At 60.3% G+C, this 56,039-nt stretch carries 53 protein-coding genes and 3 tRNA genes (1 of these 56 running past the window's edge); 22 read left to right on the top strand and 34 right to left on the bottom strand.

Features of this window, described 5'->3' with window-relative positions:
- From serS to EDE05_RS22950, 11 genes are all read right to left on the bottom strand, one after another.
- A protein-coding gene (gene serS / locus EDE05_RS23000) for a serine--tRNA ligase (RefSeq protein WP_132413197.1) crosses the window boundary here: on the bottom strand, window positions 1–463 show its 5' portion. 821 nt of this gene lie to the left of the window's left edge; the window shows 463 of its 1,284 coding nt (coding positions 1–463); the start codon lies at window positions 461–463; its stop codon lies beyond the left edge, outside the window.
- A gap of 54 nt (window positions 464–517) precedes the next feature.
- Window positions 518–1,342: a twin-arginine translocase subunit TatC gene (gene tatC / locus EDE05_RS22995; protein ID WP_105374863.1), complete on the bottom strand. Its 825-nt coding sequence runs from the start codon at window positions 1,340–1,342 to the stop codon at window positions 518–520.
- Complete coding sequence (gene tatB, locus EDE05_RS22990) at window positions 1,339–2,046, bottom strand: Sec-independent protein translocase protein TatB (protein ID WP_105374862.1); 708 nt, start codon at window positions 2,044–2,046, stop codon at window positions 1,339–1,341. The genes tatC and tatB overlap by 4 nt, the downstream gene beginning before the upstream one ends.
- A gap of 33 nt (window positions 2,047–2,079) precedes the next feature.
- Window positions 2,080–2,301 carry a twin-arginine translocase TatA/TatE family subunit gene (locus tag EDE05_RS22985; protein ID WP_105374861.1) on the bottom strand — a complete coding sequence of 74 codons (222 nt, stop codon included), beginning with the start codon at window positions 2,299–2,301 and terminating at the stop codon, window positions 2,080–2,082.
- A gap of 39 nt (window positions 2,302–2,340) precedes the next feature.
- On the bottom strand, window positions 2,341–3,435 hold the full coding sequence (locus EDE05_RS22980; protein WP_112800237.1) for an ABC transporter ATP-binding protein: 1,095 nt from the start codon (window positions 3,433–3,435) through the stop codon (window positions 2,341–2,343).
- Between the two features lie 49 nt (window positions 3,436–3,484).
- Window positions 3,485–4,168 (bottom strand): SMC-Scp complex subunit ScpB, encoded by a 684-nt coding sequence (scpB, locus tag EDE05_RS22975; RefSeq protein ID WP_112800357.1) that lies wholly within the window; start codon window positions 4,166–4,168, stop codon window positions 3,485–3,487.
- Between the two features lie 29 nt (window positions 4,169–4,197).
- Window positions 4,198–5,046, bottom strand: a complete 849-nt coding sequence (locus tag EDE05_RS22970; RefSeq protein WP_112800235.1) for a ScpA family protein — start codon at window positions 5,044–5,046, stop codon at window positions 4,198–4,200.
- A gap of 26 nt (window positions 5,047–5,072) precedes the next feature.
- Window positions 5,073–6,089: a beta-N-acetylhexosaminidase gene (nagZ, locus tag EDE05_RS22965; protein ID WP_112800233.1), complete on the bottom strand. Its 1,017-nt coding sequence runs from the start codon at window positions 6,087–6,089 to the stop codon at window positions 5,073–5,075.
- Window positions 6,090–6,166: 77 nt separating this feature from the next.
- The gene (locus EDE05_RS22960) at window positions 6,167–9,208 is read right to left on the bottom strand and encodes an SPOR domain-containing protein (protein ID WP_112800231.1); all 3,042 of its coding nucleotides are present in this window, start codon (window positions 9,206–9,208) and stop codon (window positions 6,167–6,169) included.
- A 65-nt stretch (window positions 9,209–9,273) separates the two neighbouring features.
- Window positions 9,274–11,031 (bottom strand): arginine--tRNA ligase, encoded by a 1,758-nt coding sequence (gene argS, locus EDE05_RS22955; protein ID WP_112800229.1) that lies wholly within the window; start codon window positions 11,029–11,031, stop codon window positions 9,274–9,276.
- A gap of 62 nt (window positions 11,032–11,093) precedes the next feature.
- Window positions 11,094–12,311, bottom strand: coding sequence for a deoxyguanosinetriphosphate triphosphohydrolase (locus EDE05_RS22950; RefSeq protein ID WP_112800227.1), 1,218 nt, complete (start codon window positions 12,309–12,311; stop codon window positions 11,094–11,096).
- A 149-nt stretch (window positions 12,312–12,460) separates the two neighbouring features.
- Between EDE05_RS22950 and erpA the strand changes: the two genes are divergently transcribed.
- Both erpA and xth read left to right on the top strand, forming a co-directional pair.
- Complete coding sequence (gene erpA / locus EDE05_RS22945; RefSeq protein ID WP_105374854.1) at window positions 12,461–12,790, top strand: iron-sulfur cluster insertion protein ErpA; 330 nt, start codon at window positions 12,461–12,463, stop codon at window positions 12,788–12,790.
- A gap of 70 nt (window positions 12,791–12,860) precedes the next feature.
- A complete protein-coding gene (gene xth, locus EDE05_RS22940; RefSeq protein WP_112800225.1) occupies window positions 12,861–13,649 on the top strand; it encodes an exodeoxyribonuclease III in 789 nt (262 codons plus the stop codon).
- 12 nt (window positions 13,650–13,661) lie between these two features.
- Here xth and exoR read toward each other — a convergent pair whose 3' ends face one another.
- The 7 genes from exoR to EDE05_RS22905 form a co-directional block, all read right to left on the bottom strand.
- Window positions 13,662–14,456 carry an exopolysaccharide production regulator ExoR gene (gene exoR, locus EDE05_RS22935; protein WP_105374852.1) on the bottom strand — a complete coding sequence of 265 codons (795 nt, stop codon included), beginning with the start codon at window positions 14,454–14,456 and terminating at the stop codon, window positions 13,662–13,664.
- Window positions 14,457–14,941: 485 nt separating this feature from the next.
- Window positions 14,942–16,174, bottom strand: coding sequence for an OmpP1/FadL family transporter (locus tag EDE05_RS22930; RefSeq protein ID WP_134102976.1), 1,233 nt, complete (start codon window positions 16,172–16,174; stop codon window positions 14,942–14,944).
- 351 nt (window positions 16,175–16,525) lie between these two features.
- A complete protein-coding gene (locus EDE05_RS22925) occupies window positions 16,526–19,357 on the bottom strand; it encodes a valine--tRNA ligase (protein WP_112800221.1) in 2,832 nt (943 codons plus the stop codon).
- Window positions 19,358–19,476: 119 nt separating this feature from the next.
- Window positions 19,477–20,295: a DUF2497 domain-containing protein gene (locus EDE05_RS22920; RefSeq protein WP_112800355.1), complete on the bottom strand. Its 819-nt coding sequence runs from the start codon at window positions 20,293–20,295 to the stop codon at window positions 19,477–19,479.
- 249 nt (window positions 20,296–20,544) lie between these two features.
- Window positions 20,545–21,198 (bottom strand): protein-L-isoaspartate O-methyltransferase, encoded by a 654-nt coding sequence (locus EDE05_RS22915; RefSeq protein ID WP_112800219.1) that lies wholly within the window; start codon window positions 21,196–21,198, stop codon window positions 20,545–20,547.
- A 150-nt stretch (window positions 21,199–21,348) separates the two neighbouring features.
- The gene (locus tag EDE05_RS22910; RefSeq protein WP_112800217.1) at window positions 21,349–21,546 is read right to left on the bottom strand and encodes a hypothetical protein; all 198 of its coding nucleotides are present in this window, start codon (window positions 21,544–21,546) and stop codon (window positions 21,349–21,351) included.
- 161 nt (window positions 21,547–21,707) lie between these two features.
- Window positions 21,708–21,781 (bottom strand) — tRNA-Cys (locus EDE05_RS22905).
- Window positions 21,782–22,021: 240 nt separating this feature from the next.
- Here EDE05_RS22905 and EDE05_RS22900 point away from each other — a divergent pair.
- On the top strand, window positions 22,022–22,945 hold the full coding sequence (locus tag EDE05_RS22900) for a lytic transglycosylase domain-containing protein (protein WP_112800215.1): 924 nt from the start codon (window positions 22,022–22,024) through the stop codon (window positions 22,943–22,945).
- Window positions 22,848–23,315: a DUF982 domain-containing protein gene (locus EDE05_RS27530; protein WP_105374846.1), complete on the top strand. Its 468-nt coding sequence runs from the start codon at window positions 22,848–22,850 to the stop codon at window positions 23,313–23,315. Before EDE05_RS22900 ends, EDE05_RS27530 begins: the two co-directional genes overlap by 98 nt.
- Window positions 23,316–23,632: 317 nt before the next feature.
- Here the strand turns inward: EDE05_RS27530 and EDE05_RS22890 are convergent, their stop codons facing one another.
- Window positions 23,633–23,914 (bottom strand): hypothetical protein, encoded by a 282-nt coding sequence (locus EDE05_RS22890; RefSeq protein ID WP_105374845.1) that lies wholly within the window; start codon window positions 23,912–23,914, stop codon window positions 23,633–23,635.
- A 387-nt stretch (window positions 23,915–24,301) separates the two neighbouring features.
- Between EDE05_RS22890 and EDE05_RS22885 the strand changes: the two genes are divergently transcribed.
- Window positions 24,302–24,943, top strand: coding sequence for an exopolysaccharide biosynthesis protein (locus tag EDE05_RS22885; protein WP_112800213.1), 642 nt, complete (start codon window positions 24,302–24,304; stop codon window positions 24,941–24,943).
- Between the two features lie 16 nt (window positions 24,944–24,959).
- Here EDE05_RS22885 and EDE05_RS22880 read toward each other — a convergent pair whose 3' ends face one another.
- The gene (locus EDE05_RS22880) at window positions 24,960–25,211 is read right to left on the bottom strand and encodes a hypothetical protein (protein ID WP_205839385.1); all 252 of its coding nucleotides are present in this window, start codon (window positions 25,209–25,211) and stop codon (window positions 24,960–24,962) included.
- Window positions 25,212–25,400: 189 nt separating this feature from the next.
- Here EDE05_RS22880 and EDE05_RS22875 point away from each other — a divergent pair.
- Window positions 25,401–25,475 (top strand) — tRNA-Asn (locus EDE05_RS22875).
- A 66-nt stretch (window positions 25,476–25,541) separates the two neighbouring features.
- On the opposite strand, the gene EDE05_RS22870 is transcribed toward EDE05_RS22875, so the two are convergent.
- Both EDE05_RS22870 and EDE05_RS22865 read right to left on the bottom strand, forming a co-directional pair.
- Complete coding sequence (locus EDE05_RS22870; RefSeq protein ID WP_132413199.1) at window positions 25,542–27,479, bottom strand: sugar phosphate isomerase/epimerase and 4-hydroxyphenylpyruvate domain-containing protein; 1,938 nt, start codon at window positions 27,477–27,479, stop codon at window positions 25,542–25,544.
- A 209-nt stretch (window positions 27,480–27,688) separates the two neighbouring features.
- Window positions 27,689–28,330 carry an alpha/beta family hydrolase gene (locus EDE05_RS22865; RefSeq protein ID WP_132413201.1) on the bottom strand — a complete coding sequence of 214 codons (642 nt, stop codon included), beginning with the start codon at window positions 28,328–28,330 and terminating at the stop codon, window positions 27,689–27,691.
- A 256-nt stretch (window positions 28,331–28,586) separates the two neighbouring features.
- Here EDE05_RS22865 and EDE05_RS22860 point away from each other — a divergent pair, with 256 nt between their 5' ends.
- A complete protein-coding gene (locus EDE05_RS22860; RefSeq protein WP_112796788.1) occupies window positions 28,587–28,829 on the top strand; it encodes a DUF982 domain-containing protein in 243 nt (80 codons plus the stop codon).
- A 37-nt stretch (window positions 28,830–28,866) separates the two neighbouring features.
- Here EDE05_RS22860 and EDE05_RS22855 read toward each other — a convergent pair whose 3' ends face one another.
- Window positions 28,867–29,511, bottom strand: a complete 645-nt coding sequence (locus EDE05_RS22855; RefSeq protein WP_112796786.1) for a ChrR family anti-sigma-E factor — start codon at window positions 29,509–29,511, stop codon at window positions 28,867–28,869.
- Window positions 29,512–29,839: 328 nt separating this feature from the next.
- On the opposite strand from EDE05_RS22855, the gene EDE05_RS22850 reads away from it, so the two are divergent.
- The 5 genes from EDE05_RS22850 to EDE05_RS22830 all read left to right on the top strand — a co-directional run bounded on the left by EDE05_RS22850 (window position 29,840) and on the right by EDE05_RS22830 (window position 33,663).
- Window positions 29,840–30,877, top strand: a complete 1,038-nt coding sequence (locus EDE05_RS22850; RefSeq protein ID WP_112796784.1) for a cysteine synthase A — start codon at window positions 29,840–29,842, stop codon at window positions 30,875–30,877.
- 20 nt (window positions 30,878–30,897) lie between these two features.
- The gene (locus tag EDE05_RS22845) at window positions 30,898–31,635 is read left to right on the top strand and encodes an alanyl-tRNA editing protein (protein WP_112796782.1); all 738 of its coding nucleotides are present in this window, start codon (window positions 30,898–30,900) and stop codon (window positions 31,633–31,635) included.
- A 22-nt stretch (window positions 31,636–31,657) separates the two neighbouring features.
- Window positions 31,658–32,524 (top strand): 3-mercaptopyruvate sulfurtransferase, encoded by an 867-nt coding sequence (sseA, locus tag EDE05_RS22840; protein ID WP_112796780.1) that lies wholly within the window; start codon window positions 31,658–31,660, stop codon window positions 32,522–32,524.
- Between the two features lie 4 nt (window positions 32,525–32,528).
- Window positions 32,529–33,086 (top strand): GNAT family N-acetyltransferase, encoded by a 558-nt coding sequence (locus tag EDE05_RS22835; protein WP_105374587.1) that lies wholly within the window; start codon window positions 32,529–32,531, stop codon window positions 33,084–33,086.
- A gap of 73 nt (window positions 33,087–33,159) precedes the next feature.
- Window positions 33,160–33,663, top strand: coding sequence for a DUF1203 domain-containing protein (locus EDE05_RS22830; protein ID WP_112796778.1), 504 nt, complete (start codon window positions 33,160–33,162; stop codon window positions 33,661–33,663).
- Window positions 33,664–33,708: 45 nt separating this feature from the next.
- Here the strand turns inward: EDE05_RS22830 and EDE05_RS22825 are convergent, their stop codons facing one another.
- Window positions 33,709–34,392, bottom strand: a complete 684-nt coding sequence (locus EDE05_RS22825; RefSeq protein ID WP_112796798.1) for a PadR family transcriptional regulator — start codon at window positions 34,390–34,392, stop codon at window positions 33,709–33,711.
- A 208-nt stretch (window positions 34,393–34,600) separates the two neighbouring features.
- On the bottom strand, window positions 34,601–35,719 hold the full coding sequence (gene ald / locus EDE05_RS22820; protein ID WP_112796775.1) for an alanine dehydrogenase: 1,119 nt from the start codon (window positions 35,717–35,719) through the stop codon (window positions 34,601–34,603).
- Window positions 35,720–35,874: 155 nt separating this feature from the next.
- Between ald and EDE05_RS22815 the strand changes: the two genes are divergently transcribed.
- From EDE05_RS22815 to EDE05_RS22800, 4 genes are all read left to right on the top strand, one after another.
- The gene (locus EDE05_RS22815; RefSeq protein ID WP_112796773.1) at window positions 35,875–36,336 is read left to right on the top strand and encodes an Lrp/AsnC family transcriptional regulator; all 462 of its coding nucleotides are present in this window, start codon (window positions 35,875–35,877) and stop codon (window positions 36,334–36,336) included.
- 91 nt (window positions 36,337–36,427) lie between these two features.
- Window positions 36,428–36,766, top strand: coding sequence for a PilZ domain-containing protein (locus tag EDE05_RS22810; RefSeq protein WP_112796771.1), 339 nt, complete (start codon window positions 36,428–36,430; stop codon window positions 36,764–36,766).
- Window positions 36,767–36,892: 126 nt separating this feature from the next.
- Window positions 36,893–38,881 carry a bifunctional 2',3'-cyclic-nucleotide 2'-phosphodiesterase/3'-nucleotidase gene (locus tag EDE05_RS22805; protein WP_112796769.1) on the top strand — a complete coding sequence of 663 codons (1,989 nt, stop codon included), beginning with the start codon at window positions 36,893–36,895 and terminating at the stop codon, window positions 38,879–38,881.
- A gap of 90 nt (window positions 38,882–38,971) precedes the next feature.
- Complete coding sequence (locus EDE05_RS22800; protein ID WP_132413203.1) at window positions 38,972–39,808, top strand: PhzF family phenazine biosynthesis protein; 837 nt, start codon at window positions 38,972–38,974, stop codon at window positions 39,806–39,808.
- A gap of 115 nt (window positions 39,809–39,923) precedes the next feature.
- Here EDE05_RS22800 and EDE05_RS22795 read toward each other — a convergent pair whose 3' ends face one another.
- The gene (locus EDE05_RS22795) at window positions 39,924–40,481 is read right to left on the bottom strand and encodes a DUF2087 domain-containing protein (RefSeq protein WP_112796765.1); all 558 of its coding nucleotides are present in this window, start codon (window positions 40,479–40,481) and stop codon (window positions 39,924–39,926) included.
- A 276-nt stretch (window positions 40,482–40,757) separates the two neighbouring features.
- Here EDE05_RS22795 and EDE05_RS22790 point away from each other — a divergent pair, with 276 nt between their 5' ends.
- Window positions 40,758–41,786, top strand: a complete 1,029-nt coding sequence (locus tag EDE05_RS22790; RefSeq protein WP_105374578.1) for a CorA family divalent cation transporter — start codon at window positions 40,758–40,760, stop codon at window positions 41,784–41,786.
- Window positions 41,787–41,834: 48 nt separating this feature from the next.
- Here the strand turns inward: EDE05_RS22790 and EDE05_RS22785 are convergent, their stop codons facing one another.
- On the bottom strand, window positions 41,835–42,803 hold the full coding sequence (locus tag EDE05_RS22785) for a LysR family transcriptional regulator (protein ID WP_112796761.1): 969 nt from the start codon (window positions 42,801–42,803) through the stop codon (window positions 41,835–41,837).
- A 133-nt stretch (window positions 42,804–42,936) separates the two neighbouring features.
- On the opposite strand from EDE05_RS22785, the gene EDE05_RS22780 reads away from it, so the two are divergent.
- Complete coding sequence (locus EDE05_RS22780) at window positions 42,937–43,548, top strand: FMN-dependent NADH-azoreductase (protein ID WP_112796759.1); 612 nt, start codon at window positions 42,937–42,939, stop codon at window positions 43,546–43,548.
- Here the strand turns inward: EDE05_RS22780 and EDE05_RS22775 are convergent.
- The 3 genes from EDE05_RS22775 to EDE05_RS22765 form a co-directional block, all read right to left on the bottom strand.
- Window positions 43,545–44,831, bottom strand: a complete 1,287-nt coding sequence (locus tag EDE05_RS22775; RefSeq protein WP_112796757.1) for a GGDEF domain-containing protein — start codon at window positions 44,829–44,831, stop codon at window positions 43,545–43,547. The two genes, EDE05_RS22780 and EDE05_RS22775, sit on opposite strands and share 4 nt — an antisense overlap.
- Before the next feature lie 85 nt (window positions 44,832–44,916).
- On the bottom strand, window positions 44,917–48,060 hold the full coding sequence (gene amt / locus EDE05_RS22770; RefSeq protein ID WP_245505233.1) for an ammonium transporter: 3,144 nt from the start codon (window positions 48,058–48,060) through the stop codon (window positions 44,917–44,919).
- A gap of 175 nt (window positions 48,061–48,235) precedes the next feature.
- A complete protein-coding gene (locus EDE05_RS22765; protein WP_105374574.1) occupies window positions 48,236–48,559 on the bottom strand; it encodes an HlyU family transcriptional regulator in 324 nt (107 codons plus the stop codon).
- 110 nt (window positions 48,560–48,669) lie between these two features.
- Between EDE05_RS22765 and EDE05_RS22760 the strand changes: the two genes are divergently transcribed.
- Window positions 48,670–49,689, top strand: a complete 1,020-nt coding sequence (locus tag EDE05_RS22760; RefSeq protein ID WP_112796755.1) for a glycerophosphodiester phosphodiesterase family protein — start codon at window positions 48,670–48,672, stop codon at window positions 49,687–49,689.
- 128 nt (window positions 49,690–49,817) lie between these two features.
- A complete protein-coding gene (locus EDE05_RS22755; protein WP_245505234.1) occupies window positions 49,818–50,738 on the top strand; it encodes an alpha/beta fold hydrolase in 921 nt (306 codons plus the stop codon).
- On the opposite strand, the gene ilvA is transcribed toward EDE05_RS22755, so the two are convergent.
- A complete protein-coding gene (gene ilvA, locus EDE05_RS22750) occupies window positions 50,731–51,981 on the bottom strand; it encodes a threonine ammonia-lyase (RefSeq protein ID WP_166675497.1) in 1,251 nt (416 codons plus the stop codon). The two genes, EDE05_RS22755 and ilvA, sit on opposite strands and share 8 nt — an antisense overlap.
- A gap of 117 nt (window positions 51,982–52,098) precedes the next feature.
- Between ilvA and EDE05_RS22745 the strand changes: the two genes are divergently transcribed.
- On the top strand, window positions 52,099–53,553 hold the full coding sequence (locus EDE05_RS22745; protein ID WP_112796749.1) for a TrkH family potassium uptake protein: 1,455 nt from the start codon (window positions 52,099–52,101) through the stop codon (window positions 53,551–53,553).
- Here the strand turns inward: EDE05_RS22745 and EDE05_RS22740 are convergent.
- Window positions 53,550–54,197, bottom strand: coding sequence for a metallophosphoesterase family protein (locus tag EDE05_RS22740; protein WP_112796747.1), 648 nt, complete (start codon window positions 54,195–54,197; stop codon window positions 53,550–53,552). The genes EDE05_RS22745 and EDE05_RS22740 overlap by 4 nt on opposite strands.
- Before the next feature lie 55 nt (window positions 54,198–54,252).
- Window positions 54,253–54,337 (bottom strand) — tRNA-Leu (locus EDE05_RS22735).
- 161 nt (window positions 54,338–54,498) lie between these two features.
- On the opposite strand from EDE05_RS22735, the gene EDE05_RS22730 reads away from it, so the two are divergent.
- The gene (locus EDE05_RS22730) at window positions 54,499–54,870 is read left to right on the top strand and encodes a hypothetical protein (RefSeq protein WP_245423009.1); all 372 of its coding nucleotides are present in this window, start codon (window positions 54,499–54,501) and stop codon (window positions 54,868–54,870) included.
- 163 nt (window positions 54,871–55,033) lie between these two features.
- Here the strand turns inward: EDE05_RS22730 and EDE05_RS22725 are convergent, their stop codons facing one another.
- A complete protein-coding gene (locus tag EDE05_RS22725) occupies window positions 55,034–55,792 on the bottom strand; it encodes a TylF/MycF/NovP-related O-methyltransferase (protein ID WP_105374568.1) in 759 nt (252 codons plus the stop codon).
- Between the last annotated feature and the right edge of the window lie 247 nt (window positions 55,793–56,039).

The raw sequence follows: 56,039 nt of genomic DNA, 5'->3' as shown, positions 1-56,039 counted from the left end.
GCTCGAAGTCCATATAACCGAGCACCTCGCCGATCTCGAAATGCTCCTTGGCGGCGTGGTTCCAGCGCGGCTTCTCGCCCACCACGCGCTTCACGACATTGTCGTGCTCGTCCTTGCCGACCGGCACGTCATCAAGCGGAATGTTGGGGACCCGCGACAGTGCATCGTCAAGCGCAGCAACGGCCTCCCGCTCCTCCTGTTCGGCGGCGGGCATGGTGTCCTTGATCTGCGCGACTTCGGCTTTCAGCTTCTCGGCAAGCTCGGAATTCTTCTGTCCGAGCGCAATCCCGATCTCCTTGGAGGCGGCGTTACGGCGGGATTGCATGTCCTGCAGCTTCTGGATGACGGAACGGCGCTTGTCGTCAAGCGACAGAAGCGTTGCCGCCATAGGCTCTGCTCCGCGCTTCTTCAGCGCTTCGTCCAGAGCTGCTTCGTTTTCCCTGATCCACTTGATATCGAGCATCGTTCCTTGCCTTTGAAGCGTGATGCCGCCAACTCGCAAGCAGGACCGGAAGGATCAAGCCTTTTCCGTCTCCGCAACGTCCGAAGAGGCTTGCTCAGCAAGGGCTTGGTCAGCACGTTTGCGCTCGACGAGTCGTGCGGCGTAGATGGAAATCTCGTAGAGAAGGATGGTGGGCAGCGCAAGGCCGATCTGAGACATCGGGTCCGGCGGCGTGAGCACGGCGGCAACCACGAAAGCGATGACGATCGCGAACTTGCGCTTTTCCCTCAGCCATTGGCTGGTCAGCAACCCGACCCGCGCAAGCAGCGTCGTGACGACCGGCAGCTGGAAGACCAGGCCGAAAGACAGGACCAGCGTCATGATCAGACTCAGATATTCCGAAACACGCGGCAGCAGCGAGATGGCGACATCGCCTTCCCCCGGCGCCTGCTGCATGGCAAGGAAGAACCACATGACCATTGGCGTAAAGAAGAAATAAACCAGCGCACCGCCCATCAGGAACAGGATCGGGGACGCGACGAGGAACGGCAGAAAGGCCGCTCGCTCGTTCTTATAGAGACCAGGCGCCACGAACTTGTAGAGCTGCGAGGCGATAACCGGAAAGGCGATCACCAGCGCGCCAAACATTGCCACCTTCACCTGGGTGAAGAAGAACTCCTGCGGCGCCGTGTAGATCAGTTCGGATTTCGCGAGATCGAGTCCTGCCCACACGACCGCCCATTTGTAAGGGACGACGAGCAGGTTGAAGAGCTGCTTTGCAAAGAAGAAGCAGATCACGAAAGCAACGAAAAACGCCCCGATCGACCACATCAGGCGGGTACGCAGCTCGATCAGATGCTCCATCAGAGGCTGCGGTTTGTCTTCGTAATCACCGCTCATGCGTCACCCTTCGGGGTATCAGTCTTCTTCGCCGCACGTCTGCGAGCCGGCGCCTTGGCGGCAACCTCTTCGGCAACCCGGGGAGCGGGCTTTGCAGCGCGGCCGCGCTGCGGCTTTTCGGCCGCCCCCGCCGAGGGTTCAGGCGCGGCAGCAGGCTTGGTCTTGGCAGCAGTCTTACGAGAGGGCTTCGGCTTCTCGGCTGGAGATCCGGCAGCCGCCGACGGAGGCCGGTCAGGTCCCGAGAGCGGAGCGGAGACAGGCGGCGCGGTTGACGGCAGGGTCAAAGAGGGCGCCGACACATTTGCCGCGTTTTTTGCTTCAGCGGCCGCCTCGCCCGTCGTCACACCTTCGACCGCCTGCCGAGCCTCGATGTCGGTCGGCACCACGTCAGGTGTTGGCACATGCGTCGTCTTCTGCAAATCCGCCCTGATCTCCTCGCCCATCTGCCGCAGCGGATTGATTGCATCCCGTAGCGCGTTGGACGGGTTCAGGCGCTGGGCGTCGGAGATCGTCTTGCGGACGTCATCAAGTTCCGACTCCCGCAATGCCTCGTCGAATTGCGTTCGAAAATCACCCGCCATCTTGCGCAAATTCGCTGTCATCTTGCCAAACGCCCTCAGCATGGGCGGCAAGTCCTTGGGACCTACGACGACGATAAGAACGATCGCAATGACAAGTAGCTCGGTCCAGCCGATATCAAGCATGCTAATGAGGCTCCTGGAGCCCGGCCACCGTTATCAAGACCGGGTGGTTTCCTTGGCCTCGTCCGGCTTGTGATCGACTGTCTTCGCAGTCGTCGTACCATTTGCCTCCGGAGCATCGTCTTCGGTGATGCCCTTCTTGAAGCTCTTGATGCCTTTTGCGACGTCGCCCATCAATTCCGGAATCTTGCCGCGTCCGAAGAGAACGAGCACGATGACCAGAACGATCAGCCAGTGCCACACACTAAAAGAACCCATAGTCTACTCCATTAGAACCGTATTATCGATGTAAGCTCTTTATGGTGCTTTTTCAAACACCAAAATGTCTCGGGGCGCGACCGTTACAGAGACGTCGTGAACCCCCGGCGCAACTCGACCGGCGCGCACCCGGGCGCGGATGGGATCGTCGCTTCCGGCAACCGCAAGGGTGAGCAATTCTACAATCCCCAGGAACCTGCGCGACAGGATGCGGGCTTCGACCGCGCCCCCTTCAGCAGCGACATCGACATCAGACAGTCTTACTGCTACGGAGACCTGACTGCCTTCAGCCAACCCCTCTGCCGGCGCCGTGCCTAACGGCGTCTGGGCTGCACCATCCTTGACGACACCCGACAACTCATTGATTTCCGAAAAGAAAGCGGCGGCAAACAAGCTGCAAGGGCGGTTGTAGAGATCGGCCGGCGCGCCTAGCTGCACAAGGGATCCGTCCCTTAGAAGCGCAATCCGGTCTGCCATCCGCATAGCCTCCTCGGCATCATGCGTGACAACGATCGCCGTTGCGCGACTCTCCTTCAGGATCGTCAATGTGTCAGTCCGGATGGTATCCTTTAACCTGGAGTCGAGGCCGGAAAAGGGCTCATCCATCAAAAGTACGCCCGGCCTCGGCGCCAGCGCACGGGCAAGCGCGACGCGCTGCTGCTCCCCGCCCGAGAGCGCGTGGGGATATTTTGCCGCGTGGTGCGACAAGCCGACGCGCTCCAATGCGGCTCCGGCTTCCGCGATTGCCTCTTTGGCAGAGAGCGCCGTCAACCCGAAGCGAACGTTTTCCAGCACCGTCATATGTGGAAAGAGTGCGAAATCCTGGAACATCAGCCCAACGCCGCGCTTTTCCGGAGGTAGGAAACCTTGCGGACCAGCAACTTCGCGGCCGTCGATGACGATCCGGCCATGGCTTTGAGCCTCTAAACCCGCGGCAATCCGCAGCAAGGTCGTCTTGCCGGAGCCGGAGGGACCGAGCAGGCACAGGACTTCTCCGGGTTCCGCCGCGAGCGAGATCCCGCGAATCGTCTCCTTGCCATGGTAGGAATGCCGGATATCCTCGAACGCCAGGCGCGACGCGAAAGTGACGCCCGTCTTTCGTCTGGTCTCCCCGCTGGCCGTCTGTGTGGTCATGACAATGCCCGTTTGCACCCGCAGTTCGGGCTGTTTCGACAGTTCGACGCTATTCGTCCGCTTCCCCGCCGGGTGTCAAGAGCCCAAGCTCCTCGAGGTCGAGCTGCGTGATCGGATCCTCGTCCTCCGCAAGCTCGTCGACATTCTGCGGTATCGGTATGGCAAAGCCCGGAGGGATGCGACCGGAGAGAAGGCCGGCCGCCTTCAATTCTTCGAGACCCGGCAGGTCGCGCAGCTCCTCAAGGCCGAAATGGTCGAGGAATTCCACGGTCGTGCCGAGCGTCACAGGGCGCCCCGGCGTTCGACGGCGGCCGCGGAAGCGCACCCAGCCGGCTTCCATCAGCACGTCGAGCGTGCCTTTGGATGTCTGGACGCCGCGGATCTCCTCGATCTCGGCACGCGTGACCGGCTGGTGATAGGCGATGATCGCCAGCACCTCGAGCGCCGCCCGCGATAGTTTCTTTGCCTCGTTCTCATCCTTGCGGATGACGAACGAGAGGTCCGCCGCCGTACGAAAGGCCCACCGATCGCCCGTCCTGATGAGGTTAACGCCACGCGGCGCATAGGCCTCCATCAGCCGACGCATCACAGCGCCGACATCGGTGCCGCGCGGCAGGCGTTCGGAAAGAAAGGCTTCCGGAACCGGCTCGGAGGAGGCAAAGACCAGCGCCTCCGCTATCCGCTCGACCTCGATCAGCGACATCGGCTCGGTTTCGCCTTCTTCGGTTTCCATCACCGGCAGATCGTCATCCTCGTCAGGCGTCAATCGACGTCTCCTGCCATGGCTTGCAGCAGGGGGTTCGTCGTTCCCGAGGATTGCCCCTTGCGCAAATAGATCGGCTGAAATGCCCCATCCTGGCGAATTTCGAGCCTGCCCTCGCGCACCAGTTCCAACGATGCGGCAAAGGCGCTCGCGGTTGCGGTGATCCGGTCCTCCGGCGGCAGATAAGGCAACAGATAGTGTTGCAGCGCTGTCCAATCGGCGATTTCGCCGAGCATCCGGGTCAACAGGTTGCGAGCGTCGGCCAGCGACCAGACTTTGCGCTTTTCGATCGTCACCTGCGTAACCGCGCCGCGTTGCCGCAGATTGGCATAGGCCGAGAGGAGATCGTAAAGCGTGGCGTCATAGGCAGACTGCACCCGATGCGGAATATGCTCCGGCGCGCCGCGGGCGAATACGTCACGGCCGAGGCGATTGCGATTGACAAGCCGCGTTGCCGCTTCCCGCATCGCCTCCAGCCGCTTCAGACGGAAGGCGAGCGTTGCCGCCATCTCCTCGCCGCTCGGGCCGTCATCGCCCCTTGCCTGCTGCGGTATGAGGAGTTTGGATTTCAGATACGCCAGCCAGGCAGCCATGACGAGATAATCGGCCGCGAGTTCTATGCGCACCCGTCTGGCACTCTCGATGAACTGGAGATATTGCTCTGCCAGCGCCAGCACGGAAATGCGGGCAAGATCGACCTTCTGGTTGCGGGCAAGATGAAGCAGCAGGTCGAGCGGACCTTCGAAACCACCGACATCAATCACCAGCGCCGGATCGTCTGCGGCCCGTTCCGGTTCTTGCCACAGCTTGTCCATCGGAATGGCATTCTGCGATGTCGTCACGGCCATTCCCAACCTCACTCTGTCCGTCGCCGTCAGGAGACGGCAAGCAGCCCATGAAACTCGGCGCGCAGAGCCGATTCGTCAGCCCCATCACCCCGCCCGAAGGCTCGCTCTACCGCTTCGGCGCGCCTCAGCGCCTCGCCGGCGAGCGGGATCGCCTCCTTCACCACGGCTTTCATTTCTTCCATGACGCCGTTGCAATGCAAGATAATATCGCAACCACCCCCAACGATTCTCGCTGCACGCTCTCCGATCGTGCCCTTCAGAGCGTTCATCGAGGTGTCGTCGGACATCAAGAGGCCGTCGAAGCCGATATGGCCGCGGATGACTTCCTCGATCACCTTTCGAGAAATGGTCGCCGGTTCGGCTGGATCGATCGCCGTAAAGACGATGTGCGCGCTCATCGCCATAAGCTCGTCCTTGAGCGCCATGAACGGCAGGAAATCGTGCGCTTCGAGCTCGGCCCGGGAGGCGGCGACAACAGGCAGTTCATGGTGAGAATCCGCCATGCCGCGTCCGTGGCCTGGGATATGCTTCATGACCGGCAGCATGCCGCCGGCCTTCAGTCCCGCCGCCGCCGCCCGGCCCATGTCCGACACGGTCTTCGGATCGAACCCATAGGCACGATCGCCGATCACGTTGCTTGCCCCCTCGATCGGCACGTCGAGTACCGGCAGGCAATCGACGTTGATACCAAATTTCATGAGGTCGAAGGCATGCAGACGCGACATCAGCCATGCGGCGCGCAGTCCCTTGGACCGGTCCCGTCTATAGAGCTCGCCAAGTGCGGCGGCCGAGGGATAACGCTCGATCATCGGCGGCCGGATGCGCTGCACGCGGCCCCCTTCCTGATCGATCAGCACCGGCGCTTCAGGCCTCCCAACTGCGTCGCGCATGGCTGCGACGAGATCGGAAATCTGCTTCGGCTCGAGGCAGTTGCGGGCAAACAGGATAAAGCCCCAGGGACGTTCATCCCTATAAAGCGCGATTTCGTCGGCGGTGAGGGTCGGGCCGCTCGAGCCCAGGATCATGGCTTTTGATTCGGTCATGGCGCCATCTTAGTCGATGGAAGCCCAAACGAAAAACGGGGCGCCAAGCGCCCCGCCTTTCCATTCATTGCTGTTGCCTATCTTGCGACAAGGCAGCTTCCGCCGGCGGCGCGATATTTTTCGCAGAGCGCCACGGCATCGTTCTTGCCGCCTGCAGGAATGCGAACGCGATAGAACGTACCCTTGCCGGCAACTTCCGCGGCCTTGATATCGACGCCGCGGCCGCCAATCACGCTGCCGAATTTCGCTGACAGGCTCTGGTAGGATTTTTGGGCTTCGGCCTGCGACGGCAGCGACGCAATCTGGATCACGTAGCCACCTTCGCCGACGGGAGCCGCCTGGGCGGACGCCGAGGCAACCTGTTGAGAGGCAGGCTGGCCAGGAGCACGAATATTGCCCTGATCGGTCACCGCAGCAACCACATTGACCGGCTGTTCCGCCGGACGTGCCCTCGGAACAGGGGCCTTGATGACTGGCGCCGACGTCTCAACGGCGGGAACGGCAGCGGGTGCGGCCGCCTGGGTGGCAGCCGGGTCGACAACTGGCGACGCCGGAGCTGGCGTACCGGTATTCATCGGCTCGGGCGCGGCCGTTGTCGGTGCGGCAACCGGTGCGACATTCGCATTCGGCGCTGCCGAGACCGGCCGAGTTTGAACCGGCGTTGCGGGAGCGGAAACCGGAGAATTGGCGGGAACGGCTGCGACCTCCACCGGCTTCGTGCCGGCCGCGGGCAGCTTTTCGGTCTCCGGGGCGGCAAGCGCCGGGGCAGGAACTTCCTGTTCGACAAGCTTGCCGTCGGGCCGCACGATCATCGTCTTGACCTTGCGCGGCATGATGGTCACCGGCGGCTGCTCTGCCGCGGCGGTCTCCTGAGGTTCGTCCTGCGGCAGCAGGCGCGCATCCTTTGTGTCCGCCACTTCCACCGGTTCGATCTCGTTCTCACCTTCAAGCGGCAGCGAATCCGGCATCAGGGTCTTCTGGACGACATCCACCGGTTCCTCGCTGGAGGAAATCAATGTCGGCTGCTTCGGATCCTGGGCCGATACACCCGCAACGCGGTCGTAGACGGCCTTGTCCTGGTTCGGAACAGTCTTGCCGCCCGGGTTCTCCGGAGCGACTTTTATCGGGTCCGTATCAGCGGCGATAACGACCGGCTCGCCGCTTGCGACGTTACCGGGCGCACTGCTGCCCAACCACGCATAGGCACCGATGCCGCCGAGAATGACAACACCCACCAGAGCCAGCGGAACGGCAAAGCGGCCGACCGCAGAGCGACGCGCATTTTCCACGGTTGCCAGATAATCGGCCTCGCCGTAGTGCAGTTCTTCGTGTGCGGCCGGCTGCAACGGAGCCGAAAGGCTGCGGCGGAAATCTTCTTCCAGCGCCCGTTCGAAGTCGTCGAGGTCGGAATAGCTCGGCGGCTGGCTCGCCTGAACAGAGCGGTTTGCCGTCGCCGGCGCCATGGAAGCAATATCGACTTCCGGCTTGCGCGCGGGCGTCGGCTGCGCCTTTTCTGGCGTCATCAGGAGCGTCGCCAATTCGGCGTCGATATCGAGGTCGTAGTCCGGACGATAGGCCGGCGCCTGCTCGGGCTCCTCGGCCGGCAGCGACGGAACGTCGAGCTCGGCTATCGCCTCAACATGGTCTTCCGCATCGGCAATCTGGGCCGGATCGAAGGGGAGCTCGGCGACAAGATCCGTCTCCTCCCTCGCCTCCGGTTCCATCGCCGGAACTGCCACTGCTGAAGGCATGGTACGGGCAGCGGCAATTTCCGGCTCGTATGACACCGTTTCTGATTCCAGAGCAGGCCTGGCAGTTTGTTCGGGCTGTTTTTTCGTTTCTTCGACGATCAACTCGGCAAGGTCGAGCTCCAGATCATCGAGCGCGATCTCGAACTCGTCGTCGGAGAAGGGGTCGAATTCGTCGATCGCTGCGTCCTCTGCGGCCCGCGCCTCGATGGCCGGGGCAACAGCTACCGGAACAATCGTTTCCGGCGCAGGGTTCGCGGCGGGCACAGCGGCGACAGCCGCCGTGTCCTCGACAACGGCAGGTGAGTCGGGTTTCTCGCGGGTGGCAGCAAGCGAATATCGCTGAACGTCGTAGATCAGTTCGTCAAGTTCCGAAAACCGGCTCTCCGGTTCGGACCGAACCTCGGCTTGAGACGATGCGACAGCCGAGGGCTCGATCGAAGCCGGCGGAGCGGGCTCAGTGGCGACGGGCGAGACGGCAGCGGAAGCCGGAGCTTTTGCCTGTTCAAATTTCTCCGTCTGCGACGCCGTGACCGGCACTTCGTGGACAGGCGTGGTAGCGCCCAGAACCGGCAGATCCTCGAGCACCGGCAGGTCCAGGGCTTCTTCGACCGGCTGGGGCGCCACAGGCTGCGCACGTGGAGCCGGCTCCGGTGCCCGCGCAACGTTGAAATTTGCCAGCGGCATGCGGAAGCCCGGAATATAGCCGGTCTTGGCTCTCGGCTCCGGCTTTACCTCCGGCTCGCTGTCAACGGCGGGCTCGGAGCCAATGGAAGTCTCCAGCTCGGCAGCTAGGTCGAATTCATCATCAAATCCATCGACGGCCCCGGCTACGCCAGTCGACGGCGCTTCGGAAACGGCTTCGACGGCCGGCAGATCGGGCAGGTCGAAGACCGGCTCGATGCGATCGGCATCGGAAATTTCGGCAGCAGCCGGTTCCGAGGCGGATACGTCGCGATAGCTTCCGGCCGGATACGACGGCTCGTCATCGCTAACAGAGAAAGCTTCACCGTCTAAGCTGTCACGGTCGCCCGGCAGCAATGCCGGAGGATATTCCGCCGCAGTTTCCACGGCGCCATCGAATTCCGGCTCGGCAAACAAAACCGCACGCGGCGCGTCGTCAATGCTTATGTCGTGAATCGGGTCAAGACGCGGCGCATCGTAGCGTTCGAACTCCTGCAGGAGTTCGTCCTCCAGATTAAAAGCAGGGTCGCGACGAGACGAATAAGCATCATCGCCAAACGGCGACGCCTGCTTAGTGACGGGCCGATCTTCGTAACCTACAATGCGGGCAAGTTCGGCCAGCGGGTCATCATCGGCAAAGAAATCCGGCAAATCATTCCGGCTACGCGCAAGGTTGTTGTCTGCCATTACCTCGTCCACTCACCTACATTACAACGCATATGCCAGTGCAATGTGGGGAAATGGTGGCGATTCTAGCGCATTTCTTCTGGTGCTGCTGTGCCTGTTATAGCAAGTCCGGACTTCAAAACAGAGGCGACAGCATGCACCAGCCCAAGCCTGGCGACGCTCAATTGTCGGTTCTTATCGTTAACAAAGCGTAAGTCGGCATTTTCGGAGCCCTTGCTCCAATGGCCGTGGAAAGAACTTGCCAGATCATAGAGGTAAAATGCAAGTCGATGCGGCTCCTGCGCAACGGCCGCAGCCTCAACAACCCGTGGATATTCTGCAAGCTTGGCGATCAACCGCAACTCGTTCTCTTCGCAGATCAGGTTTGCGTGGGCCGCCAGATCGAGTGATTCGATATCGAGATCCGGAAATGCCTTCTGCGCCTGCCGGAACACCGACGCGCAACGGGCATGGGCATATTGCACGTAGAAGACCGGATTGTCCTTCGACTGCTCCGTCACCTTGGCAAAGTCGAAGTCGAGCGGCTCTGAACTCTTCCGGTAGAGCATCATGAAACGAACCGCGTCACGGCCGACCTCGTCGACCACTTCGCGCAGGGTCACGAAATTGCCGGAACGTTTGGACATCTTCACCGGCTCGCCATTGCGGAACAGCTTGACCAACTGACACAAAAGCACCGTCAGCTTGGCCTTGCCGCCGGAAACGGCACGCGCCAGCGCTTCCAGGCGTTTTACATACCCACCATGGTCCGCGCCGAGCACATAGATCATCTCGTCGTAGCCGCGGTCGAACTTGTCTTTGAAATAAGCAACGTCGGCTGCAAAATAGGTATAGCTTCCGTCGGACTTGATCAGCGGCCGATCGATGTCGTCGCCCACCTCGGTCGAACGGAATAACGTCTGCTCGCGATCTTCCCAATCCTCGGGCAGCTGCCCCTTCGGCGGCGGCAGGGTACCGCGATAGACATGCCCCTTGAAGGTCAGGTCATTGATGGCGGCGCGAATACGCTGCGCTCCACCGGCATGCAGTGCGCGTTCGGAAAAGAAGATGTCGTGGTGAACGTTCAGCGCATCGAGATCCTCGCGGATCATCGTCATCATAGCGTCGATCGCCTTGTCCTTGACGATAGGCAGCCAATCCTCTTCCGACATGTTATGCAGACGCGGGCCATATTCCTCGGCAAGCGCCTGTCCGACAGGAACCAGATAGTCTCCCGGATAGAGACCCGACGGGATTTCGCCGATCGTCTCTCCGAGCGCCTCGCGGTAGCGCAGGAAGACCGAACGCGCCAGCACGTCGATCTGGCTGCCCGCGTCGTTGATATAATATTCCTTGGTGACATCGTAGCCGGCGAATGCCATGAGGTTGGCAAGCGCGTCGCCCACCACCGCGCCACGGCAATGACCGACATGCATGGGTCCGGTGGGATTGGCCGAGACATATTCGACATTTGCTTTTTTGGACGCGCCGACAGTGGAACGGCCATAGCTTGTGCCCTGCTCGATCATCGAAGCCAGCAGGCGTTGCCAATAGCCGGTGGAAAGACGGATATTGATGAAGCCAGGGCCGGCAACGGACACTTCGCTGATATCAGGATCGTCACGCAACGCTACAGCGATAATATCGGCAAGCGCACGTGGATTCGTGCCAAGCGGCTTGGCCAGCACCATGGCCGCATTGGTTGCTACGTCGCCGTGGCTCTGGTCGCGCGGGGGTTCGACCGCAACACGCCCGAAATCGACTTCGCTTCGCTTTTCCTTGATAATATCAAGTTCTTCCAAAGCATTCTTAATTCTATTTTCGAAGTCGGCAAACAGATTCATATCACTCATCCGCGCAAGACTGCCGCGCGGGCCCTTGAAAAGCCGTTGTTGTTGGCGGCTGCCTATCGCAAATCGGGAGTCTGGTCAAACAGCTCGCCATGCGCCCTGACGGCATAGGTGTCGGTCATGCCGGCCAGATAATCGGCCACATGGCGGGCTTTTGCACCCTCGTTCAGGCCGGCAATGTGGTTCACCCAATAGTGGCTGCGCATAAGGGTCGGATCGTTCATGTAGGCGTTGAAGAGATCGGAGAGAATCTGGGCCGCGCCCGCACGAATTCGCATGATTTCGGGATGCCGGTAGATCCGCGAGAACAGAAGCTTCTTGATACAGCGATCGGTCTCGGCAACTTCGCCGGAAAAAGTGGCCATGACCTGATCGGAGTTGCGAACATCGTCGGCGCTCTGCGGCCGCAGCTTCCGCAGATTGTCCTGCGTGACGCCGATCACGTCCTCCACCATGTGGGTGATCTGCCGGCGAGTGATTTCGTAGGTGAAGCGGCTTGCTTCCAGATGCGGATAACGCTGCCTTACGTCCGCCATGACCTTGGCGAGGAAAGGGACATCCTCCAGCATCTCAAAGGTCAAAAGCCCCGAACGCAGGCCGTCATCGATATCGTGGGTATTGTAGGCGATATCGTCTGAAATCGCGGCGACCTGAGCTTCAAGGCTCGCATAGCTCGCCAGCTCCAGATCGTGCAGTTCGCAATAGTCACGAATCGGCTGCGGAACGGGCCCGCGGGTACCCTCACCCGTTTTGGTCAGGAGTGGGCCGTTGTGCTTGACGAGCCCCTCCAGGCTTTCCCAGGTGAGATTAAGGCCGTCGAACTCCGCATAATGGCGTTCCAGCTTGGTGACGATCCTGAGCGATTGGGCATTGTGGTCGAAGCCGCCATAGGGTTCGAGCAATTCGTGGAGTGCGTCCTCCCCCGTGTGTCCGAAGGGCGTATGGCCAAAATCATGAACGAGCGCGACGCCCTCGGCCAAATCCTCGTCCAGCTTGAGGGCACGCGCGAGCGCTCGGGCAATTTGAGCAACTTCGATCGTGTGGGTGAGCCGCGTACGGTAATGATCGCCGTCGGGGCTGATAAAGACCTGAGTCTTGTGCTTCAAACGGCGGAATGCAGTCGTGTGGACGATACGATCGCGGTCGCGCTGGAACTCCGAACGCGTCAGACTGCTCGGCTCCGGAAAGAGCCGGCCGCGCGAAGCCCAGGGATTGGCGGCATAGGCGGCCCGTTCGCCGCTGCCAAAGCCGAGGGCACCGGTATCAATCGTCATTCGTTCACCTGTCTCTTCGTTCCAAGCCGGCCATTGACGCGCCGTTCAAGCCTTCATACCTATAGTGAAGCCGTGCGCAACGCCGGTGACGGGAATCTCCGGGATTTTGCCCGGAACTCACCGGGCCTTGAACCCGGCAGGAGACGGATATGGACATAAATGTAACTCTTTCGGATGCCGCCGCAAAGCGCATTACGGAAATCGTCGCCAGCGAAGAAGGCAAGCAGGCGCTGCGTGTCTCCGTCGAAGGCGGAGGGTGTTCCGGCTTTTCCTACAAGTTCGATCTCGCCGAAGCGCCGGAAGCCGACGATGTCGTCGTCGCCAATGGGGAAGCCAAGGTGCTGATCGACAGTCTTTCGCTCGTCTACATGGCCGGCTCCGAAATCGATTTCGTCGATAACCTGCTCGGCCAGTCCTTCCAGATCAGGAACCCGAATGCCGTCGCAAGCTGCGGCTGCGGTACGAGCTTCTCGGTCTGACACCGATCTTTGCCCTTCCCAACGCTTCCTCTTTCGCTAAAAGAGGAAGCGAAAGAGGAAGGGACGGCCCATGAAGATAGCCACCTGGAACATCAACGGCGTGAAGGCGCGCATCGACAATTTGCGTCAATGGCTTGCCGATTCCCAACCCGACATCGTCTGCCTTCAGGAGATCAAATCGGTCGACGAGAACTTTCCGCGGCTGGAAATCGAGGCGCTCGGCTATCACGTCGAGACGCATGGGCAGAAAGGCTTCAACGGAGTAGCCCTGTTGTCGAAGACCCGTCCCGACGAGGTGCTTCGCGGCCTGCCTGGCGGTGAAGGCGACGAGCAGTCCCGTTATATCGAAGGTGTTTTCTCCGTTGCAGGCGGGGCGATCCGCGTGGCGTCCATCTACCTGCCGAACGGCAATCCGGCCGAGGATCCGGTTAAATACCCCTATAAGCTTGCCTGGATGGAGCGGCTGCGGCGGCATGCTGAGGAGTGCCTATTACTCGAAGAGCCGCTGATCCTGGCCGGCGACTACAATGTCATTCCCGAACCGCACGATTGTTTCGACCCGGCGGTGTGGGCGACCGACGCGCTCTTCCTGCCCGAAACTCGCGCGGCTTTCCGGCGCCTGGAAAATCTCGGCCTTGTCGATGCCGTGCGCGCAACGACGGACGCGACGAAGCTTTATTCCTTCTGGGATTATCAGGCCGGCGCTTGGCAGAAGAACAACGGCATCCGCATCGACCACCTGCTCCTCTCGGCGGAAGCCCTCGACCGGCTGAAGTCCACCGCGATCGAAAAGCATGTGCGGGCTTGGGAAAAGCCGTCGGACCACGTGCCTGTCATCGGTATCTTCGATTTTGGCTGAAGCAGTGCGGGTCTAGTCGGCGCCCTGGGCAAATTGCTGCGAGAGCGCGACTGCTCCGCGGCGGTCCTCCTCACCGGCGACGGAGAAAGCCTGCTCCTGCAGCTGCTGCATCCAGTTGCACTCTTTGGCAGAACACTTGTCGAGCGCGGCCGTCATGAAAGCCAGTCCACGCACGGTCTGGCCCTCCTGGAAGAGCACGTTGCCGAAGACGGACATCGCGCCCGCGTGGCCGTTTTTGCGGGCCTGGTTCAGCCATTTCTTGGCCTGCTGGATATTGGCGGTGCCGCCCTCTCCCGCAAGGATCATCTTGGCCAGCTGGAACTGGGCTTCCGCCACGCCAAAGGTCGATGCCGCCTGGAAATAGAGCTGACGCGCCTGCGACAGGTCAGGCTTCACGGGGCTGCCGGGAATGCCGCGTCGATAATAATTTGCAAGCGACAACAGCGCGTTGATGAAGAAACTCGTATCTTCCGAGCCGGGCTCCACCCCCTGAGCGGCGATCTCGTTGTAGATCTTGAAGGCTTCGAAATCATCCTTCGCCACGCCGTCGCCATAGGCATACATATTGGCAAGCGCCCAGCGCGAGCCGGTATGGCCTTTCTCGGCCGCATACCGATAGGCCTCGACAGCGTCTTCCTTCTGGCCGTTCTTATAGGCCTTGAAGCCAAACTTGAAGAGATCGAACGGGCCTGACTCCTTGGTCACGCCGGACTTGATGTCAAAGGCCGAGGCCGAACCCGCCAATAGCGAGGCGAGCGACATTCCAAGAAGCAATACTCTCATGGATCCGATGTCAGACTTCGGCATGTTTCAGTTTCTTTCACTCTGCTGCGAAGCTACGCGGCAGGCGGCCGCAGCTCGAGCACTCCGTGTCTTTGCAGAGAGGCTTTGACGGGCATGTCCACCGGCCACTCCTCCTGACAGGCGTCGGAAACTGTACGTGCCGTTTTCGGCAACACTTGGACCCATTGCCGGTGGAAGTACGGCGAAGCATATCGGCGCCGATACACGGCTGCCGTTGTGCCAGAGCCCCGGCATTTCTTTGGAAAACCCGCCCATGATACTCCAAACTTGCGCCCCGCCCCCGCGGTCCGCCCCTGCTGTCCGTTTATCGCTGCGCTTCGTTTGTGGCGGGAAATGGACAGAACGCATCCTCTCGATGCGCCTGACGATCGTCCCAAAAAAATGTTGCCAAATCGTCACAATCGGAACGACGACTTTATCTGTCGCAATTTGCGCGCGGCCACAAAAAAGCCCGGTCGCAACCGGGCTTTTTCTTGATGATGGAAAGATCAGAACTTGATCTTGAGGGAAGTCGACAGAGCCGCAACCAGATCGTCGTCGTACTCATAGGTCGCCCTGTGACCGGCCGGCGTTCCATCGATCACCGTGCCGCTGGAATCTCCCCCAGTCAGAATGCCGACCACACCACCAAGGCGAATCTCGACATTCTGATTTGGCGAATAGGCAACGCCTGCACCGAAGAGCCAGCTATCGGTCTGGGTGCCAAACTCCTGGGATGTCCCGCGATCCCAGGTAACGCTCAGAGCGCCGCTCCACTGATCGTTGAACTTATGGCCAATACCGCCGGTGACCGTCCAGCCGTCCCGATAACCGAGATCGAGAGACGTGATTTCGACCCCGCTGTTATAGAACGCAATACGCTGCAACTGGCTCCAATCGGTCCACTTGACCGAACCGAATGCGAGCCAACCGGGAGCGATACCGGATTGAACCTTCAATTCGAGAGCGTCCGGCATGGACGTCGATCCCTCTACCGGCAATATCAGGCCGCCGAGAGGGCTGACTATGGCAGGTACCTGAGTCAGGTCGACCGTGCCCGTGATTTCCTTCAATTTCACTTCGCTGTAGTACATAAGAGTTGCGCGAAACGCATATTCCGGAATTTCATAGGCGAGGCCGGCGCGCCAACCCCATCCGTCCGCTTCAAGATCAAGACGACCGACGCCGCTAGCGGCAAAACCTATCAGTTCCGGAGCTACAAGCAGGCGCTCTTTAAAGCCATCCATCTGAAGGTAGTTGGCACCACCGATGACGCGAAGCTGTCCCGGGCCCACGTCAAAACGATAAGAGCAAGTCAGAGCATAGTTATCGCTGTTAACTTTCGTCTCGATGTTGTCGTAGGCACCCGCCCAGCGCGCACCAGGCTTCGTGTGGGCGCCATAGGGCTGCGAATAGTCGAACATGCAATCCAGGCCGTTATACCCAGCCTTTGCGCCGATCCGGGGCGACCAATAGTTTTCACTATCGTCGGCAGACGTCGAGTAGCCGAGCGTATTGAGGTTCGGCGCAGGGATCGGGAGAGTATTTGTATCGACTACGTTCTTCACCTTGCGCTGAGGCATGACGAAGGTAGCGCTCGACTCCACTGCGAACTGCGAAGGATCGAAAAGCAGGTCGATATTATAACCGCCCCGCTCAAGTCCTCCCGCTAGGGCCGTCGACTGCAGTCCGCAACCTGCGGCAACAACCAAGAGACCCCTCGATATTATTGTTCTTACCATAATTGCTCCCACTCCCTGGTAAGTGATCGGAATCACTCTAAATGTTTCCCTCTGATTGACAACTTTCAGCTGTCCTGAACCTTCCGGGGGTGGAAGGTCATGATTTACGTAAAAAACTGAGGAACCAGACCGAAGCGACTATATGTCGCAAAATTTTTCTGCCTTCTAGTAATACAGATCCAGAATATTAGAAATTTATTACTTTTCGGTTGGATTATGTGTCAATGTGGCAACATTGCGGCTTTCTCGAAAGCAAGCGGCTGCACATTTTTGCGACAGATTGACGAAGCCTGAAAAAGAAATGCCGCGCCTGTTTCGGCGCGGCATTTGCTCAAAGCGATGTGGGGCGAATCAGCCTGCTTCGGTGATTCTGAGAAGCGCCGTTTTCAGATTGGCCGTCTGCACCTCGAGTTCGGCGAAGCGTTCGCGTTCGGCTGCAACCACTTCGGGATCGGCATTGGCGACGAATTTCTCGTTCGCCAGTTTCTTGCCGATGCGATCCATTTCGTCGGCCGTCTTGCCTATGGCCTTCTCGATCCGCGCACGTTCGGCAGTCAGGTCGATCAGATTGCCGAGCGGCAGGCAGGCCGTAGCCTCTCCCACGACGATCTGAGCGGCCCCCTTGGGCGCAATATCCGCAAGGTCGATGCTTTCCACGCGAGCGAGACGGCGGATCGCAGCCTCGTGACGCTTGAGCCGCGTCTGGCTGGTCTCGTTGGCGCCCACGACGATCAGCGGAGCCACGGCCGAAGGCGGAACGTTCATCTCGGCGCGCGCCGAACGAAGGCCGGTCACGAGATCGATCAACCAGTTGATCTCTTCGGCCGCCGCCGTGTCGGAAAATTCTGGCGCCGGCCAATCGGCGTGGCAGAGCAGGCCATCGCGGGTATCGGTATGGGCCCAAAGCTCTTCCGTCATGAAGGGCATGAAAGGATGAAGGAGCTTATAGGTCTCTTCCAGAACATAGGCCGCGCAGGCCTGGGCTTCCGCTTTGGCCTTTTCGTCATCGCTCGCAAAGATCGGCTTCAGGAATTCGAGATACCAGTCGCAGACCTGGTTCCAGACGAAACGGTAGAGTGCGCCGGCCGCCTCGTTGAAGCGTTGGCTCTCGATCGCCTCGGTCGCGTCGCTGATCGTTGCGGAAAGCTCCGTGAGAATCCAGCGATTGATGGTGAGCGTCGTCGTCTCTGGAACGAATGCCGCATCGCCCTTGACGCCATTCATCTCGGCAAAGCGCGTGGCGTTCCAGAGTTTGGTGCCGAAGTTGCGATAGCCCGCAATACGCGCCGGATCGAGTTTGACGTCGCGGCCCTGAGCGGCCATGATCGCCAGCGTGAAGCGCAGGGCGTCCGCGCCATATTCATCGATCAGTTCCAGCGGGTCGATGACGTTGCCCTTGGATTTCGACATTTTCTGGCCGTTCTTGTCCCGCACCAGCGCGTGAACATAGACCGTATGGAATGGCTCGACCGGATTGCCCTCTTCATCCTTCATGAAATGAAGTCCCATCATCATCATGCGGGCGACCCAGAAGAAGATGATATCGAAGCCGGTGACGAGAACGCTGGTCGGGTAATATTTCTCAAGCTCAATCGTCTGATCCGGCCAGCCGAGGGTCGAGAACGGCCATAGGGCCGAGGAGAACCAGGTATCCAGCACATCTTCGTCGCGCGTCAGGATTTCGCCCGGCTTGAAGTTCTCGAGCTTATCCTGAACGAAGGCCTTCATCGGCCCCTCATGAGCAAGATAGTGCTGGATGGCCGCCTGTAGCGCCTCTTCTTCCGTCTTCTCGACGAAAACCTGGCCGTCCGGGCCATACCAGGCCGGGATCTGGTGTCCCCACCAGAGCTGGCGCGAGATGCACCAGGGCTGGATATTCTCCATCCATTCGAAATAGGTCTTTTCCCAGTTCTTCGGGACGAATTTGGTGCGGCCTTCGCGAACCGCAGCGATCGCCGGCTGAGCAAGCGTATGGGCATCCACATACCACTGCTCGGTCAGCCGGGGCTCGATCGGCACTCCGCCGCGGTCGCCATGCGGCACCATGTGCTTGTGCGGCTCGATCCTGTCGAGCAGGCCCGCTTCCTCAAAGATTTCGACGATGATCTTTCGCGCGGTAAAGCGGTCCTGGCCCTCGAGGCGATCCCAGGCGCCGTGAAGCGCAGCCGGATGATCGAGGCCTTCGAGGAAGTCCTCGTTTTCCTTGATGGCTATCGTGCCGTCGATGTTCATGATGTTGATGGCGCTGAGTCCCGCCCGCTTGCCGACTTCGAAGTCGTTGAAATCGTGGGCAGGCGTGATCTTCACCGCCCCCGTACCCGCGGACGGATCGGCATAGCCGTCGGCGACGATCGGGATGCGTCGACCGACGATCGGCAGAATGACATGCTTGCCGACGATCGCTCTGTAGCGCTCATCTTCCGGATTCACGGCAATGCCGGTATCGCCCAGCATGGTTTCGGGCCGCGTCGTCGCTACGACCAGGTAGTCGCGCGTCTCGTATTCGGTAGCCTTGCCGTCCTCATCGAAGGCGACCGGATACTGATAGGTGACGCCCGGCTCGAGCGGGTAGCGCAGATGCCAAAGATTGCCCTTGATCTCGACCTGTTCGACTTCGAGGTCGGAAATCGCGGTGAGCAATTTGGGGTCCCAATTGACGAGACGCTTGTCCTTGTAGATCAGGCCTTCCTTGTAGAGCGTCACGAAGACTTCAAGAACGGCTTCGGACAAACCTTCATCCATGGTGAAGCGTTCGCGCGACCAGTCGCAGGAGGCGCCGAGACGCTTCAGCTGATTGAAGATCAGGCCGCCGGACTCCGCCTTCCATTCCCAGACTTTCTCGACGAAAGCCTCGCGGCCCATTTCGCGTCGGCCGGGAAGCTGGCGCTCCATCAACTGCCGCTCGACGACCATCTGGGTGGCAATACCCGCATGGTCCATGCCCGGCTGCCACAGCACGTCCTTCCCGCGCATGCGCTCGAAGCGGACCATGATGTCCTGCAGCGTGTTGTTGAGCGCATGCCCCATATGCAACGAACCGGTCACATTCGGTGGCGGGATCACGATCGTGAAGGTGTCCGCCCCCGGTTTTGCGTTCGCCCCGGCGCGGAAGGCGTCCGCCTCGTCCCAGGCTTGCGCGATTTTCGGTTCTACGGCTGCGGAATCATAGGTCTTTTCGAGCATTTCCTGACCCGGTTCTGTTCTTTGAGAGGTATCGCGGTGTAAATAGGATGGGGTGTTCCAAGTCAATAAAAAAGCCGCCCCGTCACCGGAGCGGCAGCATCATCGGTCTCGGGTACGGATCAGCGGCGCGGGCCGCGGGCCACGCGTTCGATCTCCTCGCGCACGAGACGCTCGACCAATGTCGGCAGGTTGTCGTCCAGCCATTCCTGCAGCATCGGCCGCAGCATATCGCCTGCCATGTCTTCCAGCGAACGCCGTTCGATACCGTTGAAAACAGCCGCCAGTTCGCCGAAGGACTTTGCAACCTGGGCGCCTGCTTCGAGGGACAGCAGATTGGCCGTTTCCTCGATCTTGGCCGGCAGGCTCTGTGGTGCCGGCTTCGGCGCTTGCCGATCGGCAGCGTCAAGCCGCGTAGGGGCTGGCTGAGGCGGATCGAAAACGGGCATGACACGCTGAACCGGCTCGGGCTGAGTCGGCGCCGGTGTCGGGGCCGCTTGTGCCGCAGGCGCCGGTTCCGGACGCGGCCCGCGGAGTTCCGGCATGCGCGGCGTCAGAGGGCGAAGCGGAGCCTCCTCCTGACGAGCCTGCTGAGCGGGCGCTCCACCCGGCTCGGATATCGGAGCAACCCGTGCTGGGGCCGGCTCCGGCTGCCGGGAGGAGGCGGCGCGAACGCGGGCGGCGACATCGGCGAGCGACAGGGTGCGCTCCGGCTGGCTAATCGACGCAGGAACGTCAGCCGGCATGCCGCGGTCATTCGCGGCCACGTCCGGCGCAAAGCCCTCGTCTTCGGAGCCTTCCAGTTCGTCATCGCCATAAGTCTGGGGAAGCGGACGGGAGAGCGCGTTCTCGGCGGTCGGTTCATTGCTTTCAATGATCCGGCGGATCGAGGCCAAGATTTCCTCCATGGAGGGTTCACGCGCTACATTTGGCTGAGCCATTTTCATCCCCGCTGTTACCGGCAATCGATTCGCACCCGAATGCAAGGGTTTCGAATCGCGGTTAGCTTAAGGTGTTGGGGGGGCTGGAAACAATGACAAGTGCCCCAGGCGCTCTACCGATACACAGTTTTGTTGGGGATGTGAATCCCGTATGTCACACTCTTCTAAAACAGGCCAAATGAACCCTGCCCCAAACAGCAAAAGAGCCGCTTGCTCGGCTCTGCTTTCACGATGGAATTATCCGACCGATCAGAAGACGAATTCCTTCGCCTTGTGAAAGCCCGGCAGCGCTTTCACGGACGCGTTGAAATAGGAGCTTTCGGAGATCACACCTTGTTCTTTCACGAGAACCTTTGCCTGGGCTGCGTTCCCGTAACCGACGACGGCCACCAGACGCCCCCCGTCCCGGAGCTGGTCGAGAAGCGCGGGCGGCACCTCCTCGACGGCCCCGTTGACAAAGATCAGGTCATAGGGCGCTTCACTCGCATAGCCGTTCTGCAATTGCCCGGTCACCACCGCGACATTGTCATGGCCAAGCGACGACAGGGTCCGGGTTGCCTGTTCCGCCAGCGCCCCGTCGACCTCGATCGAGATTACCGACCCGGCCAGTTGCGACAGGATGGCGGTTGCATATCCGCTACCCGTACCCACTTCGAGTACGACATCGTTTTTGGTCACGGCTGCGAGCTGCAGAAGCTTGGCGAGCGGCGAAGCCTCCATCAGGTACCGTCCGGGCGCCACTTCGATGTCTGTATCGATATAAGCGAGAGACTTGGCCTTGGCGGGCACGAATGCTTCACGGGGGACGTTGTAAAACGCCCGCAGAACCGAATGCGACGTAACATCGGTGGTGCGGATCTGGTTCTCGACCATCTTCGTACGTGCTGCTTCGAAATCCATCATCTCAGTCGTCCCAAATCATCCGGCGCCAGGCGCGGTTCGTGTCCCGTCTTACTGACGGCGCGTTCCGCTTTCAAGACATTGCGGGTCTTCGAGGCAAAAAAGCGCAGGGGATTTCGGAACGCGGGGGAGCGCCGGCCGGAACGAGACGGGTCACGCGTAGGCGCGCGGCGCCTCGTCCAGACGGCGGACAACGACGTAGTCCCGGGTATAGGAGGTGCGCAGACCGTGATCCCTGTCGAAGGCAGATTGTTCGGCAGAGGTCAGCGGAAAGATGCCATCGGCGAAGGTACCCGTACCTTCGCCCTCATTGGCCGGCTGGCGATGGACGGTGATAAGTCTGGTGATCATGTCGCTTTCCCTCCGTTCGGCGCATAAAGCAATGAACAGGCCGTTCTGTTCCAAGCCTAGAGGGAGAAAGTTAAAAATTAACCATATTGCACCGCACACAAAACGGCATGGTAAATACTTGATCGAAAAGAAAGATCGGATTGTTGTGATTGTAAGGAGAATGGAGGCCTCGCCGAGAATCGAACTCGGGTGCAAGGATTTGCAGTCCTCTGCGTCACCACTCCGCCACGAGGCCGTCCGTACGCATAAAGAGCGAGTGGTGTCGGGCGTTTAGAACGAATCGAATGATGGCGCAAGCGGGTTCATGCCGAATGTCGCCGTTTTTTCATCGCTGATTGCGGTTCGCGTCCCGTTTCCCGCAACGCCTCGAAAATCAAGCGAAAGCAGCCCTGCGGATAAGTAGTTTCTCTTCATCCGTCCTTTTGGCATTATCGCCGCGCAGTCAACGTTGGACGGCGGTCCGCTGAGGTTGGTTATGAGCTCTCGGGTTCTGCGGAGCATCTGCGCATTGGCGCTGAGCGTGGTGCCGCTTCCGGGCTACGGCGATGCTGTGGCCGAGGAAGCAGCGGAGGACCGGTGCCTTTACGAACGAGGCGCGGAAGGCGGGGGGCCTCCTTTATGCATCCGCGCCAAAAGCTTCAATCATGACCTTTGCAAGGTCCTGGAGCATACGGCGGCGGACAGCAACCTACCACCCGAGTTCTTCGCGCGGCTTATCTGGCGCGAAAGCCTGTTCAGGCCCGGTGCCGTCAGCCATAAGGGCGCCGAGGGAATTGCCCAGTTCATGCCGGGAACCGCCAGGTTGCGCGGACTGCAGAACAGCTTCGACGCGATCGAGGCGCTGACGGCATCTTCCCGCTATCTCGACGACCTGCGGAACCGGTTCGGAAATCTCGGACTGGCGGCGGCGGCCTACAACGCAGGCGAAAGCGGACTGGAGACATTCCTGAAGCTTGGTCGCCTGCCGATCGAAACGCGCGACTATGTGTTTGCGATAACGGGATATCCCGTGGAGACCTGGAGAGATGCTCCTCCCGACAAGCCGGCCCCTCCCCTTGCGGCCGAAAAATCCTTCATGGACGGCTGCGTCACGCTCGCCGAGACGAGGAACCTCAATGAGCCGGTTCTGCTGAGTGGAGCCGACTGGGCGCCGTGGGGCGTGCAACTGTCCGCACATTATAATCCGCACGTCGCCAACCGGCTCTTCGCCAATGCAATAACGAGACTTCCACCCGCCCTCAGCGACGAACGTCCTCTCATCGTCCGGCAAAAAGGCGGAAATTTCGGCTCTCGCCCCCGCTATGCCGCGAGAATCGGAAAAGCGACCAGAGCCGAGGCAACCGACCTCTGCACGCGCGTCAGATCCGCGGGTGTCCCCTGCACGGTCTTCAAAAATTGATTACTTCGGACACCTCCTCCAGCATCAAATCACGTGCATCAAAATTTGCCGCCGTAGGGGAACCAATCCTCGCCTCGTGAGTTTTCGCGCCGCAATGCCAAGGTGTGGAATGATGAGTAAGGCAACAGAAGTCGATGAAGTTCTGTGGAGTGCTCCTGTCAGAGTGCGTATCGGATACGGATTTCCTGAAATGATACGAGGCCCCAGGGAAGCGCTTGATTATCTCAACTGGCGCTGGCCGATCCGGGAAGGCACGTATTACCTCCAGGCTCTCAAGGAATGCGCAGCCGGGCTGCAGCGAAAGATCCCTCTGGAAAAGGTTCGGGAAACCTTCGTCCTTGCGAGCATAGAGGCAAAAATGCTGAGCTGATCAGCGAGCCCCCAAAGCGATCCGCTTCGGCGGCAGCGATGAGTGCACGTGCCGAAAGGTTGCGGATGTCTTGCGACGAAGCGGATGTTAACCATGGTTATCAAGAGCTTCTTTAAAGGTTTTGCTTAAATTCGGTGAGCGATGGCGATGTTGCCATCAATATCCTTATGAGAAGGATCGCCATGATGGCGATAAACAGTATGAAGCTCACTGTCTCCGACGCCGTAGCGGCGTGCGCGACCATAGCGTCGCTTGTCGGCATCATGTATGTCGGTCATCTCTTCATGACATTATTCTGATGCACCTGCCGGCGCCGATCACGCCGGCCAGTAGATGTCCGCGCGGAAGTCGGCGGGAATCTCGGCCAATCTGCCGATAGCTTCCGCTGCGTAGCCGATTTGCATTGCGAGGTAGCTGATCTCGCGCGGGATCGGGATTCCCGTGAGCTGCTCCCGGTTGCGCCACCTGTCGTAACCCGTTGCCCTGCGCCGCCTCTCGGCCTCCCGCAACACGTCGTCCCGCGTCGGCACCTCGTCAGCGGTCTCATAGGAAATCGGTGACGGGCCTGCGCCCATCCCGCCCTCGATCACTCGGAACATCTTCTTTGCCCCACGTCTTTTACACAGCGATTCCCAAGAGGATGCGCCGCTTTCGTTGCAAGAATCCTAAAGTAGCGAGGCGACTAAAAGGGTGTTAGAATTCTTATATTGCCCATTGGGAGATGTCGGGCGGACATGCGGTAGGAGGAGACCGACATGCAATATCTGGAATTCATGACAGCGCTTAATCCTGTCGTGGTGGCGATCCTTGCTGTCGTGCTGGCCTGCGGCGCCTATGACCACTGGATGGCTTCGAAGTAGAACGGCTGCCGCGACGAAACCCACGGCTCTCACCCTGCGATACCGCCTCTGCGGGTGCGCGGCCTTTGCTCACATGCCGAATGCTGCTATGCATCCGACCCGACGGAGACTGCGCGGAGCATCAGCTTGGACGGAAGCATCGAATTTGAGGACACCTCCACTTCTTTGAGCGGCACACTGCGGCAGCTCATCAACGGGATCAGGGGCCAGTCGGTTACACTGCGCGAACTGATGGATGCCGTGGGCGAACAGGGCCTTCTGCTCATCTGCGCCGTCGCCTCGCTGCCCTTCCTCATTCCTGTTTCGATTCCAGGCGTCAGCACCGTTTTTGGCGCAGCCATCATTCTGATCAGCCTGGCGATTACCGCAAACCGCTTGCCCTGGCTGCCGAAGAAGATCCTCGACCGTCAGCTCGACACGAAGAAGCTCGTGCCCGCCCTGGAAAAGGGCGTCAATATCGTTTCGCGGCTCGACCGTTTCCTGAAGCCGCGCCTCTCGGCGCTCACGACGGGCAGGTTCATGAACCGGCTGAACGGACTTGCGATCACCCTGGCCGGCATATTGCTGATGTTCCCGCTCGGCCTCATCCCGTTCTCGAACACGTTGCCGGGGATCGCGATCCTTCTCTTGTCCACCGGGATGATCCAGCGCGACGGCCTGATCGTGCTGGGCGGCTATCTCTTCAACGTGATCACGGTGATCTATTTCGGCGTACTCGCCTATGCGGCCTTCAGCGCCGGCCAGGGCTTGGCGTCGCTGCTGAGCTGATAAGAGCCCACCCGCTTCACCTGTCAGCCTTGCTGGCCTTTCGCCTCGCCCACCAGACGGCGATACGGCGACGCTTGCGCCGGACGATGGGCAGGTCGTGTGAGAGAACCAGAAAACCGAGCGGCAGCATCCAGAAGCCCAGCACCGGCAGAAAGCCGAGCGTTCCGCCGACGATCAGCGTCAGGCCGATGCCGACGCGGCCGATACGAGAGCGAGGCATCGGAATCTGCCAGCTGCCAAACGCCAGCTTGCCGCTCTGGGGGTCCATTCCGAATCTCGTCGACTTCCGCTCTTCAGTCACCAGAGCTCATTCTCCTTATTCCTTGAAGGCTGCTTTCCCGAGCAGATGGGGCTTAAACGGGGATAAAACAACCAAGTTCGATTTTTTTGCAAAAAGCGCTTGGCAAAACGGCAAAGCATTTGTATTACCCCGCTCACGCCGCCACCGAGCGGTTGATCCCTGGTAGCTCAGCGGTAGAGCATTCGACTGTTAATCGACAGGTCGCCGGTTCGAATCCGGCCCGGGGAGCCAGTTTCTGAACAAAAGCGCGCCAATGGCGCGCTTTTGTCGTTTTCGGCCCACCTTATCCACGGTGGCTCAGGCTTTCGGCATGCCCTCGGGTCGCATCTGTTTTTTGAGCGCTGCGATGCGGAAGATTGCGTTTGGGGCGCCGTAGCCTTTGTAGCCGCGCCGTTCGACGATTTCGAAGAAGAAGCCCTCGCCATAGGTCATGCTGTAGAGCTGGAAATATTCGCCGTTGTCGTCGCGGTCGTAGAGGATGTTGTCAGCCTTCAGCCTTTCGGTGAGCGCCGGGTCGAGCCCGAAGCGGGCCTCCACGTCGCCGTAATAGTTGGGCGAGATGGCAAGCGGCCGAAAGCCGTTCTGCTTGAGCGCCTCGGCGGTTTTGAAGATGTCGTCTGTGGAAAAAGCCAGATGCTGGATGCCGGAGCCGAATGTCTCGGCGATGAAATGGCCGGCGAGCGTGCGGCGGTTCTCCGCCCCGTTCAGGGTGATTCTCAGCGTGCCCGAGGCGTTTTCCACCACCTGGCTGCGCACCACGCCGGCCGGATCGATGATGTCGACCATCGGCGTCTTCTGCATCTCGAAGATCGCCGTGTAGAACAAAAGCCAGGTCGGCATTTCCTCGTAGGCGACCGTCTGGGCGATGTGGTCGACATGGGTAAGATGCGCCGGCACCACGGCCTCAGCCTCTGGCTCTGTCCCTGCCCCTGTTCTTGTCCCGGCCCCTGCCTCGTCGTCGACCGGGATAAAGTCGATCTCGGAAAAGCGGCCGAGTTCGCTTCTGTCGTCGAGCAGGTAGATCAGCCCGCCGCCGACGCCGCGGATCGCCGGGATCTCCACCTCGCCGGGGCCGACCGGCTGGATGAACGGTTCGGCGCCGAGCGCCATGGCGCGCGCAAGTGCTGCCTGCGCATCGTCGACGACAAGCGCCGTCGCATAGGCCGAGGTGCCATGCACCGCAAACGAGGCACCGGCAAATCCCCGGTCCTCGGTATTGACGAGAAGCCGGATGCCGCCTTGCTCAAACAGGCCGACCTTCTTCGTCCTGTGGACGCCGGTCCTTCGAAAGCCGAGCGTCTTCAGAATCGCAACGAGATCGGCAGCGTCCTTCTCGTCGGCGGAAAATTCCACGAAACCGACGCCCTCGACCCTTGCCCGGTCCGGCATCGCCGGCACCGGAAGGCTGGCCGCACCGGGGCTGCTGCGGCGCACCCGGTCGCCGAGATAGATCAGCGAGCGGTAGCCGTCGGCGGCAATCGCCCGGGCCTGTCCGCCGCGGAACTGGTCGTTGAAGATCTCCAGCGAGAAATAGCCGTCATAACCGGTTTCGGCGACGGCGGCGGTAAACTCCCTCACCGGAAGATCGCCCTCGCCCGGCATGTTGCGGAAATGTCTGGACCAGTAGAGCAGGTCCATGTCGATCAGCGGCGCATCGGCAAGCTGCACGATGAAGATCTTGTCCTTCGGGATCGAGCGGATCGAATTGATGTCGATCTTCTTCGACAGGGTGTGGAAACTGTCGAGGATGAGGCCGATATTTGGATGATCGGCGCGCCGGACGATCTCCCAGGCGTCGCGGTGGTCGCTGATATGCCGGCCCCAGGCGAGCGCCTCGTAGCCGACCTTCAGGCCGCGGGCGGCCGCTCGCTCGCCGAGCTCGTGGAAATCGGCTGCCGCCCGCTCGATGCCGCCAAGCGACACCGGCGAGACATTCGAGCAGACCAAGAGAAGATCGGTGCCGAGCTCCTGCATGACGTCGAACTTGCGCTCGGCCCGGTCGAAGGTGCGCCCCCGCAGCGGCTCCGGCATGCCCTCGAAATCGCGGAACGGCTGGAACAGGGTGATCGTCAGCCCATAATCGCGAACCATCTTCCCGACATCCGCAGGCGACCCGTCAAACGCCAGAAAGTCGTTCTCGAAGATCTCAACCCCGTCAAACCCGGCTCTCGCAATCGCCTCAAGCTTCTCAGGCAACTCACCGCTGATCGATACCGTCGCTATCGAGGTCTTCATCGCTCGCCACTCCTCCAAATCCATCCGCCATGCCACGCAGCCGCTGCAATAGGCCTGCATTCGTGCCAAAACATTTTGTACTAAATAGTACGTAACATCAAACGGGAAGAAACAAAGTCTGTCGAGGAGGCGCCTCACCACCCGGTGACCCAACGCGCCCACGGTTCGATCACTGCCAAAAATGTCTGACGACCGCGGATTGCTTGAGGCTAAAGTTTTAGCTGGTCCGCCCAGGCCCGGACCATCTGCGCCATTGTGGCGAGGTGATCGGCTGTCGAGAAGCCGGAGATCGTCTTGCGCGGCTTGAGGTCGTGATCGCCATCCTCCAGCCAGAGGATTTCGATGCTGTCGGATAACTGGTAGCCGGAGACCTCTTCCCGCGTGCCGAATTCGTCGCGCGTCCCCTGGCATATCAGCGCGGGCGTCTTCAGAGCCTTGAGATGCTGCGTGCGAAGCTGATCCGGCTTGCCGGGTGGATGAAAGGGATAACCAAGGCAAAGGAGCCCCGCCACCTTGCTTTCGGCATAGAGGTTGTCAGCGATCATGCTGGCGACCCTGCCGCCCATGGACTTTCCGCCGATAATCAATCTTTCCGTATTGCCGATTTCGTTGATCGCAGCCCCGTATTCCGGATTGAGGGTTTCCGCTTTCGGCGGCGGCTTTCGCTCGCCGGACGTCCGGCGGGCTCTCATGTAGCCGAACTCGAAGCGGGCGACGCGAAAACCTTGGGAGGCGAGAGCATCTGCCGCCGCAGTCATGGAGGCCGAATCCATCGGTGCGCCGGCGCCATGCGCCAAAAGGATCGTGACGCTGGAATTGCTCGGTCCCTGGATGAGAAATCGTTCCTGCATGGCGCCTCTCCCGCGATCACTCTTCAGGGCCTCATAGCAACCATTCTTCGTCGCCTGCAAGGAAATGATCGGGACCTGACTCGGCGCCTGAAGAGGCAAGCAATGTCAGACTACATCCTACTCCCGCTCTACTGGCCTGCCGGCATTTTCGGATAGACAATAGCGATCAGCGGGTGCAAATTTTTATGCGTAGGCGGAAGGAACCGTTTCAGGCGTTGCGCGTTTGTTATGGTTGGTATCCAGGGAGGAGACACACATGCCGCAGACAAGCTGGCAAAAGCCGGTTCGCGTTGCATTCGGCCATCTCGGAACAGAGGTCATCAACGGACCTTTCGAGGCGTTGGCTTTATTGACCGATCGGTGGCCGGATATGCGCGGACCGCATTTCGTCAAGGCACGCAGCATCTGCCGGGCCGCGCTCGACGGCCGCAGATCACCGGAGGAAGCGCGCCAGCAATTCGAGCAGGCAGTCAGTGAAGCGCAGCTTCACCTGAACTAGACGTCAAGCCGGTGAATGCCGGCTTTTTCTTTGCCGCTCATATGCCGAGAATATCGCCCACCAATCTCGGTATCCGACCGGAAAGAGAAATCGGCGCGAACAGGATGGAAAAGCAGATGCACGGTGCGCGGCTTGCCGCGACGGGCCGATGATCCAGCGTTTCATCAGCGACAGAAACATCCCCAGCTGCAAACCGGCCCCGATGGTCGTGGAACTCGCCCTCGATCACCAGCGTCAGTTCCAGTCCCTTATGCCCATGGTGGGGAATGGCCCTACCCGGGCGCAGCCAGAGAAGACTGGCTTCCACGTCCTTGGATTTTTCGATGACATACTGCCGGAATCCCGGCAGCCGTGTTCGCCATGGGATGTCCGCAAGATCGCCCCCCGCATAGGATTGCAGGAGGGAGGGAAGACCGGATCGGGAATATTGGGACTTTTCGCTTGCGATCACGGGCGGGCGTGAGAGGAAGATCTTTTCGAGGCTCTGATCCCGATTTGACATTGCAAGCGGTTCGCTGCCGGCCAAAACCTCACCGGCTATTCCCTCGAGCAGACTTGCAAGGCGCGCCGCCGCAGCTTGCATTTCCAGATAAGACCCGACAAGCACATCGGCCGGTTTCGGAAGAGCGCCGGCCACGTAGTGTGCGATAAGAAGGTCTAACCTCTCCAGGTTCAGCAGCATGTCCAAAGGCCAGTTCGTAAGTGAAATTCACGCTGCGCGAAAATCATGAATGACACGGTTCAGTATGGGCTTCAATCGAATTGATATACGTACGGCAGCGGTTTTGGATTACTGTTTCCGTGATATTAAAATCTCAAATCTCAGGGGACCCCCGGGGCGCGGCGACCGGCCCCTCGATCGCGCGGCAACCGCCCGCCCGCGGTCTTTCATCAACCGAAGATGGATTTTACCGGGGTCCACTCTTTCCGGAAACAGAATTTCTTGCTCTCCGACGCTTGCCCGCCGAAAAGACCGGTCTTAAATCAGCATGGAACAACAAGGTAGCCCGATGACCTCCCATTCCTCCGTCCTCGACGTGATCGGCAATACGCCCCTTATCCGATTGAAAGGTGCTTCCGAAGCGACCGGCTGTGAGATTTTCGGAAAGGCCGAATTCCTCAATCCCGGCCAGTCGGTCAAGGATCGCGCGGCACTCTACATCATCCGCGAAGCGGAGAAGAAGGGACTGCTGCGGCCGGGCGGCGTGATCGTCGAGGGGACCGCAGGCAATACAGGGATCGGCCTGACGCTGGTCGCCAAGGCGCTCGGTTACCGCACGGTTATCGTCATTCCGGAAACCCAGAGCCAGGAAAAGAAGGATGCGCTGAAGCTATTCGGCGCCGAACTGGTGGAGGTGCCTGCGGTTCCTTATAAAAATCCCAACAACTACGTGAAGATTTCCGGGCGTCTCGCGGAAGAACTTGCCAAAAGCGAGCCTGCCGGGGCCATCTGGGCCAATCAGTTCGACAATGTCGCCAACCGGGAAGCCCACGTTGAGACGACCGCACCGGAAATCTGGGAGCAGACCAACGGCAAGGTCGACGGGTTCATCTGCGCTGTCGGCTCCGGCGGCACGCTCGCAGGTGTCGCCAAGGGTCTCCGGGCGAAAAAACCCAATGTCAAGATCGGCATCGCCGATCCCGAGGGCGCCGCCCTCTACGAGTATTACGCCCATGGCGAGCTTAAATCGGAAGGATCCTCCATCACGGAGGGTATCGGCCAGGGCCGCATTACCGCCAATCTCGAAGGCTTCACACCCGATTTCGCCTATCGCATTCCGGATGCCGAAGCCCTGCCCTTGATCTTCGACCTCGTCGAGAAGGAAGGCCTCTGCCTCGGCGGATCGACCGGCATCAATATTGCCGGCGCCATCCGGCTTGCGCGCGACCTCGGCCCCGGCCACACGATCGTGACGATCCTCTGCGATTACGGCAACCGCTATCAGTCGAAGCTCTTCAATCCCGATTTCCTGAAATCGAAGGGCTTGCCGGTTCCCGCATGGCTTACCCAAAAGCGGCACATTTCCGTCCCCTTCCAGACCGCCTGATACAGATGATCGAGTGACCTATGCCCGTTGAAATCCTCTATCGCGACGACTTCTACCTTTCGACGGCCGAAGCGGTGGTGACGGCTATCCACGAGGACGGCGGCATAGAACTCGACCGGACCTGCTTCTACGCGACCTCGGGGGGCCAGCCCGGCGATACCGGCTTCCTCGAACGTGCCGACGGGACAAAAATTCAGCTCGGCCAGACGAAGCACGGAGCCGCCAAGGACATCGTCATCCATGTGCCGCTCGAAGGCGAGCCGCAACTCCTCGTCGGCGAGAAGCTGACGCTGCATGTCGACTGGCCGCGCCGCTACAGGCTGATGCGCATGCACACCGCCTGCCACCTGCTTTCCGTCGTCTGCCAGTATCCGATCACCGGTGCAGCGGTCGGCGAGGAGGAATCGCGCGTCGACTTCGACATGAGCGAAACGATCGACAAGGACGAGGTAACGGCAAGGCTGATGGAACTCGTCGGCCAGAACCACCCCGTCTATGTGCAATGGATCACCGACGAGGAGCTCGCGGCCAATCCCGGCATCGTCAAATCCAAGAACGTCCGGCCGCCGATGGGCATGGGCCGCGTCAGCCTGATCTGCATCGGCGAAAACTCCAGCATTGACAGCCAGCCTTGCGGCGGCACACATGTCTCCGAAACGCAGGAGGTCGGCGCGATTCACATCGCCAAGATCGAAAAGAAGGGCAAGGAGAACCGTCGTTTCCGCATCCGGTTCGGCGAGCCCGGCACAGAGGGCTGATCTCGGCCCGAGGGAGAGTTACATGAGCGGAACCAGCCGTTTCGTCGTTTCGTCCGAATGGCTTCAGAGCCACCTCGGCAGCCCTGACCTGAAGATCGTCGACGCCTCCTTTTATCTGGCCGCGCAAAACCGCGATGCCGATGCGGAATATGCTGCCGGCCACATTCCTGGCGCCGTCCGCTTCGACCACGACAAGGTCGCCGACCACTCGAGCGGGCTGCCGCACATGGTACCTTCACCCGAGGTGTTTGCCGAGACCGTCGGCAAGATGGGAATCCGCGAGACAGACCGGATCGTCATCTACGACGGTCCCGGCATCTTCTCGGCGCCGCGCGGCTGGTGGCTCTTCCGCACCATGGGAGCTCAAAACGTCTTCATCCTGGATGGCGGACTTGACGGCTGGAAGGCGGAAGGTAGACCGCTCGAAACAGTCCTCCCGAAGCCGGAAGCGGTGACATTCAAAACCAACTTCCGGGTGGATAAGGTAATCGATTTTCAGACGATGCTCTCGATCGTCAGCGACGGCTCGCGACAGATCGCCGACGCCCGTTCGGCCGGACGCTTCGCCGGAACCGAACCCGAGCCCCGCGCGGGCCTGCGATCCGGCCATATGCCCGGCGCCCGCAGCCTTCCTTCCGGTACGTTCTCCGTGAACGGCAAGCTGCGCTCCCTGCCGGAACTCAGAGAGGCGATCGAGGGTGCGGGCATCGATTTCGGCCGGCCGGTCGTGACGAGCTGCGGTTCGGGGATCACCGCAGCGATCATCACGCTTGCGCTCGAATCGCTCGGTCATGAGGACAACGCGCTTTATGACGGGTCCTGGACGGAATGGGGCAGCCGCGAAGACGCGCCGGTCGTCACCGGACCGCCCGCTTCCAAAGTGGCATAAGCCGATGGCAAGGAAGCCAGCACCGCTCAAGGCCCATGTCACGCAACTGGAAATGACTGCACCGCCGAAGGCCAGCCTGCCGGTGCCTGTCAATCTCCAGACGGCAATCATCCGCGCGACCGACATTCCGCTGCATTATTACCGTTATCTCTACCGGCAGGTGGGCAAGCGCTGGCACTGGTATAATCGGCTCAAGCTAAGCGACGAGGAACTTGCCGCGGCGATCCACGATCCGCGCGTCTCCGTCACCGTACTCTATGTCCATGGAGCGCCGGCAGGTTTCTTCGAACTGGCCAAGCAAAGCGACGAGGTCGTCGAACTCTCCTATTTCGGCCTGTTCGAACGAGCGATCGGGCTTGGCATCGGCAAATGGTTTCTGCTGCAGGCGCTCTATATCGCCTGGCAGGACAATCCGCAGAAGGTGACGGTCACCACCAACACGCTCGATCACCCGCGCGCCCTGCAGCTCTACCAGATGATGGGCTTCTCGCCGGTTTCCACCTATGAGGCGCTGGTGACGCCGATGACGGATGCGGAATTGCTCAAGGCGCTGGACGCCTGAGTTCAGGCAAGAAACGGGTGGTTTCCCGATCCGTTCGGGAGCATTCAAAGGCAGATCCAAGAAGGAGTTTGCCATGACCGTCGCCTTCATCGCCATGCCCGCCGCAGATGCCGAACATCTCTGGAACGGCGGCCTAGACGCCTACGGGCGGCAGCCCGAAACAATGATCTCCGATGGCCCCGGCTATCCATGCCGCCATTGTCTGAAGAATATCGATGCGGGCGAGGAACTTTTTGTGCTCGCTTATCGGCCCTTCCCGGCGTTGCAGCCTTATGCGGAGACCGGACCAATCTTCCTGCACAGGCAACCGTGCGAACGTTATGCAGCCGACGAGATCATCCCACCGATGCTGTCGAGCAGCGACTACATCGTTCGCGGCTACAGCCACGAAGACCGCATCGTCTATGGCAGCGGTGCGGTGACGCCGACGGAAAGGATCGCGTCGCGTGCCGAAGAACTGCTCGCCCGCGATGACATCGCCTATGTGCATGTCCGTTCGGCGCGCAACAATTGTTATCAATGTCGAATAGATAAGGTGACAACGCCGGCTTTCGCCGATGCGGCAACGGCGATCTGAACGTTAAAGGCGCGCCGGTCGAGGTTGCAGGCGCGCCTGCTGCCGTCAGTTCTGGATGTTGCCGGGTTGATCGTCGCCGCGTTCAAGGTTTTCGGCAAAGTCGAGCAGCAGCCGAACGATTTCACTGCCCTTCTTCTCATCCGCTTCGAGCTTGCGGGCGATCGTCTCCCGCAGGTTCAGCATGGCAGCATCGACGCTGCGTGGCAAAGTCGGGCCCCCGTCCCTGCCCCGCTCGTGCCGTTCCTGCCGCTGCTTGATGCGCTCGGCGAGCTGCGAAAGCCGGTCGAGAATCGTCGCCGCGAAGCTCCGGTTCTCATCGAGAAATTTCCGGCCCTCGTCCGTGATCGCGTAACGCTTCTTGTTGCCGTCGGCTTCGGCGACCACATAACCCGCCTCTTCGAGATAAGTCAGGGTCGGATAGATGACCCCCGGGCTTGGTGCATAAAAGCCGTATGTCAGATCCTCTATGTGCTTGATGATCTCGTAGCCATGGCGCGGCTCCTTTTCGATCAGCGCGAGAACCACCAGGCGCAGATCGCCCTGCATCAAAAACCGGCCGATGCGGCCGTCACCTTCGTCGCCGAAACCGCGACCACCCGGGCCGCCGCGGCCTCCGGGACCGCGGCCAAATCCGCCGCCAAAGGCGCGCGCTGCGAACATTTCCTCAAAACCCCTGCGACCGCCGCGTTCGCCGCAGCCATTCCGTCCATCAAACCGGTGCTTGAACATCTTCATCTCCTTAGATCATCTTTCGATATATCTAAAGCTAGGATAGGATCGAACCGCCGTCAAGATTTATGATATATCTAAATCATATCTTTTTGCAAAAATTACGAAAAAGGCGCCGGACCTTTAAGTTCGGCGCCTTCAGCCCCACGATATTTGAGTATTTCAGGCTGCTCGATCTGTTTAGATATATCTAAATCCGATCGACCCCTCACGCTACGTTGAGCAGACTTTCCGGTGCGAAAGCTTCGTAACCCAGGGCTTCGGCAACCGGCTTGTTGGTCACCCGGCCCTTGTGGACGTTGAGGCCGTTGCGCAGGTGCCGATCTTCCGCAATCGCCCGCAGCCCACGGTCGGCAAGGGCAAGCCCGTGCTGGAGGGTCGCATTGTTTAAGGCATGCGCAGACGTCACCGGCACGGCGCCGGGCATGTTGGCCACGCAATAATGAACGATGCCATCGACCTCGTAGGTTGGCTCGGAATGGGTGGTTGCATGCGAGGTCTCGAAGCAGCCGCCCTGGTCGATCGCAACGTCGACCATGACCGCGCCCCGCTTCATGCCGGAGAGCATCTCACGACTGACGAGTTTTGGCGCAGCTGCACCTGGGATAAGCACTGCACCGATGATGAGATCGGCGGAGAAGACTTCTTCCTCGACCGCGTCGATCGTCGAGTAGCGCGTGTGGACGCGGCCGTTGAAGATATCGTCGAGCTGGCGAAGCCTCGGCAGCGAGCGGTCGATAATGGTAACGTCGGCACCAAGGCCCGCTGCCATCTTGGCCGCATGCAGGCCGACGACGCCGCCACCGATGACTGCAACCTTGGCCGGCAAGACGCCCGGCACGCCGCCAAGAAGGATACCGCGGCCGCCATTGGCCTTCTGCAGCGCAGTCGCGCCTGCCTGGATCGCAAGCCGCCCGGCCACTTCCGACATCGGCGCCAGAAGCGGAAGACCGCCGCGCTCGTCGGTAACCGTCTCGTAAGCGACGGCCGTGACACCGGACGCGAGCAGGCCCTTGGTCTGTTCCGGATCAGGAGCGAGGTGGAGATAGGTATAAAGAAGCTGACCGTCACGGAGCTGCGCCCATTCCGCCGGCTGCGGCTCCTTGACCTTCACGACCATGTCGGATTTTTCGAAAATCTCTTTCGCCGTGCCGACGATCTTGGCGCCGGCTGCGATATAGGCGGCATCATCCGCGCCGATGCCGGCGCCTGCCTTGGTTTCGATGAAGACCTCATGTCCATGCGCCACATATTCGCGTACCGCGCCGGGCGTCAGGCCCACACGGTATTCATGATTTTTGATTTCCTTCGGGCACCCGACACGCATGCAGCGTTCCTCTCTGTTCGTGGCTTTCGCCTGTTGATGTTCCCAACTCACAGCAAACCAGAGAACCTGCGGAATGTCCTTGCGAAGACGAATTGCGAAAAGCAGAATTTTCGCAGATTATTGCAAGGAACAGAATTTTTTCGGGAAAGCTTCGAATGAGCGCGCTTGATGCCATTGATCTTGCGATAATGCGGACCCTTCAGGATAACGGCCGCATCTCCAATGCGGAGCTTGCCGACAGGGTGGGGCTGTCGCCGTCGGCCTGTTCGCGCCGCCTCGACATCCTGGAAAAGAACGGGACCATCAGCGGCTACCATGCGCGCCTGTCGAACAAGGCGCTCGAGTACAAGATGATGGTCATCGTCCACATCTCGCTGTCGGGTCAGTTTGCCAAGACGCTGACCGAGTTCGAGGCAGCGGTGAAACTCTGCCCCAATGTGCTGGTCTGCTATCTGATGTCCGGCGAATACGATTATATCTTGCGGGTAGCCGCCAAGGACCTGGAGGATTACGAGCGGATTCACCGCGACTGGCTGTCGGCACTGCCCCATGTGGTCAAGATCAATTCGAGTTTCGCGCTGCGCGAAATAATCGACCGCCCCAATGTGGGACTCTGAACCACGTTCCGTCGAGTTTTACGGTTCCGCCTAAACCGCCCTCAACTTTTCTCTGCTATCCCGGCTGCGAGGATTAACCGTTGAGGACGCCATGCTCAGCAAGACCATCGGCATGAAGAGCCGCAGTGCGGCTCGCCAGAAGACACGAATTTATGGGACGGTGAGGTATTACAATCAGGAAGCCAAGGGCCGTGTCGTCGATCTTTCCGCGACCGGCATGGCGCTCGATCTCGGCGGGCCGTTCCATGCCGCCAATGGCAGCACGATCAAGGTCGAGAGCGAGGAACTCGGCATTCTCGAAGGCATCGTAAAATGGTGCCATCGCGGTCGCCTCGGCATTCAGTTCCGGCCGAATTCGAATGCCGCCGCCCAGGTTTCCTCCTATTTCCGTTTCTTCCATAAAGAGGTGAAGCCTGTCATCATCCGGTGACTAGCGGCGGACGAAGGGCATAGCCCGCTCTCCTCCAAGGATGCGTTTCCCCTGTCATTTTACTGATGCAAGCGCGTGCGATTTCGCTAATCTGGTTTCAGTCAATGACCAGAGAGGGAAATGTCCATGTCGTTCTTAGCCGGCTTTCAACCCATGACCCGCCGTTCGCTTCTTGGCGGTATCGCCGCGTCGTCGGCGCTCGTGATGCTGCATCCGTTTGCGGCTCGCGCGGCCGGCAACCAGGCGCATCTGCGCATCATGGAAACGACCGACATCCACGTCCACGTCTTCCCTTACGACTATTACGGCGACAAGCCGAACGACACGATGGGACTTGCCCGCACCGCCTCGATCATCGACGCCATCCGCGCCGAAGCCGGAAACTCCATGCTCATCGACAACGGCGATTTCCTGCAGGGCAATCCCATGGGCGATTACATGGCCTATGAGCGCGGCATGAAGGAAGGCGACAAGCATCCGGTCGTCAAGGCGATGAACGTGCTCGGCTACGATGCCGGCACGCTCGGCAACCACGAATTCAACTACGGCCTCGACTTCATGTTCAAGGTGCTCGCCGGCGCCGGCTTCCCCTATGTCTGCGCCAACCTGACGAAGGGCCAGCTCGCTTCCGATCCCAAGAAGGACGAGCTTTTCCTGAAACCCTATGTGATCGTCGAAAAGCAGATCCGTGACGGCTCGGGCGCGACGAGCCCGATCAAGGTCGGCTTCATTGGCTTCGTGCCGCCGCAGATCATGGTCTGGGATGCAAAGAATCTCGAAGGCAAGGCGCAGACCCGCGATATCGTCGACGCGGCCAAGGCCTGGGTGCCGGTCATGAAGGAGGAAGGCGCCGACATCGTCATCGCGCTGTCCCATTCCGGGATCGACGGCACCGGCCAGAGCGAACGGATGGAAAACGCCTCTCTCTATCTTGCCGGCGTCCAGGGCATCGACGCGGTCTTCACCGGCCACCAGCATCTCGTCTTCCCCGGCCCGAAGGATTTTGAGGGTATCGCCGGGGCAGACGCCAAGAAAGGCACGCTGATGGGCAAGCCCGCCGTCATGGGCGGCTTCTGGGGCTCGCATATGGGTCTGATCGACCTGCTCATCGAAAAGGACGGCAACAGCTGGAAGATCGTCGATTCGACCTCCGAAGCCCGGCCGATCTACCACCGCGACGAGAACCGCAAAGTCGTTGCCGACGCCAAGGACAAGCCGGAGGTCACCGCCGCCGTCAAGGAAGAGCACGAGGCGACGCTTGCCTATATCCGTCGCCCGGTCGGCAAGACCTCGGCTCCTCTCTACTCCTATTTTGCGCTGGTTGCCGACGATCCGTCCATCCAGATCGTCTCCAACGCACAGACTTGGTACATCAAGGACATGCTGAAGGATGGCCAATACAAGGATTTGCCGATTCTTTCGGCAGCGGCTCCTTTCAAGGCCGGCGGACGCGGCGGCGCGGAATATTTCACCGACGTTCCGGCAGGTGACATCGCCATCAAGAACGTTGCCGACCTCTATCTCTACCCGAACACTGTTCAGGCGGTGCTAATCACCGGCGAGCAGGTGAAGAACTGGCTGGAAATGTCGGCCGGCATGTTCAACCAGGTATCGGCCGGTTCGAAGGACGCTCCGCTGCTCAACGACAGCTTCCCATCCTACAACTACGACGTCATCGACGGCGTGACCTACCAGATCGACCTGTCGCAGCCGACCCGTTTCGACAAGGACGGTAAGCTCGTGAACCCGAACGCCAACCGCATCGTGGACCTCAAGTTCGACGGCAAGCCGATCGATCCGGCTCAAAAATTCGTCGTCGCCACAAATAATTACCGCGCTGGTGGCGGCGGCAAATTCCCCGAGATCGCCGGCGACAAGGTGATCTTCGTGGCACCCGACACCAACCGCGACGTGATCGTCCGCTACATCGTCGAACAGGGCACGATCAATCCGTCCGCCGATGCTAACTGGTCGTTCAAGCCACTGCCGGGCACATCGGCAATCTTCGAGACCGGCCCGAAGGCCCGCCAGTTTGCGTCCGCGGTCAAGGGCGCCAAGATCGAGGACGCCGGCGACGGCGCCAACGGTTTCGCCAAGTTCCGGCTGGTGCTGTAGGCGATAATCCCAACACGCGAAAATGCTACGGCAGCCTTTGGGGCTGCCGTCTTTCTTTCCGGACAGAACAGGCAATCAACAGGAACGCTGATGCCCCGATTTTCATTCCAGCAGGTCGATGTCTTTTCCAGCCGGCCGATGCGTGGCAATCCGCTTGCCGTGGTCGTCGGGGCCGACGATCTTTCCGACGAGCAAATGCAGGCTTTCGCCAATTGGACCAACCTAAGCGAAACGACATTCCTGATGGAGCCAAGCAAGGCCGAGGCGGATTACCGGGTGCGGATTTTCACGCCAATCCAGGAACTGCCGTTTGCCGGGCATCCGACGCTCGGCAGTTGCCATGTCTGGCTGGCGCATTCGGGCAAGTCACCATCCGGGTACATCGTCCAGGAATGCGGCGCGGGCCTCGTGCGTATTCGCCATGACGGCACTCGCCTCTCTTTCGCGGCCCCACCCTTGAACCGGAGCGGGCCGGTCGATCCGACCCTGATTGACCGCATCGCTCACGGCCTTGGCATTCCGGCGACCCTGATCGAAGACGCGAACTGGATCGACAACGGTCCCGACTGGATCGGACTTCTGTTGCCAAGCCGCAGAGACGTACTGGCCGTTCGGCCGGACTACAGTCTGCTGAAGGGACTTCGCGTCGGCGTCATAGGCCGCTTTGACCCCGAACAGGACGGAGCCGACGCCATGTTCGAAGTGCGCGCCTTCAGCAACCGCGGTACGGAGGATCCCGTGACAGGCAGCCTGAACGCCGGCTTCGCCCAGTGGCTGATCGGCGCCGGCATCGCGCCGTCCGACTATATCGCGGCCCAGGGCACGGTGCTCGGCCGCGCCGGACGCGTGCATGTGCGGCAGGAAAGTCCCGACATCTGGATCGGCGGCGAGGTCACATCCTGCATTCAGGGCTCGGTCGAGCTCTGACGACGAGTATCGGGGCTTCCGCCGGGAAGGCTAAAGCCCCCGTGCTCATCTCTTCAGGAGGGGCGAACCAGGCCAAGTGTTCACCACTCTCGATGTAGCATATCGGAGAAACCGCTCAGGCCGCCTCGGCTTTTTGGCCGATCCGCTGAAGCAACAGCTTCAGCTCCGGCACCGGCTTCTGCTCGATGCGGCGGTATTCGCGGCCATCGCGGGTCCGCTGGACCAGTCCGGAATCGAAGAGATCGCGGCGCAGCATGGCGGCATCGCCGAAGAGATGCAGGCTGTTGAGAAATTCGCTGATCTGCCGTTCGGTAAAGTCCCGGCCGGGCGGTATCTTCGACCACAGGTACCAGAGGCAGAGTTCCTGCAGCCCCCGCCTCCCCGGCCAACGGATGAGCTGCCCTGCCTCGTCGAAATGCCGGGCGGTCTTCAATACGCGCCCTTCGTCAGGCGCAGGCGTCTCATCCAATGTCGGGCGCCATTGCTCGATGACGTCGGCAGCATGTGTCACCGCGCGGAAATGCTGGTAGTTGCGGAAGCCGGCGGCGCGGGTCAGCAGGTTGAGCATCTCCACGTGGCTCGGCCTCTGGTCGAGTTTGTCGAGCTGCTCACGGATGGATTTGGCAAATGCCGAAAGGTCGGCGATTTGCATCGGAAAGATGGATCTCGGCATGTCTTATCCTTCAACGTGCCGTCTCTTCAAAAGCTGTCGCTGGTCGCCGGCTTGTCGACTTCGGCACGGGATAAGTGCTGATCATCTTTAAGGTTGGCAGGTTTAGCTTCCCTTGCGGGACGGCAACGCCTCGGTGAACTGCAGACCGTGGCTCCGTTATAGCAGAGCCTGGAAGCCCGTCAATTCGCTCAGGCCGACGAGGACGGCTCCGCCTCTTCGTTCGTGTCATATTTGCTGATAGAATCGCCGAAAGCCGCGCATGGGAGGAAGAGGCTGATGCTGGAACACGTGAAGACGGGCGCGAGCTACGGAGAAGAACCCGGGCTGCGCTTCGCGATCATGCTCGACGGTCACGGCGGCTGCAGGACGCTGAACATCGCCCAGGCCTGCACCTGGAAACCGGAGGACGGCATCATCTGGCTGCATTTCGAGCGCGACCATCCCGCGGCGGCGGAATGGATAAACACGAAAGGCGGGTTCGACCCGCTGGTGGCCGAAGCGCTTCTTGCGGAAGATTCACGCCCGCGCGTGGAGCCGGTGGATGACGGTCTGCTGATCATCCTCAGAGGTGTCTGCGCATCTCCACCGGAAGAAGCCCAGGAGCCTGCTCCTGACATCGATCTCGTACCCCTGCATATCTGGGTCGACGAGCACCGTCTCGTATCCCTGCGGGACAGCGGCCATTACATCACGGCCTTGCGGGACATCCGCAAGGCGCTGGAAAACGGCAAAGGGCCGCGCCAGGCCGGGGAGCTTCTTGCGCTCGTCAGCGAGAAGCTGGTCCGCGACCTGGAACCCGTACTGGACGGTATGGATGAGGAGGTCGACGAACTTGACGACCTGATCTTCCAGGGCGAAGCGGGCGAGGTCCGCCAGAGGCTGAAGCTGCTGCGCCGCCGCTCCGTGCAGTTGCGCCGTTACCTGTCGCCGCAACGCGACGCGCTCAATCGCATAGAACACGACGATGCGCCCTGGTTGACGGAGCGGGAGAAGCTCCGCTTTCGCGAGGTGATCGACAAGCTGATGCGGTTCATCGAATATCTTGATGCGATCCGCGACCGCACCAGCATTCTGCATGACGACCTGTCGACCGTGATCGGCGAGCGTATTGCACGCAGCTCCAACCGCCTCGCGGCATTGGCGGCACTTCTCCTTCCGCCGAGCGTCGTCGCCGGTCTCTTCGGCATGAATGTCGGCGGTATTCCCGGTGTCAACGACACCTGGGCGTTCCTGATCATCGTCGTCTTCATTGCAGCCATCTCCGCGGGCACCCTATGGCTGCTGAAGCGCATCGAATGGCTTTGAACCTGCCGCAGACTTGATATCCCATCTCCCGTCGGCCTGTTTCGCGACTTATTCCGCCGCGTCCTGCATTTCGTGCGGCGCGTCCAGACCCAACATGTCCGATAGTTCCTCATGACTCGGGCACGAGGAAAGCCGACGCTGGAAGGTGTCGATCAACCATTGACCCGCAGGCCCCGGCGGATTGGAAGCCTTGCGCATCGCATAGAGCGGGTACTCCCCCTGCTCGTATGCATCGAGCTTCAGCGCAACCAGTCTGACATCCAGGATATCCCTGGCAACAACGGAGGCGGGCAAGCCGCCCCAGCCGAGACCGCCCCTGATGAGCTGATGCTTGGTCGCAATATCGCTGACCCGCCAGGTCTTGTAGGAAAGCACATTGAAGTCGCGGCCCTTGGTCAGTTCCGACGCGTCGGTGACGACCAACTGTATTTCCTCCCGCACATCGGACACCGTCAGCGGCCGGTTCAGCCTTGCCAGCGGATGGTCGGGCGATGCGACCGGGATCAGGAAGGAATAGCCGATCTTCTCTGCGATGATCGTGTCGTCGTGCCTGAGAAGCGCACCACCCAGCCCGATATCGGCGCGACCGCTCATCACCATATCCATGACCATGCCGAGTTCGCCGACATTCAGGTTGAGTGCGACGCTCGGAAACCGCTCGCGGAACTCGCGCAATTCGCTTACCACGGCGTCGGAGGGCACCATGACACTGATCGCCAGCGAGACTTCAGCTTCAAGCCCCTGCTTCATGCTCTTGGCGCGCGCCCGCATGACCTGAAGGTCGGCCACAATACGCCGCGCGTCGGTCAGCATCGCCCTGCCCGCATCCGTCAACTTCGGTTGGCGGGCACCACTTCGTTCGAAAAGCGGCATCTCCAGCTGAGCCTCGAGGTTGGCGATCGTATAACTCACCACCGATTGGGCGCGGTTCAGCGCCCGCGACGCCGCCGAAAAGCTTCCGGTTTCGGCAACCGCCAGAAAGACCTGCAACTGGTCCAGGGTAGGATTGGCATCCATATCATCATCCAAATCTTCGATAGATAGCTTCGATATTATCTCCGTTTTATCGATAGCCGTCCACGCCTATCTTCTGCGTCGAGAACGAGATCCACCTCGAAAACAGACCTCCCAGAGCAGTAAGGAATGCCCCATGACCATTCTCCTCGTCACCTCCAGCCCGCGCGCCGAGTCGCTTTCCACCAAGATCGCCTCGGAATTCGTTGAGAAGCTGCAGGCCCGCAAACCGGACGAGTCCGTCATTCATCGCGACCTTGGAACCGACCCGATCCCGCACCTCGATATCGTCTCGACGGCCGCAATCCGCAAGGCTCCGCAGGACCGCACGCCGGAAGAGGCTGCCGCTGCCGAGTACTCCGACAAGCTTGTCGCCGAGCTGCTCGCGGCCGACACCGTCGTGCTCGCCACCGGCCTCATCAACTTCAATATCTATTCGACGCTGAAATCCTGGATCGACAATGTCGCCCGCGCCGGCCAGACCTTCCGTTACACGGAAAGCGGCCCGATCGGTCTCGCCACCGGCAAGAAGGTCTATATCGTCCTCTCCGCCGCCGGCGTCTATTCCGAAGGTCCTGCCGCGGGCATGAACCACGCGGTACCCTACCTGAAGACAGTTCTGGGCTTCATGGGGATGACCGACATCGAAGTCATTTATGTGGAAGGCACGGCATTCGGTCCGGAAGCCTTCGACAAGGCCATTTCCGACGCCACCGCGAAGACTTCGGAGCTCGCTCTCGCGGCCTAAGCCTCCGTCCCCGCCTCCGACGAGGCGAGCCTGCCGAGACGGCCGTGAACGTTGTTCCGGCCGTCATTTTTTGCCCTGTAGAGCCGCTCGTCCGCGCAGGACAGAAGCGCCTCGAGAATGAAACCGTCTTCAGGTGCCGTAGCGACCCCAAAGGATGCGGTTACCGGTTGTCCGTCCGGCCGCTTCACCATTCGGCCGATTTCGATACGCAGGCGGTCGGCAAGCATCAGGGCGCCGTTATGATCGGTGTCCGGAAGGATCAGCACGAATTCTTCACCGCCGAAGCGAGACAGGTGGTCGGTCGGCCGGGAGCCGATCTGCAGCCGGCCCGCCACGTCCTTCAGGATTTCGTCCCCCTTCAGGTGACCGAAGCGGTCATTCACGTCCTTGAACCTGTCGACGTCGACAATCACGAGGCTCAGCGCCCGGCCGGCGTCAAGGCAGTTGCGGATCAGCCGCGGCGCATCCGCCTCCAGGCGGCTACGGTCCAGGACGCCGGTCAATCCATCGACTCCGCTCTTGGCGAGCAGCGCCTGATAACGCTCGCGGAAGGTCAGGTCATTGAAGATATCGGAGATCTCCCGTGTCGCCCGGGCCGGCCGCGGTTTCTGGTCGATCTTGAGGTAGATCGCAAAAAGCAGGGAATAGACGACCACCGCAACGAGCTTGGCGTACCAGCCTCCGAGGAGGACGGAGAGAGGCGCATCGAAAAGCATGTTGAGGGCTGCGTAGAAGCCGAATTGGTCGAATGTCAGAACGGCCGCACCGCTGACGGCGAACCTGAGAACGACGGAGTTGCGGAAGAGACGTCCCAGCCGCTCATAAAGCAGGATGATGCCGATCGCATCGAGATAAAGCAGGCCAGTGCCCCACACCATCAGCCACCCCATCTCGTTCAGAAAGCCGACATCGACGGGCCGGCCGGCTGGCAGGGTGGTGACGTCATGAAGCTGCACGAACTGGGCTATGCCGACCGTCAGGAGATTTCCCAGAAAGAGCCCGTAGATCGGCTGGCGCACGACTGCTGCGTCCTCCTTCAGGTAAAGGAGCAGGATCATCATCAACTTGCCGGCAAAGAAGATCGAGGAGCCAGGGGAAACGGTTCCGAAGGGAAGCTCGACATAAAAGACCGCTGCGAGGTAGGTCTCCATGAAGTGCATGACGCCGAGTGCCGTCAAAAAGACCCCGAGGCCAAGCACGCGCCGGAAATGAAGAAAGGCGGTCATCAGGGTGAAGTAGATGACCGCTTCCAGCAAGAACAATGCGAGATTGAAAACTTGCATCTTCGACCTGTATCAACCCCTGCAGATCTGAAGCCGTCGCAACGGCTGCTTTTCCCGAATGCGCCGCCCTAACCGGATTAGGTGGTTACGCATGATGAAGCAATAACGGCTTAAACGTTTCAGCCTCAAAAGCTCCGAAATCCTCGATCTGGGGCAACTTTTTCGGCATGTTGCGCAACTGGAGGGCAACGGCCGGATCAACTTCCCGAGCAATCGTCTTCATGCTCGCGGGCCTGCCAAGGAGATAGCCCTGCAGTTCGTCGCAGCCCGCATAAGCGAGGAAGAGCGCCTCCTCCATCGTCTCGACGCCTTCCGCGACAATCTTCATGCCGAGACCTGCACCGAGATCGATGATGGTCCGCACGATGACCTGAGCGCTGGTGACGGCCGCAAGATTGCTGACGAAGCTGCGGTCTATCTTGATCGTGTCGAAAGGATACCGGCTGAGATAGCTGAGAGACGAATAACCGGTGCCGAAATCGTCGAGCGCGATATGGAAACCAATCTGCTTTAGCTCGTTGAGGATTTCGACGGCGCGTCTGTCGTCTTCGATGAGAACGCTTTCGGTGATCTCCAGTTCGATGCGCCGTGGATCGGCTCCAGTCTGGTACAGAAGTTCGGTGAGATCCGTAACGAAATTCGCATGCCGGAATTGCAGCGGGCTGACATTCACGCTGATATGGCCCTTGACGTGATCGAGCAGGCGGCAGGCCTCGGCGAGCACCCATCCACCCAACTGGATGATCTTGCCGGAAGCCTCGGCGACCGGGATGAAGTCGCCGGGGCTGATCATCCCCCGTTTGGGGTGATGCCAGCGCAGCAGTGCCTCGTAGCCCGTTATATAGCCTGAAGCTGCCTGAACACGCGGCTGCAGATAGAGTTCGAACTCGCGGTGCTGCAGGGCAAGATCAAGATCGGCTTCCAGCGCACGCCGCTTTTCGATCAGCTCGTTCATGCCGGGCTTGAAGATGTGGCATGCATTCCGGCCGGCATTTTTCGCGTGGTAGAGCGCAACGTCTGCGCAACCGATCAGAGCATCCATGTCGTGTGCATGCACGGGGCAGAGCGCACAGCCGATACTCACGCTAATGGCGACCTCCTCTCCATAGCCGATTTTGACGGGGGCGGCCGTTGCGGCAAGCAGTTGATTGCCGAATTGTTCCATTTCATTTTCGGCCGGCACGTCTGCCAGGATGACGGCGAACTCGTCGCCGCCGAGGCGAGCGACCACGGCTTCCGGCCCGGCCCGATTGGAAAGGCGCACGGCAGTTTCGCGAATGACCGCGTCTCCCGCCTGATGGCCATGAATGTCGTTGATGTCCTTGAAACGGTCGATATCGACCATGAAGACGGCGCAACCGGCGCCCTCACCTGCCCGCTCGACCAGATCGGCAAGCCGTTCGGAGAAAAGGACGCGGTTGGGCAAGCCGGTGAGCGGATCGTGGAGGGCGAGATGCCGCATGCGGCTCTCGGCCTCTTTCCGTTCGCGCAGGTCGACGAGGCAGCCGACCCGCACCGTTTCGCCGCGATAGCGCATGTAACGCCCGCGCGCCTGTACCGGTATCTCCTCGCCGCTTGCGAGCCTCAGCCGGATTTCGTAGGAGCGCCCGTCATCCTTCTCCATCATCATCTGGATGAGGCGCCTGTCGCCCTCGTTCAGGAAGTCAAAGATCGGCCGGCCGACCAGATCTGCGATGGGAGAGCCAACAAGCTTGGCAAGCTGGTCGTTGCCGTCGACGATCAGACCATCCCTGTGCATGACGATGGCCTCGAAGGTGGCGTTGGCGATTGCGGCGACGCGCTCTGCCTCCTCGTGGTCCCGCTTGAGCTCCATCAGCTCGCCGCGGTTGCGCTCCTCTTCCTCGATATTGTCCATCAGACGGTTGAAAAGGCCCGTCAGCTTTTCCGCCTCGTCGCCTTTCACGACCGGCAGACGCTTGGTTAGGTCGGCATTGCCCTCCAGAAGATCACTGATCGCCTCCTCCACATGTCCCACCCCCAGACGTGTGGCATGTTCGGCAATGTTAAGCCCGTCCTCCTCATCCGTTCGAGTGACACGGATGCGCATCGTCCGATCGGCAAACCAGAAGAAGGCGTAACCGATCCCGAACGACCAGTAAAAATTCAAGCCGGCGCCGACGAGTTGCACATGGAGTTGCGCCAGCCTGCCGCCGGCCGGCAATTGATCTACCGGGGCCAGAAAAGCAAGAAGCAGCGTCCCCGCCACGCCGGCAAACGCATGGACGCCGATCGCCCCGACGGCATCATCGATCTTGAGCTTGTTTTCGATAAAGGCATTGCCGAGGATTGCCACCGCGCCGCCCGCCGCGCCGATCATCAGGGCGCTTGCGGGGTCGAGGATGTGACAGCCAGCCGTCACCGCCACCAGCCCGCCGAGCAGGCCGGAATTCGACTTCTCTGGCAGAATGACGCCGTCCTGGTAAAAGCCGATCACATAGCCGACGCAGGCTCCCATAGCGCCCGCCAGAACCGTATTCATGATGATCGGCGCGACATCTTGCGAAGCGGCAAGCGTCGAGCCGCCATTGAAGCCGACCCACCCGATGAAGAGCAGCAGTGCCCCGGTCGTGGACAGAACCGGGCTATGGCCTGTGATGCGGGTCACGGACCCATCCGCATTGAATTTGCCGATCCGCGGGCCGATCACCAGGCAGGCGGCGAGCGCCACCCAGCCGCCGGTCGAGTGCACGACCGTGGAACCGGCAAAATCGACGAAGCCCATTGCCGTCAGGAAGGCGGAAGGATTGGGAAACAGCGCCGTTCCCCAGGCCCAGTGAACGAAGACCGGATAGATCAGGCCGGACATCAGAAGCGAGCCGAAGACATAGGCCGAAAGCTTCATCCGCTCCGCGACCGCGCCGGAAACGATCGTGGCCGCGGTGCCGCAGAACATGACCTGGAAGACGAAGAACGCCGCCTTCCCGGAATCCAGCTCCTGCAGGAAATAGAACTCGCTCTGCATGCCGAAAACGAAGCCGTCCGAGCGTCCGAAAGCGATCATGAAGCCGACAGCGGCGAATGCGACGACGCCGAAGACGAAATCGAGGAGATTCTTCTGCGCCACGTTGATCGAATTCTTCGATCGGACCATACCGGCTTCGAGCAGAAGGAAACCCACCTGCATCATCATGACGAGAGCGGCGGCGACCAGAATCCAGGTGAAGTCGAGCGAAGATGCCTGCGATATCCCGTCGTCAGCAAAGACCATGTCTGGAGCAAAACAGGCAATGAGCCCGCAGCTGCCGATACGCACCAAATATGAACGGGGAAACCGCATCAAAAAACGACCGCAGCAAAAGACAATCTGAACAGATGTCCAACCTACCGCAAAATCGTTTAATTTTATCTGATTGTGTATCCGCTTTCCCGCGGCCGCATGCCCGTCAGGCCGAGCGTGACTTCTCGCCATCGGCAAACAGAGAAGCACCGTTCTGGTCGATGATCTGCTGCGCCTTTTTGATCGTGTACTCGACGGCATCATCCATCGACGTGAAGACGTCCGCGCGAACGAAGGTCCGGACCAGAACCTCGCCACCCATATCCTTTTCGATCCGTCCCGCCAATCTGAACTGCGAACCTTCGCGGATCGGGGCCGGATGGATCATGCAGCCGTTATGCTCCACCGGTTTGGCAGCCGGAGCGGACGGTTCGGCGGACTTTCCGCCGCCGGAGAAGATCGAGAGGATATTGGATAGAAACGAAGCCATGGCGGCTGCCTATCACATTCCTCCGGGCGCAGGAAGCGGCCCATCTCGGAAATGTCGCAATCGAATCTGAACAAGGCTCATATCCACCGCACCGAATCGGAGTGAGCTTCATGAAATGGAAAATCGCCGCTGCCGTGCCGATCGCGATTGCCGCCGCACTCTGGATCGGAAACACCTCGCTCTTTTCGAGCTTTCCGCAGGATGCTCCGCTGCGCATCATCGCCCATCGCGGGCAACATCAGCTGTTCGAATCGAGCAATCTGCAGAACGACACCTGCACGGCTAGCCTGATGCTGCCTCCCACCCATGAGTTTCTCGAAAACAGCCTGCCGAGCATGAAAGCAGCCTTCGATGCCGGTGCCGACGTTGTCGAACTTGACGTTCACCTGACACCGGACAAGCAGTTCGCCGTCTTTCACGACTGGACCCTCGACTGCCGGACCAACGGCAAGGGCATCACCGAGCAAATGCCGATGAGCGTACTGAAGACGCTCGACATCGGCTACGGCTATACTGCCGACGGCGGCAGGACATATCCGTTCCGTGGAAAGGGGAACGGCCTGATGCCGACCCTCCCCGAAGTCTTCCAGACTTTTCCTGACGGCCGCTTCCTCGTCAATTTCAAGAGCCGCCGCACCGAGGAAGGTGAAGCGCTGGCCGCCATGCTCGCTACGCAGCCCGCCTTTCGTGAGGCCACCTTCGGCGTCTATGGCGGCGACGAGCCGACGGAAAGAAGCATGGCGCTGGTGACGGGGCTACCCGGCTATTCCGCCCGAACGGCAAAATCCTGCCTCGTCACCTATCTTGCCCTCGGCTGGAGCGGCCATGTGCCGGCAGCCTGCAGCAATGGTCTCGTGCCGGTGCCCGCCAACCTCGCCTTCCTGCTCTGGGGCTGGCCGGAACGCTTCTACAACCGGGTGCGCGCTGCCGGATCGGATGTCGTGCTCCTCGGGCCGCTCGAAGCGGGCGACGCCGGCTCATCCGGCATCGACGATCGGGAGGCGTGGGACATGGTGCCGGACGGCTTTCCCGGCCTCGTCTGGACGAATGTGATCGAAAAAACGCGGGTCGAGGTCGACCGCCGCGGCTTCTGCGCCCTGCCCGCCCGTCCGAAAGTCTGCGGAAGATAGACTTATCACCGTTGCAAAGCGCGCCTATCGTCCCCGGCATGGAGGCGCGGATGGGAAGGAGTTTTCCGGCATGGCGAATGTTTGCTTGTGTCTTCGTTGTTCTGGCGATCACATCCGGAGCTCTGCTGATGGCCGAACAGCGCATGCCCGTTGAAGGCTTTCCGGCTTTTGACAATGCCCGTCTCGGCAGCGATATCGATGCCTATCTGGCAACGGACGAAAGTCGGTTCAGCGACCTCCGGCCAGGCGCAGCCAAGCATATCCGCTGGGCCGATCCCGCAACAAAAGCAAAGATGCCCTTTGCCATCGTCTATATCCACGGCTTTTCGGCGTCGTCCGAAGAGGTCCGTCCCCTACCCGACCGCGTCGCGGCTGCGATCGGCGCCAACCTCTTCTTTACGCGTCTGACGGGGCATGGGCGAGATGGCGGGGCCATGGGCGAAGCGGCGCTGGAACACTGGTTTTCGGATTTTTCCGAAGCATTGGCCATCTGCGAAGCAATCGGCGAGCGGGTCATCGTCATCGCCACCTCCACCGGCGCTTCGCTGGCTACACTGGCACTTGCCGATCCGAAAATCGGCCCCCGCGTCGCGGCCGCAATCTTCCTCTCGCCCAATTACGGCATCAACAGTTCCGGCGCCTTTTTGCTCACCACGCCGATCGCGCCGCAGCTTTCGCGATTGCTGCTCGGGCCTACTCGCAGCTTCGCTCCGCACAACGAGAAGCATGCGGCGCACTGGACGGTTGAATATCCGACACATGCACTCCTGCCGATGGCTGCGCTCGTGAAACTCGCGGTCAATGCTCCGATCGAGAACATCGGGACGCCTGCCCTGTTTCTCCATTCCTCGCTCGATCAGGTGGTCCGGCCGGACAAGGTGCGTGATGTAGCCGGCCGCTGGGGCGGGCCGCATGAGATCGTCGACGTCGGCAAAACCGGTGATCCCGGCAACCACGTGATCGCCGGCGACATTCTTTCACCGGCAACGACCGCACCGGTTGGCGAGCGGATCGTCGCTTGGTTGAAACCCACCCTCGGCCTCAGATGATGAGGCTTGCGAGAATGTCGTTCTCGGTTATGTCCTGATAACCCATGCCGGCGGCCTCGAACCGCTCCACCAACTGGTTGAAGTTCTCGGGCCTCTTGGTTTCGATGCCGATCAAGATGGAGCCGAAATTACGGGCGGATTTCTTCAGGTATTCGAAGCGGGCGATATCGTCCTCGGGACCGAGAAGATTGAGGAAATCCCGCAGCGCCCCCGGGCGCTGGGCGAGCCTGAGGATGAAGTATTTCTTCAGGCCCGAGTACCGCATCGCCCGTTCCTTGACGTCGGGCAGACGCTCGAAATCGAAATTGCCGCCCGAAACGACGCAGATCACCGTCTTGCCGGCCAATGCGTCCGGCCCCAGCACCTCGAGGGCAGCGATCGACAGGGCCCCGGCCGGCTCCAGGACGACCCCCTCGACATTCAGCATGTCGATGATGGTAACGCAGATGGCATTTTCCGGCAGGAGCAGCACCTGATCGGCGGAAAAGCGCTTCAGCGCTTCGAAATTCAGGTCGCCGATCCGTGCAACCGCCGCGCCATCGACAAAATTGTCGAGCTTGGCCAGCGTGACGGGCTGCCCCGCCTCAAGGCTCTTTTTCAGGCTTGGCGCTCCTGCGGGTTCTGTAAAGACGAAATTTTCAGGCCTGGTGCGGTCGGCAAGGTAGCCGGTCACGCCGGAAGAAAGCCCGCCGCCGCCGACCGGCAGGATGACAATGTCGGGCGCCACGCCCTCCGGCAACTGCTCGACGATCTCAGAGGCGACTGTCCCCTGCCCCTCGATGATATCGGCATCGTCGAAGGGGGGTACCATCACCCCGCCGATCTCATCCACATGCGCACGTGCGGCCGCATAGCACTGGTCGAAGATATCCCCGATCAGACGGATGGTGATGAACTCGCCGCCGAACACGCGGGTCTTGTCGATCTTCTGCTGCGGTGTCGTCACCGGCATGAAAACCACGCCCGGAACCTTGAAATGGCGGCAGACGAATGCAAATCCCTGCGCATGATTGCCTGCAGACGCACAGACGAAGGTCTTGGTGCTCGCGCCAGCCGCGATGGCCTTGCGGAGGAAGTTGAACGCGCCGCGGATCTTGTAGGAGCGGACCGGGGAAAGATCCTCGCGCTTCAGCCAGATGTCCGCGCCATAGCGCCGACTCAGGTGCTCGTTCAATTGCAGCGGCGTTTCGGGGAAGATCTCCCGCATGGCCGCCTTGGCTTCGTCCACACCCGCCTTGGTCACGCCTGCTCTGGTCACATCGGCCATCCATTGAAATTCGAGATGGGCCTCGCTATGCCATAGGCTTGCGGCTGTGACAAAGCATCTTTCCGCGGCTCCGAAAACAGGGACAACCCTTTCTTGAACGCCAGCCTTTTCCGGTCCGTCATCTATGTGACTGCGCTTTGTGCGCTTTATCTGTCGATCGCCATGTTCCTGCCGGCGCTGGTCGATCTCTACTACGGGCACAGCGACTGGCAGGTGTTCGCGATGTCCGGCTTCATGGTCGGCGGTCTCGCGGCGGCGGCGGCGCTCGCCACCCGTGGCCCTCAACCGGCCTTCACCAAACGGCTCGGTTTCCTCTTGGTCAATGTCCTGTGGGTGATGTTTTCGCTGGTCGGCGCAATTCCGCTTTTCCTGGCCGAGCACGAACTGTCGTTTGCCCAGGCGGTCTTCGAATCCATATCCGGCATCACCACCACGGGCTCGACCGTCATCGTCGGCCTCGATGACATGCCGCCCGGAATCCTGCTCTGGCGGTCGCTGCTCTGCTGGTTCGGCGGCATCGGGATCGTCGCGCTCGGCCTTTTCGTCCTGCCCTTCCTGAAGGTCGGCGGCGCCTCGATCTTCAAGCTGGAATCTTCGGAGACCAACGACAAACCCTTCGCCCGGCTTGCCAGCTTCACGCGTGCCTTTCTGATTGTCTACGTGCTCCTGACGCTGGCCTGCGCGATCGCCTATGACATGGCGGGAATGACCCATTTCGATGCGCTGAACCACGCGATGACCACCATCGCGACGGCCGGCTTTTCCACGCATGACGCGTCCTTCGCCTATTTCCAGAGCACGCCCATATTGGTCATCGGCGGAACCTTTCTGACAATTTGCAGCCTGCCGTTTTCGGTGATTATCCTTCTTGCCATCAGGGGTCGTCTGGATGCGGCACGCGATCCGCAAATCCCTACCTTCCTCGGCTATCTGACGGCGATCTCCATTGCCGTCGCCGTCTATCATCACCTCAGGAACGGCGTCGAACTGGATGATGCTCTGATCCATGCCTTCTTCAACATGGCATCCATCCTGTCGACCGGCGGCTTTGCGAGCGACGATTATACACTCTGGGGGCCGTTCGTCGTGCTGGTCGCTTTCTTCGCGACATTCATGGGCGGGTGTTCCGGCTCGACTGCCGGCGGCATCAAGGCCTATCGATTCGTCGTGATGCTCAATGTCGCCCGGGCGGGCCTCAACAAGCTCATCTATCCGAATGCCATCTACCCGGTTCGCTATGGCGCGCTTACCGTGGATGCGGAAACCCAGCGCGGCGTGTTCCTGTTCGTCAGCCTCTATATCTTCCTCTGGGTCGTGGGCAGCATCGGCATGACACTGTTCGGTTACGATATTCTGACGGCCACCTCTTCGGTTATAACGGCCTTGTCGAATGTCGGTCCCGGCATCGGCCAGATCATCGGCCCCGTCGGCAATTTCTCCACCATCAGCGATCCCGCGCTTTATCTTCTCTCGCTGATGATGCTGCTCGGCCGCCTGGAAATCCTGACCATGCTTGTCCTGCTGACGCCGGTCTTCTGGCGCCACTAGGCCGGAACGCGAAGGAAACGGACAGGACCACCCGGCTCGTCGTCGTCGAACACGGCACAGGAGAGCGAATCGCCGAACACACAACCGCTGTCGATATTGGTGCGGTTGCCGATCGTCACCGGATTTCCCGGAAACGGCGTGTGCCCATGGCAGAGATGCCGCCCCCAGAAATCAGAGGTATAGTCGCTGGGATAGCGTCTCCAGATTAGATCGCGCTCGTTCTGCGCCTCGAGCGGAAGGGCCTTGTCCACGCCGGCATGCACGAAGATACGGCGCTCATCGACATGAATGAGCGGAAGCCCGGCGCACCACTGGATGACCTCCTCCGGAACGCTGCCGCCGAAGGATTCCAACGTTTCCCGCCCGCCGTTGTCGATCCAGAACGAGCCCTCATCGCCGCGGACGTGATGTGCGCGGACAAGCATGTCCTCATGGTTGCCCTTCAGCGGGGTCCAGCGCCAGCCACTCTTTTTCGGCCCAGCCATGACGAGGTCGACGACTTTTTTGATGTCCGGCCCACGATCGATATAGTCGCCGATGAAGACCACATGTCCGGATGACGCCTGCGCCTCGATATGGCCGAGCATCTCCTCAAGCTGCGCAAAGCAGCCGTGAATATCGCCGATGGCAAAGGTGTAACCCAAGGCTTGCTCCCTGGAGACGGATATAGAGGGCCAGATCTGATCGGGAATAGGCGTCTGGTGCGGACGACGGGGATCGAACCCGTATGACCGAAGTCGAGGGATTTTAAGTCCCTTGCGTCTACCAGTTTCGCCACGTCCGCGCGCCTTGCTTTTCAAGCAGATAGGAGATTCAGTCAAGCGGCGGAACGCAAAACATTATTATGCATTTCTGCATTTTAGTAACGCCGTGTCCGCCTCATTCGGCTCCCATTCATTTTGCGGCCGCTATGTTGCGGGCAGCAACACATCGAGGAGACGACACATGAGGACGACCACAATACGATATCTCGGCATGCTCGCCGTGATCGCCACCACCTTGGGCGGGGCTTCCCAAGCCTTATCCCAGGGTTTCGAGCTCTATATCGATCGCGACGGCCCCCGCTATAACGACGACCGCTACCGTGAACGGCGGTATTACGACGAGGATTATCGGGACCGGCGGTACTACAGGCCACGATCCGAGCGTTCGGGATGCTCGGTTGGTGAAGCGATGCGAAAAGCGAGCCGCTACCTTGATGATCCGCAACCGGGAAAGACCTCGAACCGTTCCATCGAGATCCGGGGCTACGGAAGCAGAGGCGAGCGGAACCGGGTCATCTTTGCCAATCGGCCGGGCTGCCCACGCATCGGATAAGTGGCGAGGATCATGAAAACAAACCCTTCGGTCAGGAAGACCGAGGGGTTAGCTTCTAGAAATCTGTCTAAGACCGCCGGTTAGCACGCCTGATGTCGGGGATCGAGAAGAAATCATCCTGCCCGGCGAACTTCGCAATTTGGGTTGCTGCTGTCCGGACAACCTACTGCTTGACGATCAAGCCCTGGCCGGTCGGAAGCGTAAGGACCACTTGGCCGTGATCGGCCGCAAATGCGTTCCACATCCGATTCTGCTCTTCATGACTTTCGAAAGCGTAGTCATCGAGAACGATCGCGGCACCGGGAACGACGCGGTCCCAGACCCTCTCGATGCTTGCCTTCTCGTAGCTCGCGGCATTCAGATCCACAGAGAGATAAGCGATCCTGTCAATCGCCACGCCGTCAAGACTGGCGGGTAACGCCCCTCGGACGAGAACCGCGTTCGGAAACGGAGCGAAATTGCGCTTGGCTATCTCGAACACATCGAAATAAATGCCCCTGTTTCGCTGTTTGCGGAAATGCTCCTCATCCATGGTCATTTCGCCGGCCGGTATTCCTTCGAAGGTGTCGAAAAGCCAGAATTTCCGATCAATCGTGCCGAAGTCGAGATATCGGCACACCGTCATCGACAGAAGACCGGCGTTGACCCCGAATTCAACGAAGTCGCCTTCAAGCTTCAATGCCCGGGAAGCCGCCCAGCAACAGGTATGAGCCCGCCATCTGACATCCGGCACCCTTCCCCGCTTTTTCCAAGCTTCCCGATTTCCCTCCTCTGCAAACGCCCATGCCGCTGCAAAGCGGGGCTCGTCCTTGAAATCGGTATTCTTGTTGTAGGTACGAAATCCATCTGCGGCGTAACCCGGCAGTGTACTGTCCCCGCTGAGGAGATATTTTAGCCGGCGACGAAGCTCGCGTGCACGCATTGGATAGACAACCCCCACCTGAAATATCGAGGATACCTATCGCGAAGCTTTTCGATTTCAATCGACCGCGCTTGCTCCTTTATCGGCTGAAACGAAAGCACAGCCTCGACTCCATCTCGGGCAGTCCTTCGGCGGCCGGACCGCTTCGCCTGAATCGGGATAGGGGGGAGCCTATTGGCTCCGCCCCTCCCACACCACCCGGCATGCGGGTCCGCACCGGGCGGTTGGAGCAGTTGAGGTCGTCAGG

Source organism: Neorhizobium sp. R1-B, assembly GCF_004368875.1.
GTDB lineage: Bacteria > Pseudomonadota > Alphaproteobacteria > Rhizobiales > Rhizobiaceae > Neorhizobium > Neorhizobium huautlense.
The sequence above is the reverse complement of the archived record's forward strand: the minus strand, read 5'-3'. Positions and strand labels throughout refer to the sequence as shown.

Excerpts from the sequence above, each read along its gene's own strand:
- tatC (WP_105374863.1), bottom strand. The coding sequence starts at position 1,342 with ATGAGCGGTGATTACGAAGACAAACCGCAGCCTCTGATGGAGCATCTG.
- tatB (WP_105374862.1), bottom strand. The coding sequence starts at position 2,046 with ATGCTTGATATCGGCTGGACCGAGCTACTTGTCATTGCGATCGTTCTT.
- EDE05_RS22985 (WP_105374861.1), bottom strand. The coding sequence starts at position 2,301 with ATGGGTTCTTTTAGTGTGTGGCACTGGCTGATCGTTCTGGTCATCGTG.
- EDE05_RS22980 (WP_112800237.1), bottom strand. The coding sequence starts at position 3,435 with ATGACCACACAGACGGCCAGCGGGGAGACCAGACGAAAGACGGGCGTC.
- scpB (WP_112800357.1), bottom strand. The coding sequence starts at position 4,168 with ATGGAAACCGAAGAAGGCGAAACCGAGCCGATGTCGCTGATCGAGGTC.
- EDE05_RS22970 (WP_112800235.1), bottom strand. The coding sequence starts at position 5,046 with ATGGCCGTGACGACATCGCAGAATGCCATTCCGATGGACAAGCTGTGG.
- nagZ (WP_112800233.1), bottom strand. The coding sequence starts at position 6,089 with ATGACCGAATCAAAAGCCATGATCCTGGGCTCGAGCGGCCCGACCCTC.
- EDE05_RS22960 (WP_112800231.1), bottom strand. The coding sequence starts at position 9,208 with ATGGCAGACAACAACCTTGCGCGTAGCCGGAATGATTTGCCGGATTTC.
- argS (WP_112800229.1), bottom strand. The coding sequence starts at position 11,031 with ATGAATCTGTTTGCCGACTTCGAAAATAGAATTAAGAATGCTTTGGAA.
- EDE05_RS22950 (WP_112800227.1), bottom strand. The coding sequence starts at position 12,311 with ATGACGATTGATACCGGTGCCCTCGGCTTTGGCAGCGGCGAACGGGCC.
- erpA (WP_105374854.1), top strand. The coding sequence starts at position 12,461 with ATGGACATAAATGTAACTCTTTCGGATGCCGCCGCAAAGCGCATTACG.
- xth (WP_112800225.1), top strand. The coding sequence starts at position 12,861 with ATGAAGATAGCCACCTGGAACATCAACGGCGTGAAGGCGCGCATCGAC.
- exoR (WP_105374852.1), bottom strand. The coding sequence starts at position 14,456 with ATGCCGAAGTCTGACATCGGATCCATGAGAGTATTGCTTCTTGGAATG.
- EDE05_RS22930 (WP_134102976.1), bottom strand. The coding sequence starts at position 16,174 with ATGGTAAGAACAATAATATCGAGGGGTCTCTTGGTTGTTGCCGCAGGT.
- EDE05_RS22925 (WP_112800221.1), bottom strand. The coding sequence starts at position 19,357 with ATGCTCGAAAAGACCTATGATTCCGCAGCCGTAGAACCGAAAATCGCG.
- EDE05_RS22920 (WP_112800355.1), bottom strand. The coding sequence starts at position 20,295 with ATGGCTCAGCCAAATGTAGCGCGTGAACCCTCCATGGAGGAAATCTTG.
- EDE05_RS22915 (WP_112800219.1), bottom strand. The coding sequence starts at position 21,198 with ATGATGGATTTCGAAGCAGCACGTACGAAGATGGTCGAGAACCAGATC.
- EDE05_RS22910 (WP_112800217.1), bottom strand. The coding sequence starts at position 21,546 with ATGATCACCAGACTTATCACCGTCCATCGCCAGCCGGCCAATGAGGGC.
- EDE05_RS22900 (WP_112800215.1), top strand. The coding sequence starts at position 22,022 with ATGAGCTCTCGGGTTCTGCGGAGCATCTGCGCATTGGCGCTGAGCGTG.
- EDE05_RS27530 (WP_105374846.1), top strand. The coding sequence starts at position 22,848 with ATGCCGCGAGAATCGGAAAAGCGACCAGAGCCGAGGCAACCGACCTCT.
- EDE05_RS22890 (WP_105374845.1), bottom strand. The coding sequence starts at position 23,914 with ATGTTCCGAGTGATCGAGGGCGGGATGGGCGCAGGCCCGTCACCGATT.
- EDE05_RS22880 (WP_205839385.1), bottom strand. The coding sequence starts at position 25,211 with ATGGACCCCCAGAGCGGCAAGCTGGCGTTTGGCAGCTGGCAGATTCCG.
- EDE05_RS22870 (WP_132413199.1), bottom strand. The coding sequence starts at position 27,479 with ATGAAGACCTCGATAGCGACGGTATCGATCAGCGGTGAGTTGCCTGAG.
- EDE05_RS22865 (WP_132413201.1), bottom strand. The coding sequence starts at position 28,330 with ATGCAGGAACGATTTCTCATCCAGGGACCGAGCAATTCCAGCGTCACG.
- EDE05_RS22860 (WP_112796788.1), top strand. The coding sequence starts at position 28,587 with ATGCCGCAGACAAGCTGGCAAAAGCCGGTTCGCGTTGCATTCGGCCAT.
- EDE05_RS22855 (WP_112796786.1), bottom strand. The coding sequence starts at position 29,511 with ATGCTGCTGAACCTGGAGAGGTTAGACCTTCTTATCGCACACTACGTG.
- EDE05_RS22850 (WP_112796784.1), top strand. The coding sequence starts at position 29,840 with ATGACCTCCCATTCCTCCGTCCTCGACGTGATCGGCAATACGCCCCTT.
- EDE05_RS22845 (WP_112796782.1), top strand. The coding sequence starts at position 30,898 with ATGCCCGTTGAAATCCTCTATCGCGACGACTTCTACCTTTCGACGGCC.
- sseA (WP_112796780.1), top strand. The coding sequence starts at position 31,658 with ATGAGCGGAACCAGCCGTTTCGTCGTTTCGTCCGAATGGCTTCAGAGC.
- EDE05_RS22835 (WP_105374587.1), top strand. The coding sequence starts at position 32,529 with ATGGCAAGGAAGCCAGCACCGCTCAAGGCCCATGTCACGCAACTGGAA.
- EDE05_RS22830 (WP_112796778.1), top strand. The coding sequence starts at position 33,160 with ATGACCGTCGCCTTCATCGCCATGCCCGCCGCAGATGCCGAACATCTC.
- EDE05_RS22825 (WP_112796798.1), bottom strand. The coding sequence starts at position 34,392 with ATGTTCAAGCACCGGTTTGATGGACGGAATGGCTGCGGCGAACGCGGC.
- ald (WP_112796775.1), bottom strand. The coding sequence starts at position 35,719 with ATGCGTGTCGGGTGCCCGAAGGAAATCAAAAATCATGAATACCGTGTG.
- EDE05_RS22815 (WP_112796773.1), top strand. The coding sequence starts at position 35,875 with ATGAGCGCGCTTGATGCCATTGATCTTGCGATAATGCGGACCCTTCAG.
- EDE05_RS22810 (WP_112796771.1), top strand. The coding sequence starts at position 36,428 with ATGCTCAGCAAGACCATCGGCATGAAGAGCCGCAGTGCGGCTCGCCAG.
- EDE05_RS22805 (WP_112796769.1), top strand. The coding sequence starts at position 36,893 with ATGTCGTTCTTAGCCGGCTTTCAACCCATGACCCGCCGTTCGCTTCTT.
- EDE05_RS22800 (WP_132413203.1), top strand. The coding sequence starts at position 38,972 with ATGCCCCGATTTTCATTCCAGCAGGTCGATGTCTTTTCCAGCCGGCCG.
- EDE05_RS22795 (WP_112796765.1), bottom strand. The coding sequence starts at position 40,481 with ATGCCGAGATCCATCTTTCCGATGCAAATCGCCGACCTTTCGGCATTT.
- EDE05_RS22790 (WP_105374578.1), top strand. The coding sequence starts at position 40,758 with ATGCTGGAACACGTGAAGACGGGCGCGAGCTACGGAGAAGAACCCGGG.
- EDE05_RS22785 (WP_112796761.1), bottom strand. The coding sequence starts at position 42,803 with ATGGATGCCAATCCTACCCTGGACCAGTTGCAGGTCTTTCTGGCGGTT.
- EDE05_RS22780 (WP_112796759.1), top strand. The coding sequence starts at position 42,937 with ATGACCATTCTCCTCGTCACCTCCAGCCCGCGCGCCGAGTCGCTTTCC.
- EDE05_RS22775 (WP_112796757.1), bottom strand. The coding sequence starts at position 44,831 with ATGCAAGTTTTCAATCTCGCATTGTTCTTGCTGGAAGCGGTCATCTAC.
- amt (WP_245505233.1), bottom strand. The coding sequence starts at position 48,060 with ATGGTCTTTGCTGACGACGGGATATCGCAGGCATCTTCGCTCGACTTC.
- EDE05_RS22765 (WP_105374574.1), bottom strand. The coding sequence starts at position 48,559 with ATGGCTTCGTTTCTATCCAATATCCTCTCGATCTTCTCCGGCGGCGGA.
- EDE05_RS22760 (WP_112796755.1), top strand. The coding sequence starts at position 48,670 with ATGAAATGGAAAATCGCCGCTGCCGTGCCGATCGCGATTGCCGCCGCA.
- EDE05_RS22755 (WP_245505234.1), top strand. The coding sequence starts at position 49,818 with ATGGCCGAACAGCGCATGCCCGTTGAAGGCTTTCCGGCTTTTGACAAT.
- EDE05_RS22730 (WP_245423009.1), top strand. The coding sequence starts at position 54,499 with ATGAGGACGACCACAATACGATATCTCGGCATGCTCGCCGTGATCGCC.
- EDE05_RS22725 (WP_105374568.1), bottom strand. The coding sequence starts at position 55,792 with ATGCGTGCACGCGAGCTTCGTCGCCGGCTAAAATATCTCCTCAGCGGG.